Genomic DNA, 55888 nt, shown 5'->3' on the forward strand with positions numbered 1-55888 from the left:
ACAGCTCCAAGCGGCACTCAGCAACCGGTTCTTTGACTCGCTCGACGATCTTACAACAGCGATCGACACCGCTCTCGGTCAGCTTTCCGTTCCAGAAGTGAGCAATTACTTCTAGTGTCTACTATAGGTTTGAAACACTACTAAGCGCCGTCGCCACCATCGCGCAGCGTTTCGGTGGCGTCAGTCGGCGCGATACAGTGTCACCACTCCGCTGACCAGAAATAGCGCGCCGAGGAGACCGGCGACAGTGATCCCCAACCGGAGCATCGATCCGAGGACCCAATCGGTCCGTTCAGACGTGCGGACTGAGTAGTTGTCTCCCTGGTATTGGACGACGTAGCGACCGCTCCCGGGTTCGGAGTTGTCGGTCACATACTGGAACTCCGGTGCCGTGTCCTCTTCGGTGTCGACGGCGTACTCCTCCTCGTCGAGCGCTCGGTCGAACACCTGCTTCCCGCGGTCTGAGAGGTTCTCGTACCGGAGGTGACCGGGTTCGGACGCGTCGAACTGCTCGTGCGTTTCGGTGACGGTGTGGACGTACGTCACGTCGTTGACCTGGACCTGTCCGAGCCCCCACCACGCGCCGAGCACGAGAACGAGTCCGATAGCGACGTACCGCCACCCCCGGTCGGTATCCATCGAGCCTCCGTTTTTCTGATGATTATAAATGTTTTATTATTGATTAGTATGGGGAAGGGAATACGGTAGCACGAGCATCCGCGCGCCAGCGGCGCGCGGTTCCCCGGACGCGAGGCGGGCGAGGCGCGACTGTAGGGAGCGCCTCGAAGCGAACGGGCGAAGCCCGTGAGCAGGCGAGCGTCCGGCCTTTTTTGGTCCAGTTTTTTCGAGGAGGGGTCGCGCCCTGCGCGACCCGACGAAGAAAAAGGTGGTCTAATAGCTATCGAGGTCGGTCCCCACAGAACAGACGTACTCGCCGGTGGCGACCTGCGGGAGTCGGCGGGTGCGCCAGAACACGCCCGAGGAGTCGGCGGTGATCTCGGCTTTGCGCTCGCCGAAGACGTCGGTGACCTCGAACAGGAGATCGTTACGGGAGACGCGTTCGCCCAGTTCGGCATGGAAGGTGACGAGGCCGCCGGTGGGCGACCCGTACTGCTCGAAGCCCTGCGCGCGGGTCTGGGGGTCGGGAACGTGGGTGCCGTCGGTGAAGCCGTAGTAGTCGAGGACGTTCCTGACGCCGCGAACGCCGACGTCGATGGAGTGGTCGTCCCAGCCGACACACCCGCCCAGTTCGGGGTCGATGGTGGGGATGCCCTCGTCGGGGCCGGCGCGGGCGAGTTGGCCGTCGGGGCCTTTCTGGTCGAGAATGTGGCCGCAGCCGAAGGCCTTCGCGAGTTCGAGGCAGTCGTCGTGGAGGCGGTGGCGCGTGCCACAGCGGACGCGACACTCCTCGATCATCCGTGAGGTCGACCCCTGGTGGAGGTCGAGAATCAGGTCGGCGCGGGTTGCGGCGTCGAAGGTGGCCGCGGCGATGCGCTCGCTGGAGGTGCCGTTCTCGTCGCCCGGGTACGCCCGGTTCATCTTGGTGTCGTCGACCGGGTTGCGGTGCTCGGCGACCTGGAAGGCGTGGTAGTTGACGATGCCGACGACGAGGATCGTGCCGGCGATCTCGTCGGGATCGAGCTGTGGGAGGACGCGCCGGATGACGCCGACGCCGTTCAATTCGTCGCCGTCGCTGGCCGCCTGTAGATAGAGCGTCTGCCCGCTGTCGGCACCGTTGACGACCGCGACCGGCAGGCCGATCTCGGTCCCGTCGCGGGCCTCACCGACGAACAACCGCCCCGTGTCTACCTCACCCGGGGCTGCGGTCGCCGTGCCGAGACTTGTCATTGTATCCATCCCGCGCCCCCATGCTCTTAGGCGGTTCGATAGCCGTCTCTCCTGCCGGAACCGGGAGTGTCCCGTCCACCCCGGACCGACGCGGTTTTTACGACACCGTCCGTACGCACGGCCGTGTCCGGGGACACCGACGCCGACGGGGCCAGCGGGACGGCAGCGTTCGTCGAGGCACTGGAAGTACCGCGGAACGCGCGCCGGGGCTTCGGGTTCGGCCTCGCCTTTACCGTCGCCACGTTCGTCTTCTTCGTGGTGATTCCCGGTGTGACGCGCTCGCCGCTGTACTACGTCATGCTGGCGTTCGTCCTCGCGGTCGGCATCGGCGGGATCGCGACCGCAGTACTGACGATGCGGACCGCCTATCGCCTCTCGAAAGAACTCTAGTCCTCGACGTCCGCGTCGTCGCCGGCCAGATCCGCCAGCCGCCCGGCTCCCGACCGGGTGCCCTTGGCGATGAACACGTCGCCGGCTGTCAGTTCAGTCGTGGGACCGGGCGAAACGACCCAGCTGCTCCCGTTCCGGTCGAGGCGGTCGCGTCCCCCGCGTGCCCGGCGGACGGCGATGACGCGCATCCCGGTCTCGGTTTTGACCATCTGCCCGCCGAGGGTGACGCCGTCGAGGGCGCTGTCGGGAGCGACGGTCAGTCTGACGATCACCTCGTCGGATTCTTTGACCGCTTCGGCGACGACCGGATGGGTGCCGAGGCCGCGGAGGACCCCTTCGCTGATTTCGAGGGCGGCGTCGCTGATGACCTCGGTCGCGTTCGCGAGGTGGACCAGCCCGCGCAGGGAGACGGGGTCGTCGATGCGGCTGGCCGCGCGCAGGACCCACGCCTCGAACCGGGACTGGAGGGCGTCGACCTCGGCTTCGAGTTCGAGGACTTCCTCGGCGACCTCGTCGCTGTCGAACAGCACCGCGCCGTAGGCCAGGTCGACGGCGAGTTCGCTCATGTTTTTCATGTGGACGATGGAGTCGACCGCCCGTTCGAGGTCGTCGATCCCGGGTTCGGGCGGGTCCGGCGGCGTGTACGACTCCCCGGCCGCATCGGCGTAGACGGTGGCGATGCCGTCCTCTGGACCGCGGAACAGGACGACGTCGCCCCGCCGGAGCGTCGTCTCGGCGTCCGGGTTGAACAGCCACTCGCCCTGCCGCCGGACCGCGAGGGCACGCACCCCGGTGTCCGTTTCGAGATTGATGTCGCCCAGCGAGCGGTCGGCGAAGGCGGAGTCGGGCGCGATCTCGGCCCGCACCAGCGTCTCGACGGCCTCGGGGAGCGCGGCACGCATCGCGTCGGGCAGGCCGATGTCCTCCAGGACGATCTTGGCGATGTCGCCGGCCGCGTCGCTGACTTTCTCCGCAGCGCCGACGACGCCGAGGACGGGCGCGAGCGCTTCGGCGTCCTCGGGGTTGCGCGCGGCCATCAGCAGGCTCATACGGGCGCGCATCTGGAGGAGGTCCATTCTGGTTTCCAGTTCGAGGACCTCCTCCGCGAGTTCGTCATCACCGAGTAACACCGCCGAGTACGACAGGTCGATCAGCAGCTCGGCGGTGTCTTTCATCTCCGCCAGCACCTCCTTGACGCTGACGGGCTCGTAGGCGACGTCGTCGGCTGCCATCGTCCTAGCTCCACGGTGGCGAGACAAAAACGTTGTCCGCCACCGGCCGCCGCGACGGACACGTCACCGAAGGCGTGAAATGTTCCAAATATCTAGACGCCGTTCCGTAAAAGAATGGACATACGATCAATCCTGGCGCCCTGTAGCGGTAAGCTATCTGCCACGGATAATAATGTTTTTAGCGGCAGGTCCTAAAGCCCGACGTATGTCCGACGAGCTCAAGAAAGGGCTTGAGGGTGTTCTGGTCGCCGAGTCGGAGCTCAGCTACATCGATGGTGACGCGGGCCAGCTCATCTATCGAGGCTACTCCATCGACGATCTGGCGCGCGAGGCCAGCTACGAGGAGGTCCTGTACCTCCTCTGGCACGGTCACCTTCCCGACAGCGAGGAACTGGCGACGTTCACCGAGGAGATGGCGACGGAGCGCCAGCTCGACGAGAACGTACTGACGACGGTCCGACAGCTCGCCGAGGCCGAGGAGAACCCGATGGCCGCGCTGCGGACCGCGGTGTCGTCCCTGTCGGCCTACGACCCGGACGCCGACGCCGAGCCGACCGACCGGGAGGCCAACCTCCGGAAGGGTCGGCGCATCACGGCGAAGATTCCGACCATCATCGCGGCCTTCACCCGACTGCGCGACGGCGAGGACCCCGTCGCGCCCCGCGAGGACTTGGACCACGCCGAGAACTTCCTGTACATGTTGAACGGCGAGGAACCCGACGAGGTGCTCGCCGAAACCTTCGACATGGCGCTCGTCCTGCACGCCGACCACGGACTGAACGCCTCGACCTTTTCCTCGATGGTCGTCTCCTCGACGCTCGCGGACCTCCACTCGGCCATCCCGGCCGGCATCGGCGCGCTCTCGGGCTCGCTCCACGGCGGCGCGAACCAGGACGTCATGGAGGCGCTGCTCGACCTCGACGAGAGCGGGAAAGAACCGGTCCAGTGGGTCAAGGACAAACTCGACGCCGGCGAGCGCGTCCCCGGCTTCGGCCACCGCGTCTACAACGTCAAGGACCCGCGCGCCCGCATCCTGTCGGACAAGTCCAAGGCGCTGGGCGAGGCCGCTGGCTCGCTGAAGTGGTTCGAGTACTCCACCGACATCGAGGAGTGGATCGGCGAGCAGAAGGGCCTGGCCCCGAACGTCGACTTCTACTCGGCCTCGACGTACTACCAGATGGGCATCCCGGTCGACATCTACACCCCAATCTTCGCCATGTCTCGGGTCGGCGGCTGGATCGCCCACATCCTCGAACAGTACGAGGACAACCGCCTGATCCGCCCGCGCGGCCGCTACATCGGTCCGGACGAGCAGGAGTTCGTCCCGGTCGACGAGCGGTAAGTCGCAAGCGATCCCGAACAACCGTTTTTTCTATGACCGAGCGACCCCAGGAGGGCGACGTGTTCACCGTCGAACGCACCTTCACCAAAGCGGACGTGCGGGCGTTCGCCGAAGTCTCGGAAGACACCCAACCGCGCCACACCGAACCCGACGAGGACGGGCGGCTGCTGGTCCACGGACTGCTGACGGCGACGCTCCCGACGAAGATCGGCGGGAACCTCGAAGTGCTGGCGAGTCGGCTGGACTTTCACTTCCAGCGGCCGGTCTACACCGGCGACACCGTCACCTGCGAGTGGGAGTGTACCGAGGTGGCCGAGGCCGACGGCTACCTCGAAATCGTCGGGGACATCACCTGTACGAATCAAGACGGCGACGTGGTCATGACCGCCCGTGGCGAGGGGCGGATCTACGACTGACACCAGTCGACGGCAGTACAGTAATACACGAATACCTTAATACATCGTAGCGCCTACGTTCGTGACGATGACCATAGATATCGAGGAGTTCAACGCCGCCGACGAGGAGGAACTCGGCGGTCGAACGAACCCCGAGCGCGTCCTCGCGTTCCTGGCTCGGAACGCCGATACGGCGTTCCGGCAGGCGGAGGTTGCCGAGGGTGCGGGCGTCAAACGGGGGTCTATCGGCCCCGTGCTCTCGCGTCTCGAAGAGCGCGAACTCGTCCGACACAAGGGGGCATACTGGGCGATCGGCGACCCCGAGCGGATTCGAGAGGCAGAGGGATTGAGCAGCACGCTACAGTTCCTCGACGAGCGGTTCGGAACCGAAGACCCCGCAGACTGGCGGCCGAAAGACGGGGACGAATGACGGAGACGGACGAGTTCGACCCCACCGCTCTCGACCGGGGAACTGTCGTCTGGTGTCTCGACCCGTTCAAATTCGATTCGGAAGAAAGCGGAGAGCGAGACAACGCTGACGAAGAATCACTACCAGGTCGACCGGTTGTTATCGCCAACACTCCGGACCATCCGTTCGCTGGCGAACAGTATATCGGGCTTTCGTTGACGACCCGAACCTGGTATGCGGATCAACTCGTCGAGGTGACTGAGGAAGCGTGGCTCGATGGCGGCACGACACACCGAAGCTATCTGATTCCCTGGAGTATCCTCTCACCACAACCCGACGATATCGAGTTCTGGATCGGGCAACTGGACGGCGATGTCCTCACTGCTGCCCTTGGCGAATTGTTACCGTATCTCCATCCTGTACCCGAACAACTGGTCGAGTAAGATCTAGAGCCAGTCCTCGATGTCGTCGGCCATCGCGCCCCGTCGGATGATCTCGCCGGCCTCGACGTCGACGACCGTGCTCCCGCCGCCGGGCGTCTGCCCGCCGTCGAGCAACACGGCCGCGGCTTCGCGGACCTGCTCGCCCAGTTCGTCGAGGTCGCGGACGCTCCCCTCGCCGCTGACGTTGGCGCTCGTCGACGTAATCGGATGGAACGCGTCGAGCAGTTCGAGGGCGAGGTCGTGGTCGGGGACCCGGACGCCGACGCGGTCGCTGCCGGCAGTGAGCGCGTCCGGAACCATCTCTTTGCGGTCGACGACGAGCGTCACGGGGCCGGGGAGGAACTCGTGCATGAACCGTCGTTCGCGGGCGGTCGGAGCGGTGTACTCCAGTGCGGTCTCGGCGTCGGGGACGGCCAGCGAGACTGGTTTGTCGCGATCGCGGCCCTTCGCCTCGAAGACGCGGGACACGGCGTCGGCGTCGGTGGCGTCCGCGCCGAGGCCGTAGACGGTCTCGGTGGGATACACGACGAGGTCGCCGGCCCGCAGTGCGTCGGCGGCGGCGTCGATGTCGGCGTCGGTCATTGCCTGGTAGTCGGCGGTCCGGAGCGAAAAACCTGCCCCTCAGAGCGCGTCCAGTTCGGCCTCGATCTCGTCGTAGTCGGGGAACGCGGGCCAGGTGTCGGCGACCCAGGCGTACTGGACGACCCGCTCCGAATCCAGCAGGAAGACGGCCGGCCGGGGTTCGCTGACGCCGGCCATCCCGTCCAGCTCGTGGGCGATGCCGTACTGCTCGGCGACGCCGTTTTGCGGGTCCGAGAACAGGCGGTAGTCCATCTCCCGCTCGTCGATGGTCGTCTTGTGTTCGTAGGCCGACGAGATTGAACAGCCGACGACCTGCAGGCCGGCGTCTTCGTCATCGGGACGGTGTCCCCACTTCCGATCCCGAATCTCGTTCCACATATACGTGGTCGGAAAGGCCCCGTCCATGGTGTGAAAGAGCAGGAGGACGGGCCCCTCGGCGGTGAGATCGGAGAGAGCCGCGTCCTCCCAGTACTCCTGATTGACGAGGGGGCGCTCGAAGTCGGGGGCCTGCTCGCCGACGTCGGGGTGGTCGGCCGGGGGGAGATCGACCACCTCGAAGTCCAGTCCCATCACCATCAGTCGGCCCCTCCGGCGGCCGCGGCTTCGGCCTCGTCGCCGTAGGTCCCGTCGAGATAGGCGACGATGTTGGCGCTTTCGGACATGGTGACGCCCGTGTTCTCGTCGACGATGGCGGGGACGGTCCGCTTCCCGGAGATGCGCTTGACCACGTCCCGGTCCGAGTGCATCGGCTCGACGAACCGCGAGCGGTACTCGAGGTCGTACTCGTCTAGTTTGCGGACGACGCGCTCGCAGAACGGGCACGCCTGCAACCGGTAGAGTGTGATCGCTGGATCGCTCATCACTGGTCCCTTGGGGCGAACGCCCGGTAAGCCCTTCGGGCGTGCAAGGCGGACACACGGCCGAGCGGGGGCGGCAGCGGAGCGGCCAGGGAGTGCCCTTTGTGGGTATGACAAGTCTTAATCCCGACGGCGGTGAAGTCTGACTGCTAATGGCCGTCACTTCGGCTGCCACCGTACTGCTCTCGAACCCGACACCGTTAGTCACTGAAGTGCTCGGCGTGGCGCTCACCGACAGCCTCGTCACCGGTATCGGGGTCGTGTTCGTCCTGCTCTTGCTGGTGCTGTCGGCGTTTTTCTCCTCTTCGGAGATCGCCATGTTCTCGCTGGCAGCCCACCGCGTGGAGGCACTCGCCGACGACGGCGTCCCCGGCGCACGGACGCTCCAGCAGCTCAAGGAGGACCCGCACCGACTGCTGGTGACGATCCTCGTCGGGAACAACCTGGTCAACATCGCGATGACCTCCATCACGACGGGGCTGCTCGCCATCTACTTCAGCCAGGGCATGGCGGTTGCCATCTCGACGTTCGGGATCACGGCGCTGGTCCTGCTGTTCGGCGAGAGCGCGCCCAAGTCCTACGCCGTCGAGAACACCGAGTCGTGGGCGCTGCGCATCTCCCGGCCGCTGAAGTTCGCAGAGCGGGTGCTGTTCCCGCTGATCGTCGTTTTCGACTTCCTCACCCAGCAGGTCAACCGCATCACGGGCGGGCAGTCGGCCATCGAAACGTCGTACGTGACCCGCCAGGAGATCCGGGACATCATCGAGACCGGCGAGCGCGAGGGGGTGCTGGACGAGGAGGAACGCGAGATGCTCCAGCGCACCCTCCGCTTCAACAACACCATCGCCAAGGAGGTGATGACGCCGCGTCTGGACATGACTGCCGTGCCCGACGACGCGAGCGTCGGGGAAGCCATCGAGACCTGCGTCCAGAGCGGCCACGCGCGCCTTCCGGTGTACGAAGGCAGCCTCGACAACATCATCGGCGTCGTGCACATCCGCGATCTGGTGCGAGACCTGAACTACGGGTCGACCGACGCCGAGAACATCGAACTCGACGACCTCATCCAGCCGACGCTGCACGTCCCCGAGTCCAAGAACGTCGACGACCTGCTGGCGGAGATGCGGGACAATCGGTTGCACATGGTCGTCGTCATCGACGAGTTCGGGACGACCGAGGGACTGGTCACGATGGAAGACCTCACCGAGGAGATCGTCGGCGAGATCCTCGAAGGCGAGGAAGAAGAGCCCATCGAGTTCCTCACCGACGACACCGCGGTCGTCAAAGGCGAGGTCAACATCGAGGAGGTCAACGAGGCCCTGGAGATCGACCTCCCGGAGGGCGAGGAGTTCGAGACCATCGCCGGCTTCATCTTCAACCGCGCGGGTCGGCTCGTCGAGGAGGGCGAGCAGATCGAGTTCGACGGCGTCGACATCCGCGTCGAGCAGGTCGAGAACACCCGCATCATGAAAGCCCGCGTCACTCGCAAACTCGAACCGACGGAGCGGGACGAGGGAGAGGACGGGGACGGGGACGGGGACGAACCCCAAACCGAGGAAGCCAGAACCGAGTGACGGCCGTTTTCGCGACCGATTCAGGCGGAGTACTTATCAATATAGATACAGCAACTGCCGGTAGGAATGGTCGGGACCGCGGACGTGGCGGGTGTCGGACTGGCCAGCGTCGCGATCCCGGCGCTCGTGCTGGTCGCCGTCGCACTCAGGCACAGGGGGAAACCGGGGGTCCGCGGATTCGTCGTGGCGGTAACCGGGGTCGGCTGCTGGTCGCTGGCGAGCGGACTCCGAGTCCTCGTTCGGGACCCCGGACTCGCCTACGGTTCGGCGGTCGGACAGCTGGTGGCCGCGAACGTGACGATCCTGGGGTGGGCGCTGCTGGCCGTGGAGTTCGTCCGGGGGCGGCGGATTCGGCTGTTCTCGACGCGAGTCGCCGCCGTACTGGTGGTACCCGCCTGCACGGTCGTGCTCGCGGTGACGAACCGGTGGCATCACCTGGTGTACGCCGCCAGCACACACGTAACACAGGGAGGGCTCCAGCTCGGGTTCGGCCCGTGGTATCCGGTACACGCCCTGTATCTGCTGTCGTGTAGCGCCGGTGCCGCCGGCCTCCTCGTCCGGGAGGTTCCCGGTTCGAGCCGGGTCCACCGCCAGCAGGTGGTGCTGTTGCTGGTCGCGTGGGCCATCGCCACGCTCGGGGCGTTCGACTTCGTTTTCAGGCAGTTCGGGCCGTGGCCGTTCCCGGCGTACGTCGACGTGACGCCGGTCGGATTCCTCCTGGCGAGCGGCGTGTGGGGACTGGCACTGTTTCGCTACGGCCTGTTCGATCTGGTCCCCATCGCCCGGCGGACGGCCGTCGAGACGATGCCGGACGCGGTCCTGACGGTCGACGGCGACGATCGCATCGTCGACGCGAACCCGGCCGCCCAGTCGCTGTTGGAATGCGATCCCGTCCAGCAGTCGGTGTCGACGGTGTTCGAGGACTATCCGGGGTTGCTCGCCCAGTACCGCAGCGACGGGGACGGCACCACGGACATCGAGGTGCTCGACGACGGGGCCGTCAAACACCTGGCAGCGACAACCACACCGATCACCGACCGGGGGGCACCGACGGGGACGCTGATCGTGCTGCGCGACGTGACCGCGCTGAAGAGCCGCGAGCAGGAACTCGACCTGCACAGACAGGTCCACAACCGGATCGTCCGCCACAACATCCGGAACGAACTCACCGTCATCAGGGGGAGCGCCGAGGAGATCCACCGGCGAAGCGACGACCGTCGCGCCGAGTTCGCCGAGACGATCCTCGACCGGTGTGACGAACTCGCCGCCACCAGCGAGAAGGCGAGACACATCATGCGGCTCATCGAGGACGACTGCGCGCTGGTGACGATGGACGCGCGGGCGCTCGTCGAGGACATCGAGGCCGAGATGCGCGACCGGTATCCCGACGCGACCATCGAGACGACGGGGGACGACGAGGCGTGGGTCGACGCACACGAGGACCTGAGTGTGGCCGTGCGGAACCTCCTCGAGAACGCCGTCGTTCACAACGACGGGCCAGCGGAGGTGGCTGTGTCCGTCGAACGGACCGACGGGACGGTCGAGGTCGCCGTGGCCGACGACGGACCGGGGATCCCAGACTACGAGGTCACGGTGCTGGATCGGCTGTCGGAGACGGCGCTCGAACACAGTAGCGGCGCGGGCCTGTGGCTGGTCAACTGGGTTGCGATGCGATCGAACGGTGCGCTCGGCTTCACAGTGACTGACCGCGGGACGACGGCCACGCTCACGCTGCAGGCCGCGGCCGTCAAGCGGGAGTCGGCGGAGTCGTAGCCGACTAACGTGGCTCCGACGGAGACCCGCCGAGGACCTGCCGAACGTGGCCGAGCGCGGCCCGGAACTGCTCGTCGCCGCGGACGAGGTGGGCCGAGACGTCGCCGAGGCCGGCGAGCGCGCCGGCCAGCAGCGCGGTCCCAGCCGGCCCGAGGCCGAGCGCGAGCCCGGAGAACCCACCGGCGATGCCGCCACCGGTAGCAACGAGGAGGGACTGGAGCGGGGTGTCACAGAACGGAATGAGACGCATAGCGACAGGTTCGGACGTGGACAGGAAAAGGGTACTGGGTGGTCACAGGACCAGGTCGACGGCGGCGAAGGCACCGTAACTGACGCCCAGGGCGAGCACGAGCGAGGCGACCCACGCGAGGACGGTGTAGCCCATCTTCGAGCCGCTGACGTCGCTGCCGCCGGCCGCGTAGCCGCTGCCGATGATGGCGCTGACGATGATCTCGTTGAACGAGACGGGGATGCCGAAGAAGACGGCGGTCTGGGCGATGGCAAAGGAGGGGATGAGCGCGGCGATGGAGCGCCGCGGACCGAGCGCCGAGTAGTCCTGCGCGAGGGCCTTGATCATGCGCGGCGCACCGGTCCAGGAGCCGAGCAGGAGGCCGAGACCGCCGCCGAGCAACACCGCGACGATCGGGATCTCGAAGGGGTCCAGCAGCGGGAGGAGGGGGCCAAGCGCCAGCCCGACCTGACTCCCGCCGGCCGAGAAGGCCACGAGGCCGCCGAGCGCCAGCAGGAAGTGGCGCTGTCCGGCCTCGGGGTCCCCGCGGATGTCGGCGAACAGTGCCAGGCCGACGAGCACCGCGAACAGGAGCGTGACTCCCAGCGACGCGACGGTCGGGGAGAACCAGGGAACGGCGGTGGCTGCAGTGCTCGCGAGCGAGGCGGCCTCGCCGGGCGGGCCGAGCAGGACGAACTCGACGTTGGCGAGGATGGCACCGACGAGCGCGGCGAGGGCGGGCACGGCGAACCGCTCGGCGACCCGCTCGTTCCGGAGCGCGCGGGCGGTGGCGTACGCGATGGAGCCGCCGATGAAGGGCGTCGCGATCCAGAGCGCGACGATCTCCTGGTATTTCGCCCAGGCCGGTGCACCGCCCATCGCCAGGCCGACGCCGACGACGGCGCCCGTGACGGTGAAGGCGGTTGCGATCGGGTAGCCGGCGAAGACGCCGATGGCAACGAGGATCGCGGCGGTGATGAGCGCGACCGTCGCGGCGGTGGCCGACAGCGTGACGCCGCGGATGAGTTCGCGCCCGACGGCTTCGGTGACGTTGGCTCCCTGAAGGACCGCCCCAGCGAGGCCGAGCAGGCCGACGATAAAGCCCGCTCGCATCACCGAGATGGCGTTGGCTCCGACCGCCGGGGCGAAGGGCGTCGACCCCGAGGATCCGGCACCGATGGCCCAGGCCATGAACAGACTCGCCCCGCCGGCGACCAGAAACGTCGCGATCGTCCCTGCGGCTACCATTCGTTGCGTCGGTATCGTCGGCATCGGTAATAACCTGCCGACACGGTCGTCGCCGTCCGGTCGAACGCAGCCATAGCATGAGAGTTAATTACAGGCACGGTACACCCGAATCATTATGCCAGTGGATGGTCACAGTGAGTAACACGACGGTGGGGGACGAATGGTACTCGATCGAATAAAGCAACTGACGAAAACGACAGAGAATGGCGGCATCGACTACGAATGCCAGGAGTGTGAGGCCGGGTACGAGATGCGACGGCAGGTGTGCCCGGAGTGTGGCGGCTATCGCATCGAACGCGCCGACTGGTAGCCGGGGTCGCCGGATAGCGTGCGGTCGTGGGGGACGGTATCCGGTTTTGCTGTCGGGCAACGGGCAAGCGGGCCGTCTGGCCGTCGCGCGTCGGGTCAGCTCGAGTCGCCGTTTTCGGGTTCGGACGGGTCGTTGGTCTCGTGGTCGAGGTCGCCGTTGGGTTCGGGCGTCTCGACGCCCTCGACGGCCTCGATCGTTTCCGTGTCTTTTGGGGTATCGATGTGCCAGCGGTCGACGTCGGACTCGAAGTCGGCGAGTCGGTTCGAGACGCGGATCTTCAGGTCGTCGTCGTTGACGTTGACCTCGAAGACGTACTCGGGGGCCTCGCCGCGGCCGACCCGCTGGAGGTTCGCGCTGACGAGTTCGTTGTCGAAGTAGTAGGGCGACATCTGGGTCATCACGTTCCGATAGACCGCGCCCTCGACGGCTCGCAGGGCCTTCCGGCCGGCCGAATCGGCCGCGCGGGCGACGTAGTCGAGCGACTCGCCCCACTTGTCGACGGCCTCGTCGGGCTCGTCGAGTTTCTCGTAGGACTCGCTGAGTTTCTCGCCGGCCTTCTGGAGGTCCTCGTCGGGTTCTTTGCCCGCCTTCTCCCCTTCGCCCTCGTCGACGCTGGCCTGTTCGGCGGTCTTCTCGTTTACGTGTTCGTCCAGGCGTTCGTCGGTCTTCGGTCGCCACTCGTCGAACGCCGCCAGTGCGTCGGTGTCGACGGCCTCGTCGACGTCCGGGTCTTCCAGGATGTCCCTGACGGCACGGCTGATGCGTTCGCCGTGTTCGACCACGTCGACCCAGCGTCCGCGCGTTTTGAACCCCGAAACGCTCTCTTCCATCGGTATGAGCATTCAGTTATGGGTGGAGCAATATACGCTTTCCTGCTACCCGCCGACTATCGACCCCCACCTGAATGACCGTTACCCCCCGCCTTTTGGACCTGGCACCCATAGGGAAGTCGCCATGGTTTCAGCACTGTTCGTCGTCAGCGAGGAAGGCTACTGGGGCGAGGAATGTATCGAGCCACTGACTACACTCACCGACGCCGGCGTCGAGATCACGGTGGCGACGCCATCGGGGCAGCCGCCGGTCCTGGACGAGCGGTCGGTCGACCCCGAAGAGGTCGGCGAGGAGACCGCCGAGCACGTTCGGGACGTCCACGAGAGCGACGAGCGGCTCAACGACCCGACGGCGCTGGCCGCCGCCGACCCGAGCGAGTACGACGCGGTCGTGTTCCCGGGCGGCCACGGGGCCGAGTGGGACGTGACGCAGGACAAGCACGCGCGGGCGGCACTCCGGACGGCAGTCGAAGACGGCGAGAAGAAGGCGCTGGTCGTCTGTCACGCCGTCGGCATCCTCGCGTTTACGCGGGACTCCGAGGGCGGAATGCTGGTCGCGGGCCGGGAGGTTACCGGCTTCCCGAACGCCTGGGAGGAGGGGATCGTCGACGACCTGGATATGATGCCCGACGGCCGTAAGCTGCCCTACTGGGTCGAAGACGAGGTCGAAGCGGCCGGCGGGAACTGGGACGCGGAACTCGATTCGGACACCTCGGTGACCGTCGACGGCGACCTGCTCACGGCTCGCGGCCCGCCCTCGTCCCACGCGGCGGCGCTCGCCCTGTTGGACGAACTGGGCGTCGAGTACTGACGCCGCTTCGGTCGGCGCCAGGTTCAAAACTATAATCAGCCAGCGGTCGACACCTCCGCTATGACCATCGAGCAACGGGGCGACGCCCGCGTCGTCACGCACGCGCTAGCGCGACACACGCTCTCGAACCTGCGGAGCGCCGACACCGAGCAGGTGGCGTTCCGGAAGGGCCTGGTGAAACTGGGTCGGATCTGCGGGTACGAACTCATCGACGGTGAGATGGAAACCGAAGAAGTGCCCGTCGAGACGCCGCTGACGGAGACGACCGGCGAGCGCGTCACCGACCTCGACGACGTGGTCATCATCAACGTGTTGCGGGCGGCGACGCCGTTCGTCGAGGGGCTGTTGAAGGCGTTCCCGACGGCCAAACAGGGCGTCATCAGCGCCGGACGCAACGAGGACGCGGGGATGACCGCCGACGGCGAGTTCCCCATCGACATCGACTACGAGAAACTCCCGGAGATCACCGAGTCGGACACAGTCATTATCGCCGACCCGATGCTGGCGACGGGGTCGACGATGTGTGCCGTCCTCGACCGGGTACTGGAGGCGGGCACGCCGGCGTCGCTGTTCGTCCTCTCGGCGGTCAGCGCCCCGCCGGGCGTCGAGCGGGTCGCGGAGTCGTACCCGTCCGCGGAGGTCCTGACGGTCAGCGTCGACGACCGTCTCGACGACGACGGGTTTATCGTCCCGGGCCTCGGCGATGCAGGTGACCGCGCGTTCCGGACGACCTGAACGCCCGACGAGGCCGTCGACTCGACACGGGCCGACCCCTTCGTTTCTCGTAGAGACCAGTACACTGCGGAAAGATCACGTTGCAGTCGAAACGAACAGCAGAGCGGCGAGGCTAGCGCGCTCGCGGATTTGGACTCCGCCACATAGTATAAATACGTACCAATGAAATGGGACGTATATGTCGAGGGAGTCGACGCGACGTCAGTTTCTCGCGGCCGGTGGGGCCGCAGGTGCCGTCGCCCTCGCGGGGTGTGGGGGAAACGGTATCGGTGGTGGGAGCGGGAGTACGAACTGGTACTACGGCGAATCGAACGAGCAACTCTCGAAGGAGTTGGTCTCGATCATCAACACGCGGGACTCGAAGGAGATCGAGTTACGGAAAGGCGGGACGGCCCCCGATGCGGCCAAGCGGCTGCACAACGGGAGCGGCGAGTTCGCCGTTATCGGATCGGACATCGCGTCGTTCGCCATGAAGGGGGCGGGCGTCGACGCGATCAGCACCAAATACGAGACGATGCGGGCGGTGATGTCGCTGTACCCGATGCCGGTGACGCTCGTGGCACGACCGGACATCGAGGGAGAGACGCTCGGTGATCTGTCCGGCGCGACGGTCAACGCCGGGCCGCCCAGCAGCCGCCTCGCGGCCAACGCGAACCAGATCGTGAACAACTCACAGACCGACTTCGACACGGCGAACGTCCCGCTATCCGAGGCGATGGCGAAACTCGGCGACGGGTCACTGGACGCGACGTTTGCCATCGGGGACTGGCCGATCCAGGCGGTCCAGGAAGCGGCACCCGACATCGAGATACTCGGCGTGAGCGACAAGCTACAGCGGAAAGTGATCGGGAGCACGAACTGGTTCGTCCAGACGCAACTCCCGGCCGGGGTCTACGAGGGCAGCGACGAGATGACACCGACCCTCGGAATCATGTCGCTGCTCGTCACCAGGGAAGGAGCGGACGAGGGGACGGTCGCCGTCGTCACGGACAGGATCCTCGAGAGCGCGGAGAACGGCGACATCAAGACGCGAGGGTCCTACATTCCGAAGAAAGAAAGCAAGGACGACGGCAGGGTCGGGATCCCACAGACCGTCGACATGCACGACGGGGCCGAACAGATCATCATCTACGACTGATCGCCCTCGGTCTCGATCGTCGCGCGGCCGCTGGTCGCACTTCGGAGTCGGTCACGGACGGCCGACGCGTCCGCGACGGGTGCCCGGACAGTGAAACGGACGTCGGCCTCGTAGGTCGCCTCGAACTCGCCGGGCGTCGATTCGAGGATGCCGCGCACGGTCCCTGAGTCGTCGTACTCGACGGTGACGGTAAACCGCTCGTGTGGCCGTTCCTCGACGATGCCGGCGTCGTCGATGGCGTCCTTGACGCCGCGGGCGTACGCCCGGGCCAGCCCGCCGACGCCGAGTTTCGTCCCGCCGTAGTAGCGCGTGACGACGACGGCCACGTTCTCCAGTTCCTCCTGCTGGAGGACGTTGAGCGCGGGTTTGCCGGCCGAGCCGGTCGGCTCGTCGGCGTCGCTGGCCCACTCCCGTATCGGTTCGGCCCGGACGCGATAGGCCGGGACGTTGTGCGTGGCGTCGTCGTACTCGGTCGCGACCTCGTCGACGAACGCCTCGGCCGCGTCGACGTCGGTGACGGGGGCGGCGTGGCCGATGAACTCCGAGCCCGAGATCTCGAAGGCCGCCTCGCCGCGACCGGCGAGCGTCCGGTAGCTGTCGGTCACGGTGGCCGGTTCGGGCGGGACCGTCATACCGGTTTCGTGCCGTCCGCGCCGTCGAACTGGGACGGATATATATGTACATTGAGAACACGTAACGATACATGCCGCGTTCGACAGGAGATGCAACGCTCGACGAGATGCTCGGGGGCGGGGTTCCGGACGGCCGGACGCTGCTGGTCCGCGGGGAGGCAGGCGTCGGCAAGAGTCGGCTGGCGCTGGGGTTCCTCGCGGCCGGCCTGGCCGACGATGCGGACTGTCTGTACGTCACGACCGACGAACCGCTCGCCGTCGCCCGCTCGTCGCTTTCCCGCCCCGACGAGTCGAGGCTGACCATCGCTGCCGCACACCGCGAGGGCGACAGCGGCGGCGTTCGCTTCGAGACCGACGACGAGTCCGAGACGCTGCCGTACGGGTCACTCGTCGAACGACTCACGGATCCGGGCTGGGACCGGGTCGTCGTCGACGGGGCACCGGGACTGGTCCACCTCGCGCCCGACCGCGAGCGAGGCCGCCAGGGGCTGTTCCAGTTGCTCGAACGCCTCGACGCCCACGACGCGACGGCGGTGCTGACTGCGACGCCGGACGGCCCTGCCGATCTGGACCGGGCCGCCCACGGGGTCCTCGACTGCTGGCGCGAGGAGGTCGAGGGGGACACCCGGACGTTCTGCAGAGTCCGGAAGCTTCGGGGCGTGGACCACGACACGCGCCGGCACGCACTGGCACACGACGACGACGGCGTCTCGGTCGCCAACCGGGAGTGGGCGACGAGCCAGCGCCCGTTCCGGACGGGTATCGCCTCGTTCGACGACCTGACCGGGGGGTTCGTCCGCGGCGGGACGACCGTCTTCGAACACGAGGGGACCGCCGACCACTGGCCGATCACCGCGTCGCTGTGCGTGCGAGCCATCGAGCAGAACAGACCCGTCGTGTTGATAGCGGCACCCGGCACCCTGCTCAACCGCATCGACGGCCTGCTGGCCGAGCGCGTCGGGACCGTCCGGGAACTCATGGAGCGCAACCTGCTGTTCCTCATCGACCCGATCAGCCACGGGCCGGACGCGCCGGCGCTCGCCGACCTCCCCGCCGAGAACGTCGTCATCCAGGAGGTCGAGGGCACCATCCAGGAGGCCATCCGGACGCTCGTCGAGGCACTCAGTGGCCAGGTCGACGAGGCGGTAGCGGTCCTCGAACACACCGCCTTACAGCACCTGGTCGACGAGAACCAGGCCAGACAGCTGTTCTACTGGACCAGCGGGAGCGTCATGAACGACGTGTACGAACTGACGCTCGTGTTGACCGTCGACCGCGAGGTGACCGGCGACCAGCTGACCAGTTTCTTCTCGGGGGCCGCCGACCAGGTCGTCCGTACCTGGCGCGGCGACGACGAACTGCAGTATCTCTCGATCCCCAAATCGCCGGCCGGCACACCCGGCCACACCCGGGTCGTCGAACCCCGGGAGAACCCGCCGTACGTCGACCTGCGATAGTTACTGACGCCCGTCGTCCTCCGGGTTCCGCCCGCCCCACACCCGTTTGTCCGGGATCCGAACCGTCACGTCCTCGGTCAGCGACATCTGACAGGAGAGTCGGGGGTAGCCGAACCTGGCGGCCAGTCGGTCGTGCCAGTGGTCCGGGTCGTGGTCGCCCTCGCAGACGCGGACGCCACAGGTCGCACAGAGCCCGCGCCCGCCGCAGTTGAGCCGCTCGGTGTAGCGCGTGTACGGCGAGATGCCGGCGTCGAGCAACACGTCGCGGAGCAGTGCTCCATCGGGCGCGTCCAGCCGCGTCTCGCCGCCGTCGTGCAGGACGGTCACGGTGACAGCGTCGGTCACTGCAACTCGATCTTCCGGACGTACTCCAGGCTCCGGATGTCGTTGATGAGGTGTCCCGGGAGTTCCGTCTCGGTGATGATGTAGAGCTTGGGATCGACGGCGAACTCGGGGTCCTCGCTGACGGTCTGGCGCATGGAGATGCCGTCCTCGGCGATGAGCCCAGTGATCTCGGCGACGATCCCGGGTCGTTCGGTGTCGAGCACGTCGACGGTGAGGACGTTCAGGTCGAGCACCGGGGCCAGATCCATCAGGCTGGGGATCTGGGAGATGTTCTGGAAGATGCGTCGGAGTTCCGGGTCGTCGAGGATGGCGTCGGTCGTCGAGTCGACGACGCGGCGGTCGACGCCGATCTCGCGGGCGATGCCGGTGTTGGGGATCTCGATACCGCCGGAGACGACCCGGCCCTCGTCGTTGACCGAAAAGCCCCGTTCCAGGAGGAGTCGAATGACAGCCTGCTGGCTGGGGCTGCCCTCGAACTTCTCCATGATGTCCTCGAACATGCCCGCAGCGACGGGAGCGGCGGGTATAGTGGTTGTGGGCCTGGGCGAGTCGGCCGTCTCAGCTCGCGGCCTGGGACGGGACGCGCCGACCGACGGCGGCGGCGACGACGCCGGCGAAGATGAGGATCGCCGTCCCGAGGTGGGCCGTGACGATCAGCGGCGCGAGCGACTCGGTCACCGTGAGCCCACCGAGGACGACCTGGACCGGGAGCAGCGCCCCGGCACCGAGCGCGGCCCACTCCGGGCGGTCCAGCGACTCGCGTCGCCAGGCGGCGACGGCGGTCGCAGCGATGAGCAGCCCGGTCCCGGCGGCCAGCGTCCGGTGGACCCACTCGGCGGCCACCTGCAGCGTCGAGTACGGCGTCTCGGCCATGACCGCCGGATGCAGGAACGGGACCCAGGTCCCGTAGCAGGTCGGCCAGTCCGGACAGGCAAGCCCCGCCCCGATGGCCTTCGTGTAGGCCCCGACGAGCATCAACAGGAAGGTGCTGGCTGCCGTCACAGCGGCGAGACGACGGAACGGGAGACGACGCATATCCGACAGTCGACCGCTCGGGCGATATAAACACTCTAGTACGTTCCTCGAAGGAGAGAACGACAGAAACCCTTGGGGAGGACGGGCCCTAAGTACAGGCATGGTCGGGACCGTCTTCGGGAGCGAGTCGGTCACGCTCGGGCTGTTCGTCGCCGTCGGCTTCCTCGGGAGCGGGCACTGCGTGGGGATGTGCGGTCCGCTCGTCTCGCTGTACGCGGACCGGATGCCGGGCGGACGACGCCGGGCACTCGGGCAGCACGCGCTGTTCAATCTCGGTCGGGCGAGTAGCTACACGGTTCTGGGCGGGCTGTTCGGGCTCGCCGGCGGCCTCGTCGCGAGCGGTGCCGAGGCGCTCCCCGCACCGTTCGGGGCGCTCCGGGGCGTCGTCGGCGTCGGCGTCGGCCTGGTGGTGGCGGCGTCGGGACTGGCACACCTGGCAGGGACGCCCAATCCGCTCCTCGCGGGCAACGCACGAGAGCTGTGGGCACCGCTCGGCCGGGTGAGTCGTGCGGTCCGCCGCCGCCTCGACGCCTGGCTGGCCGGGCCGCGAACTGCCGTGCTGGGGGTCGCCCACGGACTGTTTCCCTGCCCGCTGTTGTATCCGGCGTACCTCTACGCGTTCGCACTGGGCGATCCGCTGGGCGGGGCGGCAGCGCTGGCCGCACTCGGACTCGGAACGGTCCCAGCGGTTCTGGTTTTCGGGCTCGCAGTCGACTCCGTCCGGGTGGGTCGCGTCGGTGCGCGCGCCGTCGGCGTGGCCTTCCTGCTGCTCGGGGCCGGGACGGTGCTGGCGGGGCTGGCGTCGCTCGGCCTTCCGGTCGGGCGGCTTGGCGCAGTCCCGCTCGACGCGATGGGGGCCGCGACGCTGCCGGCGATCGTGGCAACGCCCATCGCCGTCGTCGGCTCACTGCTGTTGCTCGGCGTCGCCGTGACGCTGCTGGTCCAGCGCCGGTCGTTGTCGTACCTGTTCGTCGCCCTCGCGTTGCTGGCGTTCGCCGGGCAGGTGCTCACGGGCCGCCTGGTCGCGGCCGGTGTCGTCCAGGAGGGGATCGAGCGGCAGGTGAGCCTGCTGGCGGACGCGGCGGTCGTCGTGTTGCTGGCGGCGGCCACCATCGCCGTCGGGCGAGCCCAGCGCCCGGACCGCGAGAACGGGGAGGTGTCCCGTGACTGAGTCGCGCGCGGCCGTAGCCCAGTACGTCCGGGAGCACCCGGGGAGTCACTTCAGCGCCATCGTCGACGCGCTCGACCAGGCGACGGGGCAGGTCCAGCACCATCTCTCCCGACTGGTCCGCGACGCGGAACTCGAACGTGGGTCGCTGTACGGCCAGACCCACTACTACCCGCCGGGGTACGAACAGCGGGAGAAGGAGACGCTGGCGTTGCTCCGTCGGGAGACCACCCGGGCGCTGGTCACCGCACTGCTGGCCGAGGACGAGCGGCGGCCGGGCGCGCTCGCCGAGGACCTCGGCGTCGCGCGGTCGACGCTGGAGTACCACCTCGACCGGCTGGTCGAGACCGGGGTCGTCGAGAAGCGCCGCGACGACGCCGGCCGCGTCACGCTCGCGCTCGAACGGCCACAGGAGACGGCGCTGTTGCTCGCCGAGGTCGCCCCGACGAGGGGCGACCGCTTTCTCGACCGGTTCATGCGGCTGGTCGACAGCCTGCTCGAGGACGCCGGCCGGTGACTCGCTCTCGCGTTCGAGGAACGTACTACGGGGTTCAAGTCCTGCCAGTCGAACCGTCGGATATGACCGACAGACGAGTCTCGCGGCGGTCGCTGCTGGGCGCGGCCGGATCGGCGTCGGTCGCCGGTCTCGCCGGCTGTACGGACCTGCTGGGCAGTGGCTCCGGGGACGGTGGTGGGAACACGTACCTCGACGCGAAAGACTGGGGCGGCAACGCGAGCGCGCTCCCGTTCCCGACGCACGGCGACGAACTCCCGTCGGCGGAGGTACCGCTCGCGCTGGGTGAGGAGACGCGAGCAGTCCCGGCCGACTACGCCGGCCAGGACGTGGTCATGACGTTCGTCTACACCCACTGCAACACGATGTGTCCGCGGCTGACGGCGATCCTCGCGGGCGTCCAGGCCCACGCGATCGACAACGACTACGCCGAGCGGGTCGCGTTCGCCGAGATCACGTTCGACCCCGCCCGCGACGACGCCGAGCGGTTCCGCGAGTACGCCGACGACCACGACGTCGCCCTCGACACCGGGACCTGGGAGTTCCTCCGGCCGGAGAGCGAGCAACGCGCCAAAGCGGTCGTCCAGGACACCTACGGCGTGGCGTTCGAGAAGACCACGCCCGAGGAGATGGACATGTACATGTTCGCCCACTCTGGGGTCGTGGTGCTGGCGAACAAGCAGGGGTACGTCGAGCGCGCGTACAAACTGTCCAGCGGCGCCAGCGGGACGGCCGAAAGCGGGGACGACGACTTCGTCAGCTGGCAGACCGTCGAAGAGGACCTGGCGACGCTGCGCGACCGGGAAGACTGAGATGCCCGGCGGTGCGTACGGGTTCGCCCCGCAACTGGAACTGGTCGTGTTCTTCACGGTCGGCCTGCTGGGCGGTGCCCACTGCCTGGGGATGTGCGGCCCGCTGGTGACGACGTACGCCTCGCGGCTGGGCGAGGACGGCCCGGTGTCGTTCGGCGAGATCCGCCAGCACCTCCTCTTCAACACCGGCCGGACCGCTGCCTACGCCGGCGTCGGCGCGCTCATGGGTGCGATCGGGGCCGTCGTCTACGACGCGGCCGCCATCGTCGAACTCGCCAACGGACTGCGCGCGGTCGTCGGCGTCGTCGTCGGCACCGTGGTCATCTTCGTGGGGGTGAGTTACCTGCGGGGCGGAGCCGGCGGCCCCCTGACGCGCATCGAGGGGACTGGCGGCGTGGCGGCGAAACTGACCGCCCGCGTCGACGCCTGGGTCGAAGGCCCGCGCATCCTCGGCCTGGGCGCGCTCCACGCGGCGTTGCCCTGTCCGCTGTTGTTCCCGGCGTACCTCTACGCGCTGGCGCGGGGTGACCCCGTCGAGGGAGCCGTCGCGCTCGGCGTTCTCGGCGCGGGAACGTTCCCGTCGCTGTTCGTGTACGGGACCGTCGTCAACGCGGCCCCCCGGCGATGGCTGGGTCGAGTCCACCGCGGCCTCGGCGTCGCCTTCCTCGTCCTGGGGTACCTGCCGCTCTCACACGGGTTGGTCCTGCTCGGCGTCCCCGTCCCCTATCCGCCGATCCACGACCTCATCTACCAGCCGATCGATACGCTCGTCGGCGCGGCCGAATACTGCCTGCCCTAGAGTTCGCCTTTCGTGCTGGGCGTGTCGCGCCGGCGCTCGGCGCTACTCCGACCCGGCGTTTCGGAGCCGCGGCACACGCGGAACGTGGCTCCCGTCGATGTCGATGATTCCCAGTTCGTGCGCTGTGAGGTAGACGGCCAGCGCTCCGAAGAAGGTCGCCGGCGTCAGCGCGAGATGCCACGCGACCGTTTCCCCGACGGCGTAGCCCGCCGCCGTCAGCGCGTCGTGCACACCCTGTAACACGTACAGCACTGCGGGGTGGGTGACGTAAATCCCGACCGCGTATTTGCCCCACCGTGGGAGTCGGGTCGAGGACCCGAGATCCGGCCGCGAGAGGAGAAACAGAAACAGCGAGAGCGACAGCAATGCGGTCGTAATGGCGTAACTCGGCGCGTAGACGGACTGGCCGAACGGTTCACCCGGAACCACGTATCCCAGGAGAGATAGTTCGCCGAGTTGGGCCAGGGCGAAACACACCGTCAACACGAGATAGCGCCCGCTAGCTTCGGCCGTCGGCCGCCAGTCCCGCGCGTAGACAGTGTACCCGAGACTCGTGTAGAAGACGCCGAAAAACAGCGCGTCCCTGATCTCGAAGGGGACGTCGACGAACATGGTGTAGCTCGCGCCCAGAAGTCCAACGGCGTGGAGACAGAGCGCGGCCGGCAGCAGCAGGGCCGTCCGGTTCGTTCGCACGAACGCGTACACGAAGGCAAACGAGAAGAGGAGCGCCGGGAGAAACCACAGGATCTCCGAGACGGAGGTGCCGTAATACAGCAACTCCACCGGCGAGAGGAACCCCGCCAGCGTGCCGAGCGCGCTGTCGACGACGTTGCGACCGCTAAGGCGGGCGCGAACGAGCGCCCCGATGAAAAAGACGGGCGCTGCGAGCGCCAACCCGAACACGTAGAGCGAGGTGATCCGTTTGGCTCGGGCGACGAAATACCGGGTCGGGTCACGGCTGGTCGTTTTGAGCGCGAAAAAGTACCCGGCCGTCAGAAAGAAAAACGGAACCGCGAACCGAGCCGTCGTCTTCGTGGCGAAGTTGAACATGTTTCCATACAGGGAGTAGCCCTGAAACGGGTCCGTGTGGATGAGAACGATCGGCACCATCGCGACGATCCGCATGGCGTCGACACTGTAGATTCGCTCCGCCATGCGACGCCTAGGTGGATACTGGGTATGGCTTTTTCCACTCACACGTCCGGGTGGCTGCCAGACCCCGTCGTCTCCGACTCCCGAGATTCCCTGCCGTCAGTCCCCGGTCACAGTTCGCCTTTCGTGCTGGGCGTGTCGCTCCGGCGCTCGTCAATGCGGGTGGCGTCGTCTAACGCCCGCGCCAGGCACTTGAACAGCGCCTCGACCTGGTGGTGGGCGTTTTCACCGGTGACACCGGCGTGGAGGGTCAGCCCGGCGTTGGTCGCCAGCGAGCGCAGGAAGTGCTTGCCCATGTGGCTGGTGAACTCGCCGACCGTCTCCTGGGCGAACGCACCGTCGAACTCGAAGTATGGCCGGCCCGACACGTCGACGACGACCTCGGCGACGGCCTCGTCCAGGGGGACTTTCCGGTCCGCGAACCGCCGGATGCCGCGCTTGTCGCTCAGGGCCTCCTCGATGGCCTGGCCGAGGGTGATGGCCACGTCCTCGACGGTGTGGTGGTCGTCGATCTCCAGATCGCCGTCGCACTGGACGGTCACGTCGAACAGGCCGTGCTTGGCGAACGATTCGAGCATGTGGTCGAAAAAGCCGATGCCGGTGTCCACCGTCGCGTCGCCGTCGCCGTCGATGTCGACGGTGACCTCGATGTCGGTCTCGGCGGTCTCGCGTGTCACCGCCGCCGTCCGCTCGGTCATATCACCCTCCAGACGCCCCTCGTTTAAGCCGATTCCGCTCGGTCCCACGTCACGCCGTCAGCCACCCGTCAGACGCCGATACACCGCCGACAGCGGCCGAAATCGCCATCCCGCACCATCCTGTCGCCGAAGCGATGACGGCCGTCTGACATAGATATATGAGTGAGAGTCCCAAACGCGGGGCCATGGGCAAGCGCGTAGCGATCGCGGTGCTGGTGCTGCTGACGGGCGCACTCCTGTTCAACCAGATGGTGACGGCACCGTTCGGTGCCCTGCTGGTCGCCGCCGGGACGTACCTGTTGCTTTTGCCCCACCTCGGGGCCCGACAGCCGAGCGTCAAGCAGTCACACGGCCGTCGCGATCGGATCTAGGGCGGGAGTCCGGCGACGGCGCCGGGAGCAGCCGCGTGAGAATCGAGGCCGCAAGAAGACGTTAGTCCTCGACCGCAGTCATGGCTTCTTCGAGCGTGAACTGGCCCTCGTAGAGCGCGGTTCCGACGACGACGGCGCTAGCTCCCGCGTCCCCGAGCGCGACGGCGTCGTCGATGGTCGCGACGCCGCCGCTGGCGACGACGGGGATGTCGACGGCTTCGACCACTCGGCGGACCGGGTCGGTTCGGACCCCCTCTAGCTGGCCCTCGACGTCCACGTCGGTAAAGAGGATGCCGCCGGCCCCCAGTTCCTCGTAGCGGGCGGCGGCTTCGGCGGGGTCTAACCCGGTTCCTTCGGTCCAGCCCGAGACGACGACTTCGCCGTCCTTGGCGTCGAGACTGACGAGCACCGACCCGGGGAACGTCTCGCTGATCTCGGCGACGATGTCGGGGTTCTCGACGGCCGCAGTCCCGAGGATGACGCGGTCCAGGCCCCGGGAGAGGAGGTCGGTGGCGTCGTCGACCGTGCGGATACCGCCACCGAGCTGGACGGGCACGTCGACCGCGTCGAGCACGGCGTCGACGGCGGGGGCGTTCGCCCGTTCGCCCTCGAAGGCGCCGTCGAGGTCGACGAGGTGGAGCGTCCGCGCGCCGGCGTCGACCCACCGCCGAGCGGCCTCGACGGGGTCGCCGTAGGTCTTCTCGGTGCCGCGCTCGCCGCCGACGAGCTGGACGACCTGCCCGTCCTGCATGTCGACTGCCGGGACGACCTCGAACTCGGAGAACATGTCCGTTTCTGGGTCGCCACTGGCGGAAAGGATGTCGGTTTCCAGCAAGGCTTTTCCCCCGCGGGAGACACCAGCGAGCAATGGCACCGCAGATTCCGGGGCTCCGAGGGCTGGGACGGGCGCTGGAGCGCATCATGTTCGGCGGGTATGCCGGGTTGTATCGCCAGTTCGTCAGAATAGTGATGGCGGCGACGGTCGTTCTGGTCGTCGCCAACGCCGCCGTCTGGGCGGAACTGGTCACCGTGGCCGCCGGAACCGCCGCGCTGCTGGAGACGGCCGGCGCGGTCGCCGTGGCGGCGTTCGTCGTCGTCGGGGCCCTCCAGTTGCTGGTCATGGCACGGGTGCTCGACCGCGAGTCGACCAACGTCGCGACCCAGGCCGCGACGCTCGAAGAGCGGGCGGGCGAGGTGACCGAGACCGCGGACGAACTCGAATCGACGGCCGAAGGGCTGGAGACGACGGCCGACGAACTCGAAGCGCGGGCCGAGAAGCTAGAGACGGCCGCCGAGACCCTGGCCGAAACCGCCGACGCGGTCGACGCCGAGGACAAAGCCCGGGACGAACTCGTCGAACAGGCCGCCAAGTTGCGCGAGGAAGCGACCGAGTTGCGCGACGAGACCGCCGACGCCAAAGCCGAGACCGCGGAGGCGAAAGCCCAGACCAAGGACGTCAAGGAGACGAGCGAGGACGTGAGCGAGGACCTGGCGGCCGACCGGGAGCGGTTGCCGAGCGATCCGGACCCAGACGCCGTCGAGGAGCCAGCGGGGCGCGACGACGGGGAGTCGACCGACGAGGCCTGACCGGCGGACGGCCGGACCTGCGGACGTGAACGCCACCGTTTAACGGCCGGGCGTCACAGGGGGAGATATGGTATCGGCACTGCTGGCTATCGGTCTTCTCGTCGCGGTCTTCGTTGGGTTCAACATCGGCGGGTCCTCGACGGGCGTCGCGTTCGGGCCGGCCGTCGGCGCGAAGACCATCTCGAAGTTCGGGGCCGCAGCGCTCATGACGATTTTCGCGTTGCTCGGGGGACTGACCTTCGGGACGGAGGTCGTCCAGACGCTGGGCGGCGAGATCGTCCCGAAGAGTTCCTTTACGCTCGTCGCGTCGATCGCCGTGTTGTTTTTCATCGGGTTCGCGCTCTTCCTCTCGAACGTGGTCGGCGTCCCCGCATCGACGTCGATGACAGCCGTCGGAGCCATCGCCGGACTCGGCCTCGCACAGGGGAACCTGAACTGGGCGGAGATGGGTGAGATCGTCTCCTGGTGGCTGGTCTCCCCGCTGGTGGCGTTCTGGATCAGCGCCGTCATCGGCCGCTACTTCTATCCGCGACTGGTCGAGTGGTTCGCCATCACCCAGTCCGAAGGGTCACTGCTCGTGCTCGACCGCTCGGGGCTCGTCCCCCATCCCACGCTCGGCCCCGAGACGACCCGGCGGGAGTTCGTCGGGACGGTGCTGGTCATCATGATCGGCTGTTATCAGGCGTTCGCGGCCGGGGCCTCCAACGCGGCGAACGCGGTCGCACCGCTGGTCGGAAGCGGCCAGGTCGGCGTCATCAACGGCGTGTTGCTCGCCTGCGGTTCCATCGGCCTGGGTGCCTTTACCATCGCCCGGCGGACGATGGACACCGTCGGGAACGACCTGACCGACCTGCCGATCCTCGCCGCACTGGTCGTGGCAGTCGTCAGCGCGTCGGTCGTCAGCTTCCTGTCCTTTCTCGGCGTGCCGGCGAGTTTCGTCATCATCGCGACGATGAGCATCGTGGGGTTGGGCTGGGGGCGCGCGACCCGGACGGTCACCCTCTCGGAGACGGTCAAAAGCAAGGGCAAAGACGTGGACGTGTCCGTCGGGGCGCTGACGGCCGACGCCGAGGACGCGCCGACGGTCGGCGGGGAGGGCGGAACGCCCAGCGAGGGCGATCACAAACCCATCGGCGAGGAGAAATCCGAGGACATCCCGAAGGCGGCGGATCTGTTCGAGCCGTCGACGACGGCCCGGATCGTCTTCCTCCAGAACATCGTGCCGGGAATCGCGACGGTCGCTTCCTATCTCATCTTCCGGTTCGTCCCCATCTTCTGACCGTTCGGCCGGTTTTCTTCCGGGTTTTTTATCGGTATTGCCGCCGGAGAGGGGTCCGGAACAGCAAAGTCTAACAGTCAGGGGGTCGAAGAGTCTCGGTGATGCCCACGGTAGAGTACCTCAATTACGAAGTATTGGACGACCACGGCTGGGACATTTACGACGAGGACACCTTCGAGCAGGCGGCAGACGCCGACCTCGACGACGAGGACTACGGTAGCCTCGACGTCAACGAGGGCGAGTACATCCTCGAAGCGGCCGAGGCACAGGGCTACGACTGGCCCTTCTCGTGTCGCGCCGGCGCGTGTGCGAACTGCGCCGCCATCGTGGTCGAAGGCGAGATCGACATGGACATGCAGCAGATCCTCTCCGACGAGGAGGTCGAGGACAAGAACGTGCGTCTGACCTGCATCGGCAGCCCGGACGCCGACGAGATCAAGATCGTCTACAACGCGAAGCACCTCGACTACCTGCAGAACCGCGTCATCTAACGCGGTTTTCCGTTTTCGGTTTCGGACATCGCCGCAAGTGCTATTGCCTAGCCGCGGGACCGGGCGCACGTGCTACCCGTCGGCTCTCTCTCCGGCCTGCTCTCAGTGGGCTCGGCGCCCGACCTGTTGCGCCTGCTCGCCGTCCCCGTGTTCGGGTGGGCCGCCTGGCTCGACATCCGGACGCGCCGCGTCCCCAACCGGACGTGGAAACCCTTGCTCGTGTTGGGCCTGGTCGCGCTGGTCTGGGAGGGCTGGCTGGTCTACTCGGGCACCACCCCGACGTACGTGAACCAGAACCGCTACCTGTTCCGCGTGGCCTTTAGCCTCGGCTTCATCGTCCCGCTGGCCTACGGGTTCTGGTGGATCGGCGGCTTCGGCGGGGCCGACGCGAAGGCGCTCATCACGCTCGCGCTCCTGTTCCCGACCTTCCCGACCTACCTGCTCCCGACGATGGCGTTCCCGCAGGTCGTCCCCACGCTCGGCGTGTTCTCGATGACCGTCCTCTCGAACACCGTCGTCATCGGCATCGCGTACCCGTTCGTGCTCATGCTCCGGAACGGCCTGCTCGGCCACTTCGGGAAAGCGATGTTCGTCGGTCGTCCCATCACCTGGGACGCCGCAACCGAGGAGTACGGTCGCCTGCTGGAGGACCCCGACGGCTTCACGCGGGGCGGCATGGACTTAGACGCCCTGCGGATGTACCTGCAGTGGCGCGGCCTGACGCTTTCCGAGATCCGGGCCGATCCCGACCGCTACCGCGACCCCAGGAGTCTCCCCGCGGACCCGAACCCCGCCGGCGACGGGTCGATCCCCGTCACTGATGGCGGTCACCCGGGCCAAGCGGCCACCCGCGGGACCCTGGAGACGCCGGACGGGGACGCCGATACCGCCGCCTGGAAAGACCGGGCGGTCGTCCCGGAGTTCGTTGCCCGGGACGACGGGGCAGTCTTCCCGGAGTTCGTCGAGCCAGTCGACGACGACTGGGGGGCCGAAGCGTTCCTGGAAGACATCCCGGGGACCGCCTACGGGACGAGTCCGGAGGAACTGCGCGGTGGTCTGGAGGTACTGACCACCGAGGAGACGGTGTGGCTCACGCCGGGTGTGCCCTTCCTCGTGCCGATGTTCGTCGGGCTGGTCGTCAGCCTGACCTACGGGGACGTGCTCTACGCGGCGCTCGGGGGAGTCGCGTTCTAGCCCGGGCCGCTCCCGGCAGAGGGTGGGACTGACACAAGACATATCGGCTGGAGGGGCGACGTGGCGAGTATGGAACGAACGGACGTCGAACTGGCGTTCGACGAGCAGGAGCTGCTGCCGGCGGTCGCCCAGGACGCTACGTCCGGGGCGGTACTGATGCTCGCCTACGTCACCGAGGAGGCCGTCGAACGGACCCGGGACAGCGGCCTGGCGCACTACTACTCGCGAAGCCGGGACGAACTCTGGCAGAAGGGGGGATCCAGTGGACACACCCAGGAGATCGAGGAGGTGCGAGTCGACTGCGACGGCGACGCACTGTTGTATCTGGTCGAGCAGACCGGCGGGGCCTGCCACACCGGCTACGAGTCGTGTTTCTACCGGACCATCGACGGCGAGGTCGTCGGCGAACAGGTGTTCGACCCCGACGACGTGTACGATGACGAATAGCGTCACGGCCGGGGAGGCCGTGGACGTGTCGGACCTGGTCGCCGACCTGGAGGCGGCGGCCGACGCCTACGAGCGGGCGAGCGAGCGGGTCGACGAGCGCGGCGAGGCGGAACTCCGACGGATCGCCGAGTACTACGACGAATTACAGTCGCTGTTCGACCAGTACGAGGAGGAAGCGACCGGCGACGGCGACTTCATGGTCTTCATCGAGTTCCAGGAGGAGATGGAGGGGTTCATCGAGCGGTTGCCCGAGGACCTGCCCCACCGCGAGCGCTTCGAGGAGGTCGACGACGTGATGCAACAACGCCGGCTCACCGAATCGGACTTCGCGGCGGCCCGGGACGCCCTCTCCCCGGTCGACGACGACGTGGCGCTGCTCACCGAGCGGGACGCCACGCGGAGTCGGTACGAGGACCTCCGGAAGAAAGGCCGGCGGCGGGTTCGGGAACTCGGCGAGCGGATCGGCGACCTGGAGTCGCTCCAGCGGATGGGCGAAGCCGACCTCGACGCCCCGGTCGAGCGCCTGCGCGACCCCATCGAGTCGTACAACGAGGCCGTCTCGAAGGCGTTCACGGCGTTCAAACGCGAATCGAGCGCGCGCGACGTCCTCTCGTTCGTCGCGACGACGACGGCCTTCCCGCTGGTCCCGTATCAGGAACCGCCCGAGACCCTCCGAGAGTACGTCGAGACGGCCGAGGCCGGGACGGAGTCGCTCGTCACGCTTCGGGAGTACGCCGACTACTCGAAGTCCAAACTCGATCACTACGTCGACGACGCCGACGCGCTCAAGCGATCGGTCGGGGCGAACCAGACGTACCTCCGGCGGCTCGACGCCGACCCGCTCCGGATCGAGTGGCCGCCGCGACCGGCCGCCGAACTCCAGTGGCGCGTTCGGGAACTGATCCAGGTGACCGGTCGGTTCGCGCCCGATGATGTCGTCGCGGCGCTTCGAGACGTGCGCGCCCGACTCGACGACGACGAGTACGAGCGCCTGCGCCAGAGCGCCCGCGCCCGCGAGCAACTGACAGAGGCACAGCGCGAGCGCGTGGCCAGCGGCGCGGTCGACGAAGAACTGGCGAGCACGCGCGAAGCGAAACAGCTGCTGGAGGAGACGCTGGCTGAACTGCCCGAGGCCTAGGTACCGGTCCGAGGGCGCGTTTTACCGGGCTTGACCCCGAGAAACGGCGAGAGCAGCGTTTGCAGTCATTACGTTTATGATTTGCGTGGGAGAGGTCTGAGTATGATGAACGGACGGACGCGGCGACAGTATTTGCTGGCGGTTGGTACGGCGGGCGTGATCGGTGTCGCAGGCTGTTCCGGCAACCAGGACGCGTCACCGGACAGTGACGAGGACGAGGAGGAGGAAGACGAGGAGCGCGACGACAGTGTCACCGGTGGTGCGCCGATGTTTCAGTACGACCTCGCAAACACGGGACACGCGCCCGGGGAAACCGGGCCGGCAGGACCGGTGACAGACGAGTGGACGGTCGGGATGGACGGGTCCGTGCAGTCGTCACCGGCGGTCGTGAACGGCACCGTCTACGTCGGGAGCGCTGACGACAGCCTGTACGCGGTCGACGCCGCCACGGGCGAAGCACAGTGGACCTTCGAGACGGGTGGGTCAGTGCGGTCCTCGCCGGCTGTCGTGAACGGCACCGTCTACGTCGGGAGCGACGACAACCACCTGTACGCGGTCGACGCCGCCACGGGCGAGGAGACGTGGGCGTTCCAGACGCGGGAGGCGGTCGCGTCGTCACCAGCGGTGGCGGCCGGCACGGTCTACGTCGGAAGCGACGGCACCGAGGTGTACGCGGTCGATGCCGCCACGGGCGAGGGGGAGTGGACCCGACAGACGGGCGGCGGCGAATCGGCCTCGCCGGCGGTCGTCGACGGCACCGTCTACGTCTGGAATATCGACGGGACGGTCACCGCGCTGGACGCGGCCACCGGCGACCGCCAGTGGGCCGTCGGAACTGACGAGATGACTGCCACGCCCGACGGAAATCTCGACGCTGGGACTGGCGTCTCCGGCGGCGATCGGAGTGTGGCCGTAGCCACCGGTGACGCGCAGCCGGCGCTTCAGGTGAGTGGAGCGCTACGCTCGTCGCCGGCGGTCGCGAACGGCACCGTCTACGTCCAGCGCCAGCGCGGCACGGTCGTCGCGCTGGATGCCGTCACCGGTGACCGACAGTGGTCCGCCGGGATGAGCGGGACGGACGATGCAGCGGCGACCGGCAACGGCGGGATCACGGCCCAGGCGAGCGCAGCCGACGACCAACCGGGTTCCAGTGCTGGAACGCGGTCGGCCGTCCAGGTCCGCGGGAGCGTGGCGTCTTCCCTAGCGGTCGCGAACGGGACCGTCTACGCCGGGAGCCCGGACGGAACGGTCGCTGCGCTGGACGCGACCACTGGTGACCAGCAGTGGTCCGTCCAGACAGGCGGCCTGAGCGCATCGTCGTCCGACGGGATCTACACCGAACTGTCGACCGCCCAGACGGTATCGCCGATGAGCCTGTCGCTGGCGGTCGTGGGCGTCTCCGGCGGTGCCGGAGGCTCGTCGGACACGTCCGACGGCGGAACCGTCTACGTCGGAAGTTTGGGCGGGCGGGTGTACGCGCTGGATGCGGCCACCGGTGATCGACAGTGGCAGTCCGAGACGAGCGGTCAGGGCGGGTCGTCGCTGACAGTGGTCGATGGTTACGTCTTCGTCAACGGGAGCGAGGGGCTGGTCGCAGTGGCCGGACGGTAGGTTCTCGAAGCGGCTACGCCGTCGCTTTCGCCTCGGTCATCGCCTCGTGCATCTCGTCGGCGAGGTCGGCGGCCCGGCCGGGGTCGCTCGATTCGGCGTAGATGCGGACGACGGGTTCGGTCCCGCTGGGTCGGGCCAGCACCCAGCTATCGCCGTAGTCGAGCCGGTAGCCGTCTGTCGTGTCCAGGGTCGCGCCGGCTTCTGTCGCGACGCGTTCGGCGGCGTCCAGCAGCGCCCGGCGCTCGGCGTCGTCCTCGTACTCGATGTCCATCCGGAGCAGATGGTAGTCGTCGTAGGGTGCGATAACTTCGCTGGCCGGAGTTTCGGCCAGCAGTTCCAGGAAGCGCGCGGCGGTGAAGGCCCCGTCGCGGGTCACCCGGTAGTCGGGGAAGATGATGCCGCCGTTGCCCTCGCCGGCGATGGGGACGGTTCGGCCCTCGGCCTGGAGGTCCCGAATACGGGTCATGATGTTCGTGCTGCCGATGGGCGTCAGCGACAGCTCTGCGCCTGCCTCGTCGGCCACGTCGACGAGGCGCTGAGAAACGTTGACGGCCGAGACGGCCACGTCGCCGGCGTCGAGTTCGGCCGCCGCCAGCGCCGCCAGCGCCGCGTCGCCCTCGACGAACTCGCCGCGCTCGTCGAAGAACATGGCGCGGTCGGCGTCCCCGTCGTGGGCGATCCCCACGTCGGCGTCGGTCACCCGGACCAGTCGCCCGAGGTCCGCGAGGTTCTCGGCGATCGGTTCGGGGTCCCGACCCGGGAAGTGGCCGTCCTGCTGGGCGTTGACGGTGACCACGTCACAGCCGAGTTCGCGGAAGAACTCGGGGCTGGTGAGCACGCCTGCGCCGTGGCCCGGATCGAGCGCGACGGTGAGGTCCCCCTCGGCGATGCGGTCGCGGTCGACCGCGGTCAGGATCTGGTCGAGGTAGCGGCGGCGGGCGTTCTCGACGCGCGTCTCCGCACCGGTCTCGTGCCAGGCGACGGTCGCGTAGTCCTCCGAGAGGAGACGCTCCTCGACGCGTTCGAGCGTGCCCAGGGAGAGTTCCACGCCGCTCGATCCGACGAGTTTCACGCCGTTGTACGCTGGCGGGTTGTGCGACGCCGTGACCATGAGGCCAGGGACGCCCTCGGCCTCGCAGTAGGCCTGGAGGCCTGGCGTCGGGACGACGCCGAGGCGGTCGACGTCACAGCCCACGCTCGCGAGGCCGCTGGACGCGGCGTTGGCCAGCATCTGGCCGGTCGCACGGGTGTCGCGGGCGATGGCCGCGCGGTCGGTGTTCCAGACCGACCCCGCAGCCTGGGCGATCTGGCAGACGAACTCCGGGTTGAGATACTCGTTTGCCACCCCGCGGACGCCGCTCGACCCGAAGATTTCCATCACAAGCGTCTGGGCACGGGAACCCACTAAACCTTTGCAACTGCTCCGCCACCGATTTCGCCACTCACCGCAGTTCGCGTGCTCGCTCCCAGGTCCGCAGGAGGTCGGCGAGCGTCCGGTTGACCGGCGCGTTGTCGGCGCGGTCGGCGACGTAGCCGTTGATGGCGTCGACCTCGGTGGCCCGCTCGGCCAGCACGTCCTGGTGCATCGACGACGTGTTGGCCGCGGTCGCGTCGGCCACGCGCTCGACGGCGGCCACGGCGTCCCCGGGCGAGAGATCGACGCCGGCGGCCTGTGCAGCACGAGCAGTCTCACGAGCGGCGGCCGAGGCAACCCCGTGACCCGGCCCGTCGACCAGCGCGCCGTTCTCGACGCGTGCCAGCGCGGTCGTGGCGTTGATCCCGGCGTTGACCGCCAGTTTCTCCCAGAGCCGACGGGGCATGTCGGGGGCGACGGTCGTCTCGATACCGGCCGCCGAGAACGCGGCCCCCACGTCGTCGGCGCGGTCCGACTCGCCGCCCTCGGGCGGGCCGAGCGTGACCTCGCCGACGCCGGTACAGGTCACACGCCCGGGTTCGGCCAGGAGCGCACCGTACGTGCAGGTGCCGGCGAGAACCGGACAGTCCAGGCGGGCAGCGAGGGTCCGTTCGTTGCCCATGCCGTTCTGCAGGGAGAGGGCGCTCCCGAGGTCGCAGTCGGCCAGCGCCGCTGCGGCCGCGTCCGTGTCGGCGGCCTTGACGGTCACGATCGCCAGGTCCGCCGTGGCGTCTCCGGGAAGGGCGGTCGTGGCATCGGGAGCGACGCGGAGGTCGAACTCGCCGTCGACCGACAGGCCGTCGGCGGCGACGGTTTCGACGTGTGGGTCACGGCCCACGAGCGTCACGTCGTGTACGCGCGCGAGCAACCCACCGATCAGCGAGCCGAGACTGCCGGCACCGAAGACGATGACGTCCACACTGGGCCGTCAGTCTTCAGTCCAGTAATAGATGTCCTCTTTCGGTGCGCCACAGGAGGGACAGGCTTCGGGAATGTCCTCGTCGAGTTCGCCCATCTCGCCGCACTCCCAGCAGCGCCACATCAGTTCGGCCTCGCCGAACTCGTGGCCGGAGGTGACGTGTTCCTCCGAGAGGGCCTCGATGCCCTCTTCGAGGGTCACGTAGAAGCCGTGTTTGTCGAACCCACGGACGCGTCCGAGTTCGTTCCCGTCGTCGTCGTACACCGTCTCACCGAACGACAGCTGTCGGTCATCGATTGTGTCGCTCATACACTGTGTGATTCGTTCGCAAAGTGGATAAAGCCATCTGGTAGGCTTCGGCTGACAGGATTCCGAGGCCGCTGTGCGAGCCGTTCCGTGCGGTGCGGTCCCTGTCAGCATCCGCGCGCCGCTGGCGCGCGGTTCACCGCCAGAGCGGGCGAAGCCCGCGACGGCGGCTTTTTTGGTCGAGATTTTTCAAGGAGCGGTCGCCGACGGCGACCCGACGCAGAAAAAGGTCGTCTCACATGAAATCGCCGATGCCGCTCTGCTTGTTGTGGTCGTTCTCGAAGACCCGTTCGATGGACTTTTCGAGAATACGGAGGCGCTGTTTGGTGTACTCGCGGGCACCGTACTCCTCGGCGACCTGGAGCGCGGTGTCGATGTACTTGGTGACCGAGCCGTGGTGCACAGTGAGCGTCATGTCGCCGCCGCACTTCCGGCAGTCCCCGGTGAGGGGAACCCGACGATACTTCTCCCCGCAGTCCAGACAGCGCGTCTCCTGGCGGGAGAACGCCCGGAGGTTGCCGATGATATCGGGCAGGAAGTGGCCCTCGATGACGCGTTCGGCCACGTCGGTCTGGTCGACAGCCCGGAGCTTTCGTGAGAGTTCCAGCTGGGCGTCCATCTTCGCCATCATGTCGTCCAGGGTCTTATACGCCGAGAGATCCGGCCCGAGCGCGATGTTCGAGGTGTCGTGGGTGTGTCGGAAGCCCGTGTACTCGCGGTCGGTGCCGAGGTTCTCCTCGGCGATGGTGACGAGGTCCTCGACGGCCTCGGGGTCGGCCATCTCCCGGGTCGCCTCGTAGAACTCCCGGGGGTACTGGTCGACGATGTCCATGTTGTGGGCCTCGTCGTCGATCTCCGAGGGGTCGATCCGCGAAGACATCACCAAGGGTGCGTCCATGGAATTGTGGGCGTAGAGCCAGTTCGCGGTGAAGATCGGCTCACCGCCGACCTGAAGGTCGTAGAGGTGGCCGTCGTAGTCGACACGTTCGACGTTCTTGACCCGGAGATACGAGAGGTCGCCATCAACAAGCGGTCGCAGTTCTGCAAGTTTCTCTGTCACGTCGTCCGGGAGATTACGCGATTCGAGTTCCCGGACGATCTCTCGGAGTTTCTCCAGCGAGATGTTGTCCCGACGCTTCAGGTACTTCGGGATCAGTTGCTTGATGCCCTCGATGTCCCGCTCGCGAATCTCCATCAGTGCATCCGGTATCGAGACGACCAGACTCTTGGGGTAGTAGGGGTCCTCGCCGTCGAGGACTCGATGAAGTGGGTTGTCCGACGCACCGCCCGATACCGTGACCGTGTAAATCGGCTGGCGGTTCTCGTCGCGCTCCCGGTGTGAGACGTTCGCGACCAGTCCGAGCCGATGAAGCAAGAAAACTACACCGTCTTTGACGTCTTCGCTGGTCGTGTGGAACCCGACCGTGGTTACGTTGCCGTCGGCCGAGTCGCTCCCGTCGCCCTCGATGAAGCCACGCAGGAACGCGAGTGCTGTATCGTGAGGAGCCTGCAGGATGCACTCGGGAACGACCTTCTCGCTCGAATTGTACGAGTCGGCGTCCTCGAAGCCGAGATCGTACAAAACCTCGCGGAAGACAGCCGGGAAGCGGAGTTCGTAGGTGCGGTTCGACCAGCGACGGCCGGGTTCGTGACCGAACGTGTCCTCGATGATGTCGGCAGCGCGGTCGATGAGGTCCTCGTTGGCGTTGTGGATCGTCGGACAGACGCTGGAAGTGGATCCTTCCGCAACGAACAGTCCGAGCAACCACGCGAAGTTCTCATCGATATCGATAGTACGTGAGATCCCATCAGACGAACCTTCCAGACCGATCTTCACGTCCCGTGGGACCTGAAAGTCAACGAGATCAAGGATACGTTCGAACCGGTCGTACGGAATCTTCCCTTTCGAGAGTCGATAGGAGAGTCCAGATTTGAACGCCTGGTGAGTCGGGCTCCCTCGTTCCCTGGTCTCCCAGGCGGTCGTCAGCAGGTCCTCGACGTGATCGTCGATGACGACGTACGGTTCGTCGACGCACCCGGCGACGTCGATAGTAGTCCGTTCGGTCTCGACGTCGAGTTGGCGGGGTGCAACGACGAGATCGCCTGCCGAAAGTTCCGCTCCAGCAACTTCTTCGATACTGTCGTCGTAGCGGAACAGACTGTGATGTTCGGTCAGCTCCAGCGAGCGGCCGAACTGCGTCTCGATGCGGACGAGTTCTTCGTCCTCGTCAGCGCGGTAGCGTATGGCTTTCTCGACAGGTTGCAGCGACGCTTCATGGTTCTCGTCGAACGCGTAGGTCCGCCAGCCCTCCTCGTAGCAGGTTCGCTTCCGGAACTTCCCATCGACCTCCAGCGGTGATTCGAGTTCGTTCCAGAACTCCCCGAATGTGAGAAACCGAACGTTGTCGTTGGGGTCGACCGCAACCAGTCGGGAGTCCTCCGCGACGCTTCCGCCGCGCTTGTCCGGGAGGTACTTTTTGCTGAAGTTCAGCAGGCCATCGAGCAGCAGCATCACACAGTCCTCGTCACCGTCGCACTGGCCGACGCCAATCCCGTTGGCAACGACTCGATTCGTATCCGCGACCGTAAGGCTGTACGTATACTCGACATCAGACGGGATGAGTTCGACCCGTTCGACTATTTCAACGTCCGTCCCACCGTCAGCGAGAGACTGCGGCAACTGAGCACCTGTAGGACGCTCTTCACTTTTCCCGAACAACGGGACGGCATCCCCCTCGTTCAACTCGCGTGCCTCGACGTCCGTCAGCCCATCGTCACATCGAACCATCGAATGGTCCGGCGTGACAGTAATCGTCCGCCCGCCGTCGGTTGTAATCTCTACCAGATGCTCCGGTGCTGGGTGTTTCGAGACAGCTTCGACCGGTTTCCGGACCCAGTTCCCACCGTCGTCGATGGACTGGACGCGGATTTCGCCGTCTAGCTCCGCTACAGACGCACCGAAGTCGTCGATGCGCGGGTCGTCCAGCCGTCGCTCGACGAACTGTGCGATGGACTGGCGTCTCAGCGTCCCGTCATCGTCTTCGTACGTGATTTCGGTGTCCGGATGGAAGCAATTCCGCCGTTTCGCGGCGTGGAAATACGGATGCGCGTACCCGACGGCAGCTGACGTAAATCCGATAACTCGGCCCACGGTCGCCGCACTGGTGTGTGGTGCCATCCCGAACACGAGCTCGCCGACGAGGTCCTGGCGGTCGTCGAACTCGTAGTACGCATCGAGCCCGTAGTAGCTCTCCAGGAGGTCGTCGACGAAGTCGGCGGTCTTGAGCATGTGCTCGGCCGCGCCGTTCGAGAGGACGATGTCCTGGACTTTGAGTTCGGCGAGCTGGTCGTCGTGGACGAGCGGGTCGCCGTGGATGTCCTCCTCGTAGCCCAGCGCGCGGAACTGGTCGGCGGTGACGTCGAGTTCCTCGGGGCGGACCGACGTGACCGGGAGGTCGGTCATGTCGTAGCGGACGGTGCCGTCCTTGAACGCCGACACGCCGTGTTTCGCCCGCATGATCCCCTTCTCGATGGGTTCGGGCGTCTTCATCTTCGAGGACAGGCCCTTGACGCCCTTGACGATCTCAAAGGCGTTCTCGCGCTCGCCGACGTTCTCTAAGGCTTCGTGGAACTGCTCGCGGACGCTGACGGTCTTGGTCTGGACCGGCGAGGCCATGCTCTCACAGCGGTGACACTCCGCCCGGCCAGAGGGGTCGGGTTCGACCTCGATGTCGCAGTCCCGGCAGATGTAGACGGCGTCGGTCGTGCCGTTGCAGTCCGGACAGCGGGCCTCGTAGGTCTCGGTGCCGCAGTCGGTACAGCGGCGGCGGCCGACCTGGACCTCGACCTCGCCGCGCGGGTTGTCGATGCCGTCGCCGGTGGCGGCGGCCTTGCTCACGTCCCGCTGGCTGCCGCCGGCCTCGCCGATGGGAAAGAGCGTGTGGACGGCCGGCGAGAGGTCGCGGGACTCGGATTTCTCGGGGCGGCCCATCCGGTTCCCGATGCGGGTGGGGGCGCGTTCCCTGATCTCGAAGGGCGCGACCTCGTTGACGGCCCTGATGGCGTTGTCGCCGTCGGCGTACTCGCGGGCCGCAGTCGAGAGGTCCCCCGCGTCCCACTCGCGGTCGAGTCGGTCGGAAAAGCCCAGCGACCGGACCAGGGGTTTCCAGTCGGGGATCGTCAGGCGCTCTTCGCCCCGGTGGTGTTCGACCAGCAGGCTTTCGAGGGTTGTCGCGACCTCCTCGCCGTCGTCGGAACGGGGGACGACGAGGTCACCCGCGCCGTCAGGCCCCGACTCGCCGGACATCACGGCTCCGTCTGTTTCGGCGATACGACCGTTCTCGACGGCGTCGGCCAGCGCCTCGAACTCGGCGACGGAGACGTCGTGCCAGCAGTAGGTGTATTTCGGATGGATCGGCGCGTCGTACTCGGTGGCCCACTCGATGGCCTCATCGGCGGATGGGTCCGCCAGATCGACCTGGACCGAGTCGCGCATGGCCTGTACGTCCGCGCCGCTTGCCTCGAAGTCCTGCTCCCACCACTCCACAGTGTAGGAGGCTGGAGCCAGGGGATGATTGTTCTCGACGAACTCCCCGTAGTTCACCAGGTACTCACCGAGGTCGAGGATCTTCTCGACGCCGTTCCGGACCTCCAGGGCCACCTCGGGGTCGTCGATGCGGCGCACGTCGCCGTTGGCGAGTCTGACCGTGGGGCCTTCGATGCTGTCGACGGGCACGACGCCCGCGGCCTTCCCGGGGCGCTCAGTTTTGATCTGGGTGCCCGTCGCGAGGAAGTCGTCGACGAGGTGCATCGTCGCCGGGTGGACGCCGGCGGTCGCGAAGCCGTGATTCCGCGCGCGACCGTAGCGGAGTCGGAACCCCCCGGGCTCACAGGGATGGGTGAAGACCGGGCGGCCGGCGATGAGGTCCCGGAGGAACTTCTTCGAGGGGCCGACGCGTGGCGGGCCGTCCGGTTCGTCCGCCTCGTCGCCGTCGTCGTGCTCGGCGTCGCCCTCCGCCTTGTCGTCGGCGTCGTCGTCGCCCTCGTCCTCGCCGATGGTCCCGTCGATCAGGTCCTGGAGCCAGGGCCACTCGACCTCGTCCAGATTGCGGGTGTAGCGCTGGATCTTCGGGGCCTTGAGCGCGATCCCCTCCGCGAGGACGAGACACATCCCGCCGCGGGCGGAGTTCGAATCGACCCGTTCGAGGTCCCGATAGCCCGACACCTCCTCGTCGCCGGTGGCCTCGCCGTCGAGCATGATCGGCATGTGCTCGGCGATGAACTTCGTCTCCTTCTCCTTGGGCGAGTACTGGAGGCCGGTGTCCTTGTCGTAGAGTTCGATCTCCTCGGCGTAGCGGCCGATCTCCTCGTCGCGGGCCTTGTACTCGTCCATGCCCAGCAGCGCGCGGGCGTAGTCGGCGACCAGCACGGAGAGGGCCTGTGCGGTCCCGCCCGCCGAGCGAATCGGGCCGGCGTAGTAGACGTTGACGAACTCCGTGCCGTCGTCGTTTTCCAACACTTCGACGCGGTCGATGCCCTCGATGGGGGCGGCGACGACGCCCTCGGTGAGCAGGGCGACCGCCGTCCGGACCGCGCCCTCGACCTTGCCGCCCTTGGTGTCGTAGTCGCCGACGGTCCCCTCGACGAAGTCCTCGACGAGTTCCAGTGCTGCTTCCTCGCGGCTCATCTCGCCCTCTAGCTCGCGGACGCGCTCGGCGACGCCGTCGATGCCCAGAATGTTCTCGACGCGGTCGGCCATGTCCCGTGCGGTGGGGATCTCCACGTCTGTCGTGGGGTCGCCGCCGCGCTCGCGGGCCGCCGTCGCCACGTCGAAGGCGTCGTCGAGTTCGGCTTCGAGCCGCTCGAAGTACCGTTCGTCTTCCGGACGCATCTACAGGGGCCAGAGATCCAGGTCAGTGGTCTCGTCGTGCTCGCGGTCGAGTTCCGTGTCGAACTCCCGGACGTACAACTCGCCCGCGAAGGTCGTCGCCTCGTCTAGGTGGCCGGCGACGACGCTGCCGTCCTCACGGGAGAGCGTCATGTGCGTGTGCGCGAACCGGTCCTCGTACAGCCAGGAGATGTTGCCGACTGCGGGGACGACCTCGAACGGTTCGTCGAACTCCACGTCGTAGTACTCCTGGTCGTCCTGGTCGTAGAACAGCAGCGTCGCGTCCTGGACGGCACCGAGGCCGATGAAGAAGGCCGCGTCGATGCCCTCGTCGTCGGCGAAGTCCTCGATCTGTTCGCGCCAGCCCCGTCCGTGTTCGAGTCGGGCGACGTACTCCCGAGCACCCTCGACTTCGCGATAATCCATACAGACTTCCAGGGAGGGCCTGGCAAAAAGTCTTCACTGTTTCCGCGCGCGGTCGAGAACTGGGACGGTCCGACCGGCTACTCGTCGATGGTGAACCCGAAGGTATCGTCGAGGTGGTCGAGGCGAATCTCGAACCGACCGGCGGAACTCGGCGTAAACGAGTTTTCGATGCGTCTGGTCTCTTTCGGCCGCATATTCAGCGTAAGCGTCTGGTCCAGATCCATCCACGTGTCCGGTCCCTGTCGGAGGCTGAGGTCCGTCACGAGCGAACTCGCACGGTCAGCGCGGTTCTCGAACGTGAGCGCGTACGACAGCGACTCACCAGCGGTGGCGTGCGTGGGCAGGTCCGTCGAGATCAGTTGCACCTCACGATCCGCCAGTGGTGTCACGATATCGAACTCCGTCGTCGCCGTCGTCGTCTCCGACGAGAGGGTATCCGTAACCACGATTTCGGCCGTATACGTCCCTGTTTCCCATTCATGCCGGCCGAAGTTAACCCAGTAGTTATCGACGTACTGATCGCTGTCGGACACGGCTTCCGTTATCAGGTCGGTCTCGAAGTCCTCGACCTCGGTACCGTTCCGGCTGACCGATCCGCCGTATTTGAACTCGGCCGCGTTGCCGTGGACCGGAATCGTCGCATCCAGCGCGACGAACGGTTCGGCCCCCCGGCCGAACGCCGACGTGGTATGGGCCGAAATCGTCTCCTCCTCGTCGAACGCGAGCCGCTTGGTGACGGGTTCGAGCGTCCGAATCGACGGTTGTGGCGTCCGTGTCGCAGTGGCCGTCGGTGATGCCGTCGCGGTGGCCGTCTCCGTCGCGGCGGGCGCAGTCGTCGCCGTTCCATCGTCCGCGGCGGTGTCGGTCGGGGAGTCCGTGTCCGAGGTACAGCCAGCGAACAGCGCCGCTCCGGTTGCCGCCAACATCTGTCTCCGTTTCATGATGATTCATCTACAAAAGAGGGTCAAAAGTGTCTTCAAATCCGAAGGAACGACCTGCGCGTGGGAAGTGACGGACGGCGAAAGGAGGCGACGGGACGGCGAGCGTCGGTCGCGAGACGAACCGGCCGAGAAGGCCTAACACCACTCGGAGAGGGTTTTAGCGTCTGCGAGGTCGGCTGAAACCCAGGCGTCGTCCTGGCAGGGGTAGGCGATGACGAACTGCTCGACGTCGCCGCTGTCGATCGAGCCCATAGCTTCACACTCCGCGACTTTCTCCGTAGTGGCTGCGTCAGGGGCCATGTGTGAGACTGTTACACACGCACATATAAACGTGCCGGATTCGTGCCAATAGGTCTCATTCGACGGACGGGCTGGGTCGGGCCGGACGGCAGGGGTCGGAAATCAGTTCCGGCTGGCAGTTCAGGAGGGTCAATGTGAAGGACTTAGTAGGAGCGGCCAGGAGATAGGTCCAATATGAAGGTCGCAGACGCCATGACGCCACGGTCCGAGGTCGTCACGGTGGAGATTCCGGGGACGCGTGACGACGTGCTAGAGTACCTCCAGGAGCGTGCGTTCTCGTCGGTACCAGTGATCAAACAGACGGACGATGGCGAGGAGTTCCGCGGCATCGTCTCCCGCGACGCGCTGATCGAACAACCCGACGAGGACCAGCTGGCGCTGTTGGTCGAGGAAGTCCCGACCACGACCGCCGACACCGACATCACCGAGGTGGCGGCGCTGATGGTCCGGGAAGGCGCGCGCCGCGTCCCGGTCGTCGACGGGAAACTCGAGGGCATCGTCACCGTCACCGACGTTGTCCACGCCATCGCCTCCGGCGAGGCCGACGGCACCAGCCCGCTGGACGAGGTGGCGACCCGCGAGATCAACTGCGTCTACGAGGGAACGCCCCTGCCCGTCGCCGAACGGGAGTTGTCCCACGCGGACGTGCCCTACGCCATCGTCCTCGACGACGACGGGGACATGTCGGGGATGATCACCGAAGTCGACATCCTGGACGTGGCTCGCGTCGTCGAGGGCGAGGCCGACACCGGCGAGTCCATCGCCGACGACGACGACGACTGGAAGTGGGAATCGGTCAAGGCCGTCGGCAACAGCTACATGCCGACGCGGAACGTCGAGATACCGCTCGAACCGGTTCGGGATTTCATGACCGAAGGGCTCATCACCGTCTCGAAGCGCCAGGACGCACAGGACGCCGCCCAGTTGATGATCGACAAGGACATCGAACAGATCCCGCTGGTCGGCGGCGACTCCCTCGACGGGATCGTCCAGGACATCGACCTACTGAACGCCCTGCAGTGAGATGACCGACAACACAGCGCGACTGACGGAACTGGCGAAACGCCGGGGTTTCTTCTTCCAGTCCAGCGAGGCCTACGGCGGCGTCGCGGGCTTTTACGTCTACGGCCCCGAGGGCGCGACGCTCAAAGAGAACGTCCAGGACGCCTGGCGCGACCGCTTCGTCCGCCGGGAGGGCCACATGGAGATCGAATCGCCCACCGTGATGCCCGAACCGGTCTTCGAGGCCTCGGGGCATCTCGACGGGTTCGACGACATGATCCTGGAGTGTCCCGAGTGTGGGACCTCCCACCGCGCGGACCACCTCGTCGAGGACAACACCGACATCGAGGAGGCCGAATCCATCCCGATCCCGGAAGTCGAGGAGATCATCGCCGAAGCCGAACTGGTCTGTCCGACCTGCGGCACCGACCTCGCGGGCGAACCGGTCGACGATTTCAACCTGATGTTCGGGACGAACATCGGGCCGGGCAGTTCCTCGCCGGGGTACCTGCGACCGGAGACCGCCCAGGGGATCTTCGTGGAGTTCCCGCGGCTCAAGGAGTACGCACGCGGGCAACTCCCCTTCGGCGTCGCCCAGGTCGGGCCGGCCTACCGCAACGAGATCAGTCCCCGGAAAGGGCTCATCCGCCTGCGCGAGTTCGCGCAAGCGGAGCTGGAGCACTTCATCGACCCGGAAACGGACGAACCGCCGCTCGCCGAGGTCGAAGACGTGGAAGTGACGCTGTACTCGGCCGCCGAACAGGACGCCGACGGCGGCGCACCCCAGACGATGACCGTCGGCGAGGCGGTCGCCGAGGACGTCATCACCAGCGACTGGGTGGCCTACTACCTCGGCGTCGCCAAGGACTGGTACGCGCGGATCGGCGTCGACATGGACCGGTTCCGGTACCGCCAGCACAACGAGGGGGAACTGGCCCACTACGCGGCCGACTGCTGGGACGCCGAAGCTGACGTGACCGCTCCCGGTGCCGAACCCGACTGGGTGGAGATCACCGGCTTCGCCTATCGGGGCGACTACGACCTCTCGAAACACGGCGAGTACGCCGACGAGGACTTCACGATCTTCAAACAGTACGACGATCCCATTACCGTGGAGCGCGCCACCGTCGACCCGGACATGAGTTATCTCGGGCCGGAGTTCGGCGGGGACGCGGCCGCGGTGGCCGACGCGCTCGAAGCCCTGGCCGAGCGCGACCGCTCGGCGTTCGAGGGCGACGAAGTGAGCGTCGACGTGGACGGTGAGGAGCTGACGGTTCCAGTCGAAAAGACGGGGTTCGCCGTCGAGGAGACGACCGAGTCCGGCGAGCACATCACGCCACACGTCGTCGAGCCGTCCTTCGGCGTCGACCGGATCGTCTACACCGTGCTGGCTCACAGCTACCGGGAGGAAGATCTCGGGGAGGCCTCGGAAGACGCGAGCGGCGAAGCCGCGAGCGAGGCCGACGACGAGGACGAAGAGCGGACGGTCCTCTCGCTCCCGCCGGAGGTCGCACCGAAGACCGTCGCCGTGTTCCCGTTGATGGACAAGGACGGCCTGGGCGAGCGCGCCCGCGAGGTCGCCGACGAGTTGCGCGCTGCCGGCTTCGAGGTGGCCTACGACGCGTCGGGTTCGATCGGGCGGCGCTACCGCAGACAGGACGAGGTGGGGACGCCGTTTTGCGTGACCGTCGACTACGACACGCTCGAGGACGACTCTGTCACTGTTCGGGACCGGGATTCGACCGCGCAGGCACGGGTGGGACTGGACGAACTGGCGACGCGGCTCCGGACGCTCCGCGCGGGTGAGACGTCCGTGTCCGACCTCTGATGGCCAACGAGATCGCGCGCAAGTTGGTTCACGCAAGCGGTGCCGGCATCCCGGCGCTGTACCTGCTAAACGAGCGGTTCCTCGGCTCGCCGTATCTCGAATGGGACCCGTACATCCGGTATATCCTGGCCGGCGGCATCGCCGTCGCCGTCGTCCTGGAAGTGGTCCGCCTGGGCTTCGGGTGGGACTGGGTCGTCTTCGACAAGCTGACCCGCGAGTACGAACAGGACAGCGTCGCTGGCTACGCGATGTACGTCTTCTCCGGGTCGCTGACTGGCATCGTCTTCGAGCCCCGCATCGCAATCCCGGCCATCCTGATGTTGACGCTGGCCGACCCGATCAGCGGCCAGCTCAGTGCCGACGAACTCCGAATGGTCAAGCGGCCGATCGTGCTCGCGACCATGTTCGGCGTCTGTGCCGTCATCGCCTCGTTCTGGGTTCCGCTCTCGGCAGCCATCCTCGGCGGCCTCGCCGCGATGGTCGCCGACGGCGTCAAGCCCATCATCAAGGGGTTCGTCGTTGACGACAACCTCACGATCCCCATCTACGCCGCCGTCGCGATGTACGCCGGCGTCGCCTACCTGCCGACGGTCAGCTTCTGACGATCTCCGGGGACGTTTCAGCCCGTTCGTTCACCGGGAGCCGACATATCGGGGACATCGGGACCCCAGCCCCGGGGTTCGGGATAATCCTGTCGTACGGCCGTGCTGTCTATATACACGAACAATAACTACGAACCTATATAGAGACCTGCGGGGGTATGGGACGGACACTCGTCTTGAGCGGCGGGACGCGGCACGGCCTGGTCGCCATCAGGCAACTCACCCGGGCCGGCGTCACCGTCACGGCGGCCGGGCCGTCGCGGCTGTCGCCGGCCAGGTTCTCGCGGTACACCGACGACTTCCTCAGGTACCCGGACCCGGCGGCTGACCGCGAGGGGTTCCAGCGGACGGTCGAGCGGGAACTCGAACGCCGCGACTACGACCTGTTGCTGCCGGTCGACGGCGGGTCGATCGAGCCGATCGTCGCCGCCAGGGACCGCCTCGAACCCCACACCGAGCTTCCGTTCCCCCCGACCGAGCAGTTCGAACTCGGCTACGACAAGGCCCGGACCATGGAGATGGCCGACGAGGTCGACGTGCCCCATCCGCAGACGGAGTGTCCAGAGGAGGTCGGCATCGACGGCGTGGACGCCCGCCTGGAGTACCCGGTCATCGTAAAGCCCCGGCACGGGCGAGCGAGAATGGGCGTGCACGTCTGTGCGGACAGGACCGAACTGACGCGGGCAGTCACGCGCGCCAGGAGCGAACACGGGCCGGTCATGGTACAGTCGTACGTTCCCAACGGGGGCGAGCGGGGCGTGTACACGCTCTACAACTGGGACAGCGATCTCCGGGGCGTGACGGTCCAGCAGCGCCTCCGGTCGACCCATCCCGACGGCGGGCCGAGCACGCTCCGGGAGACCGTCGCGGACCCCGACCTGATCGAGGCGACCGACCGCCTGCTGTCGGCGATGGAGTGGCAGGGCGTCGCGATGGCCGAGTACCGCGTCGACCCGCGAACGGACACCCCACAGCTGATCGAAGTGAACCCCCGGCTCTGGGGGAGCCTCCGGCTGACCGTCGCCGCCGGAATGAACGCCCCCGTCCTCCTCTATCAGCTCGCGACGACCGGGGAGTGTGACGCCGCACTGGAGTACGACCACGGCGTCCGAGCCCACTGGCTGCTGGGCGACGCCATGCAGGCTCTCTCCGGGACGGACCGCCTGACTGCGGTCCGGGAGGTCCTCCAGTCAGTTTCCGAGACCCGACAGCGCGACGTGCTGTCGGTCGACGACCCCCTGCCCGGATTCTCCTACGGCCTCAGCGGACTGTGGCGGAACCTCGCCTGATACGGTTTGCTGTAGCTGTTTACCGCTACGACCGCCCGCAGTCGGGTGGTCGATGCGAAAATGTTCTACAGCATTCCGTATGAGAGCGGGGTAAGCCGGGCTTACCCATCGTTTCACTTCCGCCACGGTACACGAACCCTTAACCCGAGCCGGCGGATACCGGAACCAATGGCAGCGACCGACGAGGTCGAGTACATCGAACACCCGCTCCTGACCGAGGGGTTGCTGGAAGACCGACAGTACCAGCGCCAGCTGGCCGACGCCGCGACCGGCGACCACACGCTGGTCTGTCTCCCGACCGGCCTCGGCAAGACCTCCGTGTCCCTGCTGGTGACCGCCGACCGCCTCCACGAACGCGGGGGCAAGGCGCTCTTTCTGGCCCCAACCAAGCCGCTGGTCACCCAGCACGCCGAGTTCTACCGGGAAGCCCTGCAGATTCCGGACGACGAGATCGTCGTCTTCACCGGCGAAGTGAAGCCCGACGACCGCGCCGACCTGTGGGAGGACGCGCGCATCATCATCGCCACCCCGCAGGTCGTCGAGAACGACCTGGTCGGGAATCGCATCTCGCTTCGTGAGGTGACCCACTGCACGTTCGACGAGTGCCACCGCGCCAGCGGCGACTACGCCTACAACTACATCGCCGAACGGTACCACGCCGACGCCGACGACCCGCTCGTCACCGCGATGAGCGCCTCCCCCGGCGGCGACGAGGAGGCCATCCTCCAGGTGTGTGAGAACCTCGGCCTCCAGGAAGTCGAGGTGATGACCGAGGACGACGCCGACGTGGCCGAGCACACCCACGACACCGACGTGGAGTGGAAACGCGTCGAGCTGCCGGAGGCGGTCGTGGAGATCCGGGACTCGCTCAACGAGGTCATCACCGACCGGCTGACCAAGTTGAAGGACCTCGGCGTCACGAACAAGACCAGTCCCGACCTCTCCGAGAAGGAGTTAGTCAGGATCCAGGGGAAACTCCGGGAGCTGATGAACAACGACCAGTCGGAGGGGTACAAGGGGATGAGCCTCCACGCCGAGATCCGGAAGTTGAACACCGCGGTCAACTACGTCGAGACCCAGAGCGTCGAATCGCTCCGCAGGTACTTCGAGCGGCTGAAAAACGCCGCGCGCAGTTCCGGCGCGTCCAAAGCCGACCAGCGGTTCGTCTCGGACCCGAAAGTCCGGGAGTCGATGCGCCGGGCCGAGGAGTACGACGACCTGCACCCGAAGTTCCGCCAGACCCGCATCCTGCTGGCCGAGACCCTGGGACTCAACGACGGCGAGCGAGTCATCGTCTTCACCGAATCCCGCGACACGGCCGAGACGCTGACGGAGTTTCTAGGTGAGCACTTCGAGACCCACAAGTTCGTCGGGCAGAGCGACACCGAGGGCAGCGACGGGATGACCCAGACCGAACAGCAGGAGACGCTCGACGATTTCAGGGCCGGGGAGTTCGAGGTGCTGGTGTCCACGTCGGTCGCCGAGGAGGGCCTGGACGTGCCGGAGGTCGACCTCGTCCTGTTCTACGAACCCGTGCCCACGGCCATCCGGTCGATCCAGCGGAAGGGACGGACCGGCCGCCAGACGGAGGGACAGGTCGTCGTCCTCCTCGCCGAAGACACCCGCGACGAGGCGTACTTCTGGAAGTCACGCAACGACGAGAAGCGAATGAAACGCGAGTTGCGCGACCTGAAATCCGTTGCAGGGGAAATCGAGGCCGAACTCGTCGAGCAACCCGGAATCGACGAGTTCGCCGGGGACGGCGACGGGGAGGACCCGGCCGAACCCGGCAGTGGCGAGACAGCGGTCAGCGCGTCGGGCAGCGACGGCGCTGCAAGGGAAACGAAGGGGCAGCGGTCGGTCGACGCGGGACAGTCCGGGCTGGCGGCGTTCGCCGCCGACGGGACCGACGCCGAGGACGCCGGGGACGGAGAGAGTCAGGGAGACAACGAGTCGGCGCGTGGAGACGAAACAGGGGGGTCGGGCGAGGAAGTATCGGCGAGTGGAGACGAAACGGTGGGCGAAACGGGTGACAGGTCCGACGACGGAGAGGAAACGGAGGGGGTCGTCGCCGAGGCCGAACCCCAGGAGGAGGGCGTCGAGATCGTGGCCGACCAGCGGGAACTCGACTCGACGATCGCGCGTGACCTCTCGACCCGCGAGGGCGTCGAGACGCGACTGGAGACGCTCGAAGTCGGCGACTACGTCCTCTCGGATCGGGTCGTGGTCGAGCGCAAGACGGTGGGTGACTTCCTCGACACGCTGACGGGGGGCGACCGCTCGATGTTCGAGCAAGTGGGCGACGCCAGCCGGCACTACGCGCGCCCGGTGGTCGTCATCGAGGGCGGCGACCTCTACGGGGAGCGCAGCGTCCACCCGAACGCCATTCGGGGAGCGCTGTCGGCGCTGGTCGTCGACTTCGGCGTGAGCGTCCTGCGAACGGCCGACGAGGACGAGACCGCGGACATGCTGGAGGTCATCGCGACGCGCGAACAGGAGACCGCGGACCGCGAGGTGAGCGTCCACGGCGAGAAACAGTCCAAGACGCTCGCCGAGCAACAGGAGTACGTCGTCGCCTCCATCGCGGACGTGGGACCGGTCACCGCGCGGTCGCTGCTCTCGGAGTTCGGGGGCGTCGAGGCAGTCATGACCGCCAGCGAGGAGGACTTACAGGACGTGGACGGCGTCGGCCAGGTGACCGCCGAGCGGATCCGTGACGTGGTCGGTAGCGACTACGATGGGTGACAGACGAGGACGCTGAAAAAACGGGTTCGACCGGAAACAGGGGGGTTAACGGTCGGCGCGTTTGACGGCTGCGAGCGCGTCGGCGGCTTCCTCGGTCGCGGCCAGATACGCGCGGGCGCGCTCGAGGTCGTCGCTCGCCTCGGCCTGCTGGGCCAGCCGGGTCACCGTCCGTTCGAGCGATGCCCGGGCGCTCGCCAGCGATTCGCCCGTCGGGTCGGGACTCGACGACTGCCCACCGGAAACGGCCTCGGAACCGCTCGCCGAGGGAGCGGTCGTCGTCGGTGCGCCCTGCGCCGTCTCGCCGCGCACGTGCGCTGTCTCGGACGACGTTCCGGGCTGGTCGGGCGTCGTCGACTGGCCGGGCGCGTCCGGACTCGACTGGTTCCCGAGGTCGGCGTCGGTCGCCCCCGTCGTGTTCTCATCGGAGGCGGCCTCGGCCGGAACGTCGGGATCGGGTTGCCCGTCACCCTCCGTTTCGGGTCCGTCCGCCTCGTCGGCGTCAGCGGCGTCCGCATCCGCCTGCGCTCCCTCGTCCGTGAGGACTTCCTGGCAGGTCGGACAGAACTCCTGGCCCTCGTGGCGGAAGATGGGGTCGCCACAGGTGCCACAGTGGGCGTTGGTCATGGTCGCCCCTTTCAGGAGGAGGTCGCTCATGCGCTCGGTGGATTCGCGGTCCTGCTCCTCGTCCTCGTACTTCGCACGCAACTTCTCGCGTTCGGCTTCCTTGTCGAACTCGCTCATACACGTAGCGTGTCGGTTCGTGTGGAAAAGGCTTTGCGAGCGCGGCCACCCCACGCCCGTCGCGACGGGTTCAGGTCCGGGGGACGGGCGAACGCGTCGCCCTACCGAAAGAAGTTAATCCCTCCGGACCGCCATTTTAAGGCGATATGACGAAAGTTAGCATAGTCGGTGCGGCGGGTACCGTCGGTGCGGCAGCGGGATACAACATCGCGTTGCGCGACATCGCGGACGAACTGGTGTACGTCGACATCCCCGACCAGGAGGACGTCACGGTGGGGCAGGCGGCGGACACGAACCACGGCGTCGCCTACGACTCGAACACCACGATCCGGCAGGGCGAATACGAGGACACGGCAGGCTCGGACGTCGTCGTCATCACGGCCGGTATCCCGCGCCAGCCGGGCCAGACGCGGATCGACCTCGCGGGCGACAACGCGCCCATCATGGACGACATCATCGGCCAGTTGGAGGAGCACTCGGACGATTTCGTCTCGATCACCACCTCGAACCCGGTCGACCTGCTCAACCGCCACCAGTACGAGGTCGGCGATCGCGACCGCCACAAGGTCATCGGCTTCGGCGGCCGACTCGACTCCGCGCGGTTCCGGTACGTCCTCTCCGAGCGGTTCGACGAGCCCGTTCAGAACGTCGAAGCCACGATCCTCGGCGAACACGGCGACGCGCAGGTCCCCGTGTTCTCGAAGGTCCGCGTCAACGGTGCCGACCCCGAGTTCTCCGAGGCCGAACAGGACGAGATCCTCGACAACCTCCAGGAGAGCGCCATGAACGTCATCGAGCGCAAGGGCGCGACCGAGTGGGGTCCGGCGTCGGGCGTCGGCCACATGGTCGAAGCCGTCATCAACGACACGGGCGAGGTCCTGCCCGCCTCGATCACGCTCGACGGCGAGTACGGCTACGAGGACACCGCCTTCGGCGTGCCGGTCAAACTCGGCGCGAACGGCGTCGAGGAGGTCGTCGACTGGGACCTGACCGCCCACGAGGAGGAACTGCTCGACGAAGCCGCCGAGAAGCTCTCCGAGCAGTACGAGAAGATCTCCTAAGCGTCGTCACTGACAGCGACTTTTTTCGATACCGAACGTCGAGCGACTGCGCTGTTACTGTTCGGGAGTGGCGGTCTCCTCGGACTCGCAGGCGAACTCCTCGGGGAGGTCCGCGTCGACGAGGGCCGCCCACTCACAGAGTCGCGTGTGCTCTCGGCGTCGCATGGTCTACAGCCGAGAGCATCCATGCCATCTTATATAACGATTGTGCCGGTTCGAGAATCAGGTCCGTGAGCAAACAGATGGGACCGTGTCGAGGAGTCGAAAGCGTGGCTCACTCGTGCCAGGTTTCGGGCACCTGGATGGTGTAGCGGCCGTCTTCTTGCAGCGCGATGATGTACTCCTCGCGGTCGTACAGCTCCATCAGGTTGAGTTCGTACTGGCCCGGATTGAGCACTTTGATGCTCTCGAACTGGTCGTTGAGTTCCTCGCGGAGTTCCGTGAGGTCCGGTCGGTCCTCGCCGGCGTCCTCCGCGGAGCGCTCCTCGCCGGTGTCGGTCTCAGTGGACGAACCGTTCGGCGAAAGCGTCGCCGCGTCCGGCGATCCGGCGTCCGTGTCGTCGGTCGGGTTCCAGCCGCCCGTCGGGATCTCGTCGGGGCTGACGACCTCGCTGCGGGCGTTCGACTGTGCCGTATCCTCGGTCGACGGCAGGTTGGCCTCCGGGGCGCTCCGTGACTCGGGACCGGTCGGTGCGGCGGGGGTCTCCTCGGGTGTCTGTGGGTCCGGGTCGGGCGCGCCGGTCCCGGAGTTCCCGACCAGGTTGCGAACGGTCGCCGCGGCCGAACCGACGGTACGGGCGACTGAACTCTCGGGGGCCGGCGGGTCCGGTGGCTCGGCCGACGGGTCGGGGTCGTCGGACGCGTCGGTCTCCGAGGGGTGGAACTGGAACTTGTTGCCACCGCAGTCGGGACAGCCCGACAGCATCTCCTTGGAGCCGTCGGCGAACGCCCGACCGCAGTTCGTACACTGGTGGGGCATTATTTCCGGGAAACCAAGGCGCTGATGAGCGTCTCGTCCTTGTGGAGCGTCTCTATCTGGTTGGCCGGCCCGATGACGGTCAGCTTCTTCGTCTCGGGGTCTTTGCCCATCAGTCGGTCGAACAGCCCGGAATCGGCGGTGTCACCTTTCGGGTAGGTCTCGATCTCGATGCCGTTGAACTCGTCGGGGCTGATCTCGGTCATCGTGACCTCGATGAGTTTCGACTCCTCGTCCGGCGAGAGCCCCTCTTCTAGGATGACGATGTTGCCCTCGTGGACCCCGTCGAGTATCATCCGGATCTTCTCCATCGATGCCATCCCCTCCATGCGCTCGCCGCTGATGAGGTCTATCTGGACGCCGTCGTCTGCTTGTTTGACTTCTGCCATCGATATCACCCGAAGTAGTCCGCGATCTTGTCGTAGACCTCGTCCATGTTGTCGCCCTCCAGGGCGGACAGCGGGATGGTCTCGTGTTGCGGGAACGCGTTCTCGATGCGCCGGATGTTCGACTCCGGCAGGTCGGTCTTGTTCGCGAGGATCAGCACCGGGAGATCCTGACTCTCGATGATGCCGACCAGCATCGTGTTGACCTGCGTGAACGGGTCCTTCGTCGAGTCCAGCACGTAGAGGACGCCGTCGACGTCCTCGCGGAGCCAGTGCATCGCCTCGGCGACGCCTTCGGTGGCCTCGCGAGAGCGACGGACCGCGTCGTCTTTCTCCATGTCGTGTTCGAGGAACTCCGTGTAATCGACCTTCGTCGTCACGCCCGGCGTGTCGACGACGTCGATCGTGACGGATTTGCCGTCCCGCTCGATCTCGACGTTCTCTTTCCTGCGTGCGCGGCGTGTTTCGTGTGGAATGTGACTCTCCGGGCCGATGGCGTCACCGGTCCAGTCGCGCGCGATTCGATTCGCCAGGGTCGTCTTCCCCGCGTTCGGCGGCCCGTAAATACCGATCCGTTTCGGGTCCTCCGCGGAGAACAACGACGCTATCGACCGTGAAATGCTGTCTCGGATGTCCGTGATCAGTCCCATCCTGGAGCCTCCCGCTCTCTTTTCCGCGTGAGAGAGCCTTAGAGGCTACATCCCCACCGAATTAACTTAAGTGTACGTCAGACATACATAAATATTCCGATATTAATGCAGGAGATCGCCCGACGTAAGGGGGATCAGTATGGACGGGAAGCGATGGTGGGGGCCGTTCGCGTCGAGCAGGAGTCACGGCTGGGGCGGGACCGATTGGAACCCGACAGCACTCCATCGTGAGTGGATTCGTCGATCCGGTTCGAATGGAAAGGGAGGGGTCACGAGAACGAGAGACATACCGGCAGACAGCGGAGGTCGCCAAACCAGCCGATGGCAGCCCGGGGAACGGCAGTGGGAAGTGGCAACCGATTCACGACGTGCTAGCCCCCCACCCCTTCGTTTCGAGTGGAACTCCGCTGAGAGGGTGGGTGGGGGGAGGGGTGGACGACGTGACCGGACCTTCGAAAAGCCTAGAAAAGACGGTTTCTAGGGGCTGTCCTAGCCGTCTAGCTAGCTTTGGGGTGTGAATACGTTGTTTCTCTCTACTACGGGTTTGATTATATAGTATCGTATTTAGTTCTTCTCTCTTCTAGACGGCTCTTGCCGCAGGGGGGTCCCCCCACCCCCTCCTTCGGAGCCCGTTCCACCCGAAACGAAGGGGTGGGGGGGTTCCGTCAGTAGGTGATTGGTACCACTCCACAACTGTGATCGGTTGCTCGGCCAGGGTCGTTCCGATCACCACTGTCCTGTTCGTCCACCGTGTCGGTCGAGTCTGTCGTCCCGTTCAGCTCGTCGGGGATCGTCTCCCGTGTCGGTTGATCGGGGAGGTAACCTTCCCCTGCGTGCAGGCGTTGGTTCGCGTATTGGGAACTTCGCCGGTTGTTCCATCTCAGCTGGTTCCTTCCGCCGTCTAGACGCCGAACACGCCGCCCAGTTCGGCTGCAAAGGGCCGTTGCTCCGCCGACGGGTTCCTCAACTATCGAAATATTTAATAAGTAGTCAACCACGGGTTCTTGTGGTTCAACTGGACGTCCCGTAATTCCCGAATGGGCCGAAGAGGTTATATCTAGGCGATTTCGCGGTGTTACTGGGGCGCGAGAGATCGCTCTCCACCTGAAATGGAGGGGTTAAAATAATGACAGATGGTGGAAACGAATCCGACGATTCCGGCGTAAACGCGGGCGGTTCCGACCAGCAGGACGGGCCGAACGAGTCGGGTTCGGGTGACGACGACCCCGAACCCGAGGTCGACGCTGAGGCGTCCCCGCCAAACGTCGACCGAGACGAAACGGCGGCCGATGAACTGTCCCTCGGTGACGAGGACGACGGCCCATCGCTCGACGACGTGGTGTTAGACGAGACGCCGAGCGACGACACGGACGAAGCGTCCCGGGGCCTGTTCGACGACCTCCTCAGCGGCGCGCCGATCTTCGAGAACAAGGAGGTGTTACGCCCCTCCTACACGCCGCACAAGCTCCCGCACCGCGAGGAACAGATCAACAACATGGCGACGATCCTCGTCAGCGCGCTGCGCGGGGACACGCCGTC

Annotated in this window: 58 protein-coding genes and 1 pseudogene (1 of these 59 cut by a window edge); 32 read left to right on the plus strand and 27 right to left on the minus strand. The window is 66.7% G+C overall.

The window, feature by feature from the left end; translation table 11 throughout:
• A pseudogene (locus E2481_RS09295) lies at positions 1-115 on the plus strand (IS630 family transposase); the annotation flags it as partial.
• A gap of 65 nt (positions 116-180) precedes the next feature.
• On the opposite strand, the gene E2481_RS09300 reads toward E2481_RS09295, so the two are convergent.
• Together E2481_RS09300 and E2481_RS09305 are read right to left on the minus strand one after the other, a co-directional pair.
• A complete protein-coding gene (locus E2481_RS09300) occupies positions 181-639 on the minus strand; it encodes a hypothetical protein (protein ID WP_136716869.1) in 459 nt (152 codons plus the stop codon).
• Positions 640-891: 252 nt separating this feature from the next.
• Positions 892-1848 (minus strand): succinylglutamate desuccinylase/aspartoacylase family protein, encoded by a 957-nt coding sequence (locus E2481_RS09305; RefSeq protein WP_136716870.1) that lies wholly within the window; start codon positions 1846-1848, stop codon positions 892-894.
• A gap of 123 nt (positions 1849-1971) precedes the next feature.
• Here E2481_RS09305 and E2481_RS09310 point away from each other — a divergent pair, with 123 nt between their 5' ends.
• Positions 1972-2238, plus strand: a complete 267-nt coding sequence (locus tag E2481_RS09310) for a DUF7536 family protein (RefSeq protein WP_136716871.1) — start codon at positions 1972-1974, stop codon at positions 2236-2238.
• Here E2481_RS09310 and E2481_RS09315 read toward each other — a convergent pair.
• Positions 2235-3470, minus strand: coding sequence for a potassium channel family protein (locus E2481_RS09315; protein ID WP_136716872.1), 1236 nt, complete (start codon positions 3468-3470; stop codon positions 2235-2237). The two genes, E2481_RS09310 and E2481_RS09315, sit on opposite strands and share 4 nt — an antisense overlap.
• Before the next feature lie 205 nt (positions 3471-3675).
• Here E2481_RS09315 and citZ point away from each other — a divergent pair, with 205 nt between their 5' ends.
• From citZ to E2481_RS09335, 4 genes are all read left to right on the plus strand, one after another.
• Positions 3676-4812, plus strand: coding sequence for a citrate synthase (gene citZ / locus E2481_RS09320; protein WP_136716873.1), 1137 nt, complete (start codon positions 3676-3678; stop codon positions 4810-4812).
• A 32-nt stretch (positions 4813-4844) separates the two neighbouring features.
• Positions 4845-5228 carry an FAS1-like dehydratase domain-containing protein gene (locus E2481_RS09325; protein WP_136716874.1) on the plus strand — a complete coding sequence of 128 codons (384 nt, stop codon included), beginning with the start codon at positions 4845-4847 and terminating at the stop codon, positions 5226-5228.
• Between the two features lie 67 nt (positions 5229-5295).
• Positions 5296-5637: a MarR family transcriptional regulator gene (locus tag E2481_RS09330; protein WP_136716875.1), complete on the plus strand. Its 342-nt coding sequence runs from the start codon at positions 5296-5298 to the stop codon at positions 5635-5637.
• Positions 5634-6059 (plus strand): hypothetical protein, encoded by a 426-nt coding sequence (locus E2481_RS09335; protein WP_136716876.1) that lies wholly within the window; start codon positions 5634-5636, stop codon positions 6057-6059. The genes E2481_RS09330 and E2481_RS09335 overlap by 4 nt, the downstream gene beginning before the upstream one ends.
• A 3-nt stretch (positions 6060-6062) precedes the next feature.
• Here the strand turns inward: E2481_RS09335 and E2481_RS09340 are convergent, their stop codons facing one another.
• The 3 genes from E2481_RS09340 to E2481_RS09350 are packed head-to-tail and all read right to left on the minus strand — an operon-like array spanning position 6063 to position 7501.
• Complete coding sequence (locus E2481_RS09340) at positions 6063-6641, minus strand: L-threonylcarbamoyladenylate synthase (protein ID WP_136716877.1); 579 nt, start codon at positions 6639-6641, stop codon at positions 6063-6065.
• A 39-nt stretch (positions 6642-6680) separates the two neighbouring features.
• The gene (locus E2481_RS09345) at positions 6681-7211 is read right to left on the minus strand and encodes a redoxin domain-containing protein (RefSeq protein ID WP_136717146.1); all 531 of its coding nucleotides are present in this window, start codon (positions 7209-7211) and stop codon (positions 6681-6683) included.
• Positions 7212-7216: 5 nt separating this feature from the next.
• Complete coding sequence (locus tag E2481_RS09350; RefSeq protein ID WP_136716878.1) at positions 7217-7501, minus strand: glutathione S-transferase N-terminal domain-containing protein; 285 nt, start codon at positions 7499-7501, stop codon at positions 7217-7219.
• Positions 7502-7650: 149 nt separating this feature from the next.
• Here E2481_RS09350 and E2481_RS09355 point away from each other — a divergent pair, with 149 nt between their 5' ends.
• Positions 7651-9072: a hemolysin family protein gene (locus tag E2481_RS09355; RefSeq protein WP_136716879.1), complete on the plus strand. Its 1422-nt coding sequence runs from the start codon at positions 7651-7653 to the stop codon at positions 9070-9072.
• 66 nt (positions 9073-9138) lie between these two features.
• Positions 9139-10845, plus strand: a complete 1707-nt coding sequence (locus E2481_RS09360) for a histidine kinase N-terminal 7TM domain-containing protein (RefSeq protein WP_136716880.1) — start codon at positions 9139-9141, stop codon at positions 10843-10845.
• A 4-nt stretch (positions 10846-10849) separates the two neighbouring features.
• Here E2481_RS09360 and E2481_RS09365 read toward each other — a convergent pair whose 3' ends face one another.
• On the minus strand, positions 10850-11095 hold the full coding sequence (locus E2481_RS09365) for a hypothetical protein (RefSeq protein ID WP_136716881.1): 246 nt from the start codon (positions 11093-11095) through the stop codon (positions 10850-10852).
• Positions 11096-11137: 42 nt separating this feature from the next.
• Positions 11138-12322, minus strand: a complete 1185-nt coding sequence (locus tag E2481_RS09370; protein WP_136716882.1) for an inorganic phosphate transporter — start codon at positions 12320-12322, stop codon at positions 11138-11140.
• Between the two features lie 160 nt (positions 12323-12482).
• Between E2481_RS09370 and E2481_RS18680 the strand changes: the two genes are divergently transcribed.
• Complete coding sequence (locus tag E2481_RS18680; protein ID WP_169302411.1) at positions 12483-12632, plus strand: hypothetical protein; 150 nt, start codon at positions 12483-12485, stop codon at positions 12630-12632.
• 95 nt (positions 12633-12727) lie between these two features.
• Here E2481_RS18680 and E2481_RS09375 read toward each other — a convergent pair whose 3' ends face one another.
• Positions 12728-13462, minus strand: coding sequence for a DUF5828 family protein (locus E2481_RS09375; protein ID WP_136716883.1), 735 nt, complete (start codon positions 13460-13462; stop codon positions 12728-12730).
• Positions 13463-13586: 124 nt separating this feature from the next.
• Here E2481_RS09375 and E2481_RS09380 point away from each other — a divergent pair, with 124 nt between their 5' ends.
• The 3 genes from E2481_RS09380 to E2481_RS09390 all read left to right on the plus strand — a co-directional run bounded on the left by E2481_RS09380 (position 13587) and on the right by E2481_RS09390 (position 16146).
• On the plus strand, positions 13587-14273 hold the full coding sequence (locus E2481_RS09380; protein ID WP_136716884.1) for a type 1 glutamine amidotransferase domain-containing protein: 687 nt from the start codon (positions 13587-13589) through the stop codon (positions 14271-14273).
• Between the two features lie 60 nt (positions 14274-14333).
• Positions 14334-15008: a uracil phosphoribosyltransferase gene (upp, locus tag E2481_RS09385; RefSeq protein ID WP_136716885.1), complete on the plus strand. Its 675-nt coding sequence runs from the start codon at positions 14334-14336 to the stop codon at positions 15006-15008.
• A gap of 178 nt (positions 15009-15186) precedes the next feature.
• Positions 15187-16146: a TAXI family TRAP transporter solute-binding subunit gene (locus E2481_RS09390; RefSeq protein ID WP_136716886.1), complete on the plus strand. Its 960-nt coding sequence runs from the start codon at positions 15187-15189 to the stop codon at positions 16144-16146.
• Here E2481_RS09390 and E2481_RS09395 read toward each other — a convergent pair.
• Positions 16137-16751: an IMPACT family protein gene (locus E2481_RS09395; RefSeq protein WP_136717147.1), complete on the minus strand. Its 615-nt coding sequence runs from the start codon at positions 16749-16751 to the stop codon at positions 16137-16139. The two genes, E2481_RS09390 and E2481_RS09395, sit on opposite strands and share 10 nt — an antisense overlap.
• A 98-nt stretch (positions 16752-16849) precedes the next feature.
• On the opposite strand from E2481_RS09395, the gene E2481_RS09400 reads away from it, so the two are divergent.
• Positions 16850-18235, plus strand: a complete 1386-nt coding sequence (locus tag E2481_RS09400; protein WP_136716887.1) for an RAD55 family ATPase — start codon at positions 16850-16852, stop codon at positions 18233-18235.
• On the opposite strand, the gene E2481_RS09405 is transcribed toward E2481_RS09400, so the two are convergent.
• From E2481_RS09405 to E2481_RS09415, 3 genes are read right to left on the minus strand one after another with little or no spacing between them, the layout of a single operon-like run.
• Positions 18236-18580, minus strand: coding sequence for a 2Fe-2S iron-sulfur cluster binding domain-containing protein (locus E2481_RS09405; protein ID WP_136716888.1), 345 nt, complete (start codon positions 18578-18580; stop codon positions 18236-18238).
• Complete coding sequence (locus E2481_RS09410; protein WP_136716889.1) at positions 18577-19080, minus strand: amino acid-binding protein; 504 nt, start codon at positions 19078-19080, stop codon at positions 18577-18579. The genes E2481_RS09405 and E2481_RS09410 overlap by 4 nt, the downstream gene beginning before the upstream one ends.
• Positions 19081-19138: 58 nt before the next feature.
• Complete coding sequence (locus E2481_RS09415; protein ID WP_136716890.1) at positions 19139-19615, minus strand: COX15/CtaA family protein; 477 nt, start codon at positions 19613-19615, stop codon at positions 19139-19141.
• Positions 19616-19715: 100 nt separating this feature from the next.
• On the opposite strand from E2481_RS09415, the gene E2481_RS09420 reads away from it, so the two are divergent.
• The 4 genes from E2481_RS09420 (at position 19716) to E2481_RS09435 (ending at position 22908) form a co-directional block, all read left to right on the plus strand.
• Positions 19716-20786: a sulfite exporter TauE/SafE family protein gene (locus E2481_RS09420; protein ID WP_250137777.1), complete on the plus strand. Its 1071-nt coding sequence runs from the start codon at positions 19716-19718 to the stop codon at positions 20784-20786.
• The gene (locus E2481_RS09425; protein WP_136716891.1) at positions 20779-21300 is read left to right on the plus strand and encodes a winged helix-turn-helix transcriptional regulator; all 522 of its coding nucleotides are present in this window, start codon (positions 20779-20781) and stop codon (positions 21298-21300) included. The genes E2481_RS09420 and E2481_RS09425 overlap by 8 nt, the downstream gene beginning before the upstream one ends.
• Before the next feature lie 62 nt (positions 21301-21362).
• Positions 21363-22109, plus strand: coding sequence for an SCO family protein (locus E2481_RS09430; protein ID WP_136716892.1), 747 nt, complete (start codon positions 21363-21365; stop codon positions 22107-22109).
• Position 22110: 1 nt separating this feature from the next.
• Positions 22111-22908, plus strand: a complete 798-nt coding sequence (locus tag E2481_RS09435) for a sulfite exporter TauE/SafE family protein (protein ID WP_136716893.1) — start codon at positions 22111-22113, stop codon at positions 22906-22908.
• Between the two features lie 42 nt (positions 22909-22950).
• Here E2481_RS09435 and E2481_RS09440 read toward each other — a convergent pair whose 3' ends face one another.
• Positions 22951-24063 carry an acyltransferase family protein gene (locus E2481_RS09440; protein WP_136716894.1) on the minus strand — a complete coding sequence of 371 codons (1113 nt, stop codon included), beginning with the start codon at positions 24061-24063 and terminating at the stop codon, positions 22951-22953.
• A 107-nt stretch (positions 24064-24170) separates the two neighbouring features.
• Positions 24171-24758 carry an imidazoleglycerol-phosphate dehydratase HisB gene (gene hisB, locus E2481_RS09445; RefSeq protein WP_136716895.1) on the minus strand — a complete coding sequence of 196 codons (588 nt, stop codon included), beginning with the start codon at positions 24756-24758 and terminating at the stop codon, positions 24171-24173.
• 158 nt (positions 24759-24916) lie between these two features.
• On the opposite strand from hisB, the gene E2481_RS09450 reads away from it, so the two are divergent.
• Positions 24917-25129, plus strand: coding sequence for a hypothetical protein (locus E2481_RS09450; protein WP_136716896.1), 213 nt, complete (start codon positions 24917-24919; stop codon positions 25127-25129).
• A 61-nt stretch (positions 25130-25190) separates the two neighbouring features.
• On the opposite strand, the gene hisA is transcribed toward E2481_RS09450, so the two are convergent.
• Entirely contained in the window at positions 25191-25916 is a 726-nt protein-coding gene (gene hisA, locus E2481_RS09455) for a 1-(5-phosphoribosyl)-5-[(5-phosphoribosylamino)methylideneamino]imidazole-4-carboxamide isomerase (RefSeq protein ID WP_136716897.1), read from the minus strand.
• A gap of 80 nt (positions 25917-25996) precedes the next feature.
• Here hisA and E2481_RS09460 point away from each other — a divergent pair, with 80 nt between their 5' ends.
• The 7 genes from E2481_RS09460 to E2481_RS09490 all read left to right on the plus strand — a co-directional run bounded on the left by E2481_RS09460 (position 25997) and on the right by E2481_RS09490 (position 32876).
• Positions 25997-26716 carry a hypothetical protein gene (locus E2481_RS09460; RefSeq protein ID WP_136716898.1) on the plus strand — a complete coding sequence of 240 codons (720 nt, stop codon included), beginning with the start codon at positions 25997-25999 and terminating at the stop codon, positions 26714-26716.
• Between the two features lie 67 nt (positions 26717-26783).
• A complete protein-coding gene (locus E2481_RS09465; protein WP_136716899.1) occupies positions 26784-27995 on the plus strand; it encodes an inorganic phosphate transporter in 1212 nt (403 codons plus the stop codon).
• 101 nt (positions 27996-28096) lie between these two features.
• On the plus strand, positions 28097-28486 hold the full coding sequence (fer, locus tag E2481_RS09470) for a ferredoxin Fer (protein ID WP_136716900.1): 390 nt from the start codon (positions 28097-28099) through the stop codon (positions 28484-28486).
• Between the two features lie 69 nt (positions 28487-28555).
• A complete protein-coding gene (locus tag E2481_RS09475; RefSeq protein ID WP_136716901.1) occupies positions 28556-29680 on the plus strand; it encodes a prepilin peptidase in 1125 nt (374 codons plus the stop codon).
• Between the two features lie 69 nt (positions 29681-29749).
• On the plus strand, positions 29750-30127 hold the full coding sequence (gene hisI, locus E2481_RS09480) for a phosphoribosyl-AMP cyclohydrolase (protein ID WP_136716902.1): 378 nt from the start codon (positions 29750-29752) through the stop codon (positions 30125-30127).
• Positions 30117-31265 (plus strand): DUF7118 family protein, encoded by a 1149-nt coding sequence (locus E2481_RS09485; protein WP_136716903.1) that lies wholly within the window; start codon positions 30117-30119, stop codon positions 31263-31265. Before hisI ends, E2481_RS09485 begins: the two co-directional genes overlap by 11 nt.
• Positions 31266-31367: 102 nt before the next feature.
• Positions 31368-32876, plus strand: coding sequence for an outer membrane protein assembly factor BamB family protein (locus tag E2481_RS09490; protein ID WP_136716904.1), 1509 nt, complete (start codon positions 31368-31370; stop codon positions 32874-32876).
• Positions 32877-32889: 13 nt separating this feature from the next.
• On the opposite strand, the gene glmM is transcribed toward E2481_RS09490, so the two are convergent.
• The 7 genes from glmM to E2481_RS18685 form a co-directional block, all read right to left on the minus strand.
• Positions 32890-34254 (minus strand): phosphoglucosamine mutase, encoded by a 1365-nt coding sequence (glmM, locus tag E2481_RS09495; RefSeq protein ID WP_136716905.1) that lies wholly within the window; start codon positions 34252-34254, stop codon positions 32890-32892.
• A gap of 64 nt (positions 34255-34318) precedes the next feature.
• Positions 34319-35209 carry a ketopantoate reductase family protein gene (locus E2481_RS09500; protein ID WP_136716906.1) on the minus strand — a complete coding sequence of 297 codons (891 nt, stop codon included), beginning with the start codon at positions 35207-35209 and terminating at the stop codon, positions 34319-34321.
• 9 nt (positions 35210-35218) lie between these two features.
• Positions 35219-35518 (minus strand): DUF7130 family rubredoxin-like protein, encoded by a 300-nt coding sequence (locus tag E2481_RS09505; protein ID WP_136716907.1) that lies wholly within the window; start codon positions 35516-35518, stop codon positions 35219-35221.
• 232 nt (positions 35519-35750) lie between these two features.
• Complete coding sequence (locus tag E2481_RS09510; RefSeq protein ID WP_136716908.1) at positions 35751-41405, minus strand: DNA polymerase II large subunit; 5655 nt, start codon at positions 41403-41405, stop codon at positions 35751-35753.
• A complete protein-coding gene (locus E2481_RS09515) occupies positions 41406-41828 on the minus strand; it encodes a PPC domain-containing DNA-binding protein (protein WP_136716909.1) in 423 nt (140 codons plus the stop codon). It lies immediately after the preceding gene.
• A gap of 77 nt (positions 41829-41905) precedes the next feature.
• Complete coding sequence (locus E2481_RS09520) at positions 41906-42769, minus strand: hypothetical protein (RefSeq protein WP_136716910.1); 864 nt, start codon at positions 42767-42769, stop codon at positions 41906-41908.
• Between the two features lie 135 nt (positions 42770-42904).
• Positions 42905-43069, minus strand: coding sequence for a DUF7556 family protein (locus tag E2481_RS18685; RefSeq protein ID WP_169302412.1), 165 nt, complete (start codon positions 43067-43069; stop codon positions 42905-42907).
• A 174-nt stretch (positions 43070-43243) separates the two neighbouring features.
• On the opposite strand from E2481_RS18685, the gene E2481_RS09525 reads away from it, so the two are divergent.
• The 5 genes from E2481_RS09525 to E2481_RS09545 all read left to right on the plus strand — a co-directional run bounded on the left by E2481_RS09525 (position 43244) and on the right by E2481_RS09545 (position 50535).
• On the plus strand, positions 43244-44092 hold the full coding sequence (locus E2481_RS09525; RefSeq protein ID WP_136716911.1) for a CBS domain-containing protein: 849 nt from the start codon (positions 43244-43246) through the stop codon (positions 44090-44092).
• A 1-nt stretch (position 44093) separates the two neighbouring features.
• Positions 44094-45899, plus strand: coding sequence for a glycine--tRNA ligase (glyS, locus tag E2481_RS09530; protein WP_136716912.1), 1806 nt, complete (start codon positions 44094-44096; stop codon positions 45897-45899).
• Positions 45899-46501 (plus strand): dolichol kinase, encoded by a 603-nt coding sequence (locus E2481_RS09535; protein ID WP_136716913.1) that lies wholly within the window; start codon positions 45899-45901, stop codon positions 46499-46501. The genes glyS and E2481_RS09535 overlap by 1 nt, the downstream gene beginning before the upstream one ends.
• A 158-nt stretch (positions 46502-46659) precedes the next feature.
• A complete protein-coding gene (locus E2481_RS09540; RefSeq protein ID WP_136716914.1) occupies positions 46660-47790 on the plus strand; it encodes a carboxylate--amine ligase in 1131 nt (376 codons plus the stop codon).
• Between the two features lie 168 nt (positions 47791-47958).
• Complete coding sequence (locus tag E2481_RS09545) at positions 47959-50535, plus strand: ERCC4 domain-containing protein (RefSeq protein ID WP_136716915.1); 2577 nt, start codon at positions 47959-47961, stop codon at positions 50533-50535.
• A 45-nt stretch (positions 50536-50580) separates the two neighbouring features.
• Here E2481_RS09545 and E2481_RS09550 read toward each other — a convergent pair whose 3' ends face one another.
• Positions 50581-51276: an Sjogren's syndrome/scleroderma autoantigen 1 family protein gene (locus E2481_RS09550; RefSeq protein WP_136716916.1), complete on the minus strand. Its 696-nt coding sequence runs from the start codon at positions 51274-51276 to the stop codon at positions 50581-50583.
• A gap of 146 nt (positions 51277-51422) precedes the next feature.
• On the opposite strand from E2481_RS09550, the gene mdh reads away from it, so the two are divergent.
• Positions 51423-52337 (plus strand): malate dehydrogenase, encoded by a 915-nt coding sequence (gene mdh, locus E2481_RS09555; protein WP_136716917.1) that lies wholly within the window; start codon positions 51423-51425, stop codon positions 52335-52337.
• A 274-nt stretch (positions 52338-52611) separates the two neighbouring features.
• Here the strand turns inward: mdh and E2481_RS09560 are convergent, their stop codons facing one another.
• The 3 genes from E2481_RS09560 to E2481_RS09570 are packed head-to-tail and all read right to left on the minus strand — an operon-like array spanning position 52612 to position 54349.
• The gene (locus tag E2481_RS09560) at positions 52612-53316 is read right to left on the minus strand and encodes a Zn-ribbon domain-containing protein (RefSeq protein WP_136716918.1); all 705 of its coding nucleotides are present in this window, start codon (positions 53314-53316) and stop codon (positions 52612-52614) included.
• Positions 53316-53702 carry a DUF2073 domain-containing protein gene (locus E2481_RS09565; protein ID WP_136716919.1) on the minus strand — a complete coding sequence of 129 codons (387 nt, stop codon included), beginning with the start codon at positions 53700-53702 and terminating at the stop codon, positions 53316-53318. Before E2481_RS09565 ends, E2481_RS09560 begins: the two co-directional genes overlap by 1 nt.
• Before the next feature lie 5 nt (positions 53703-53707).
• Positions 53708-54349, minus strand: coding sequence for an Era-like GTP-binding protein (locus E2481_RS09570; protein WP_136716920.1), 642 nt, complete (start codon positions 54347-54349; stop codon positions 53708-53710).
• Between the two features lie 1126 nt (positions 54350-55475).
• On the opposite strand from E2481_RS09570, the gene E2481_RS09575 reads away from it, so the two are divergent.
• Positions 55476-55888, plus strand: the beginning of a protein-coding gene (locus E2481_RS09575) for a Cdc6/Cdc18 family protein (protein WP_136716921.1). It continues 1225 nt past the right edge of the window; the window shows 413 of its 1638 coding nt (coding positions 1-413); its start codon is at positions 55476-55478; the stop codon falls past the right edge of the window.

It is taken from the genome of Halorientalis salina, assembly GCF_005049285.1.
In the GTDB taxonomy this organism is placed as follows: domain Archaea; phylum Halobacteriota; class Halobacteria; order Halobacteriales; family Haloarculaceae; genus Halorientalis; species Halorientalis salina.

Coding starts and splice junctions, on each gene's coding strand:
- E2481_RS09300 (WP_136716869.1), bottom strand. CDS start 639: ATGGATACCGACCGGGGGTGGCGGTACGTCGCTATCGGACTCGTTCTC.
- E2481_RS09400 (WP_136716887.1), top strand. CDS start 16,850: ATGCCGCGTTCGACAGGAGATGCAACGCTCGACGAGATGCTCGGGGGC.
- upp (WP_136716885.1), top strand. CDS start 14,334: ATGACCATCGAGCAACGGGGCGACGCCCGCGTCGTCACGCACGCGCTA.
- E2481_RS09560 (WP_136716918.1), bottom strand. CDS start 53,316: ATGCCCCACCAGTGTACGAACTGCGGTCGGGCGTTCGCCGACGGCTCC.
- E2481_RS09535 (WP_136716913.1), top strand. CDS start 45,899: ATGGCCAACGAGATCGCGCGCAAGTTGGTTCACGCAAGCGGTGCCGGC.
- E2481_RS09315 (WP_136716872.1), bottom strand. CDS start 3,470: ATGGCAGCCGACGACGTCGCCTACGAGCCCGTCAGCGTCAAGGAGGTG.
- E2481_RS09420 (WP_250137777.1), top strand. CDS start 19,716: ATGGTCGGGACCGTCTTCGGGAGCGAGTCGGTCACGCTCGGGCTGTTC.
- E2481_RS09505 (WP_136716907.1), bottom strand. CDS start 35,518: ATGAGCGACACAATCGATGACCGACAGCTGTCGTTCGGTGAGACGGTG.
- E2481_RS09350 (WP_136716878.1), bottom strand. CDS start 7,501: ATGAGCGATCCAGCGATCACACTCTACCGGTTGCAGGCGTGCCCGTTC.
- E2481_RS18685 (WP_169302412.1), bottom strand. CDS start 43,069: ATGGCCCCTGACGCAGCCACTACGGAGAAAGTCGCGGAGTGTGAAGCT.
- E2481_RS09460 (WP_136716898.1), top strand. CDS start 25,997: ATGGCACCGCAGATTCCGGGGCTCCGAGGGCTGGGACGGGCGCTGGAG.
- E2481_RS09340 (WP_136716877.1), bottom strand. CDS start 6,641: ATGACCGACGCCGACATCGACGCCGCCGCCGACGCACTGCGGGCCGGC.
- E2481_RS09380 (WP_136716884.1), top strand. CDS start 13,587: ATGGTTTCAGCACTGTTCGTCGTCAGCGAGGAAGGCTACTGGGGCGAG.
- E2481_RS09515 (WP_136716909.1), bottom strand. CDS start 41,828: ATGGATTATCGCGAAGTCGAGGGTGCTCGGGAGTACGTCGCCCGACTC.
- E2481_RS09525 (WP_136716911.1), top strand. CDS start 43,244: ATGAAGGTCGCAGACGCCATGACGCCACGGTCCGAGGTCGTCACGGTG.
- E2481_RS09540 (WP_136716914.1), top strand. CDS start 46,660: ATGGGACGGACACTCGTCTTGAGCGGCGGGACGCGGCACGGCCTGGTC.
- E2481_RS09435 (WP_136716893.1), top strand. CDS start 22,111: ATGCCCGGCGGTGCGTACGGGTTCGCCCCGCAACTGGAACTGGTCGTG.
- E2481_RS09450 (WP_136716896.1), top strand. CDS start 24,917: ATGAGTGAGAGTCCCAAACGCGGGGCCATGGGCAAGCGCGTAGCGATC.
- E2481_RS09415 (WP_136716890.1), bottom strand. CDS start 19,615: ATGCGTCGTCTCCCGTTCCGTCGTCTCGCCGCTGTGACGGCAGCCAGC.
- E2481_RS09305 (WP_136716870.1), bottom strand. CDS start 1,848: ATGACAAGTCTCGGCACGGCGACCGCAGCCCCGGGTGAGGTAGACACG.
- fer (WP_136716900.1), top strand. CDS start 28,097: ATGCCCACGGTAGAGTACCTCAATTACGAAGTATTGGACGACCACGGC.
- glyS (WP_136716912.1), top strand. CDS start 44,094: ATGACCGACAACACAGCGCGACTGACGGAACTGGCGAAACGCCGGGGT.
- E2481_RS09330 (WP_136716875.1), top strand. CDS start 5,296: ATGACCATAGATATCGAGGAGTTCAACGCCGCCGACGAGGAGGAACTC.
- E2481_RS09370 (WP_136716882.1), bottom strand. CDS start 12,322: ATGGTAGCCGCAGGGACGATCGCGACGTTTCTGGTCGCCGGCGGGGCG.
- E2481_RS09345 (WP_136717146.1), bottom strand. CDS start 7,211: ATGGGACTGGACTTCGAGGTGGTCGATCTCCCCCCGGCCGACCACCCC.
- citZ (WP_136716873.1), top strand. CDS start 3,676: ATGTCCGACGAGCTCAAGAAAGGGCTTGAGGGTGTTCTGGTCGCCGAG.
- E2481_RS09335 (WP_136716876.1), top strand. CDS start 5,634: ATGACGGAGACGGACGAGTTCGACCCCACCGCTCTCGACCGGGGAACT.
- E2481_RS09390 (WP_136716886.1), top strand. CDS start 15,187: ATGTCGAGGGAGTCGACGCGACGTCAGTTTCTCGCGGCCGGTGGGGCC.
- E2481_RS18680 (WP_169302411.1), top strand. CDS start 12,483: ATGGTACTCGATCGAATAAAGCAACTGACGAAAACGACAGAGAATGGC.
- E2481_RS09485 (WP_136716903.1), top strand. CDS start 30,117: ATGACGAATAGCGTCACGGCCGGGGAGGCCGTGGACGTGTCGGACCTG.
- E2481_RS09550 (WP_136716916.1), bottom strand. CDS start 51,276: ATGAGCGAGTTCGACAAGGAAGCCGAACGCGAGAAGTTGCGTGCGAAG.
- E2481_RS09375 (WP_136716883.1), bottom strand. CDS start 13,462: ATGGAAGAGAGCGTTTCGGGGTTCAAAACGCGCGGACGCTGGGTCGAC.
- hisI (WP_136716902.1), top strand. CDS start 29,750: ATGGAACGAACGGACGTCGAACTGGCGTTCGACGAGCAGGAGCTGCTG.
- hisB (WP_136716895.1), bottom strand. CDS start 24,758: ATGACCGAGCGGACGGCGGCGGTGACACGCGAGACCGCCGAGACCGAC.
- E2481_RS09570 (WP_136716920.1), bottom strand. CDS start 54,349: ATGGGACTGATCACGGACATCCGAGACAGCATTTCACGGTCGATAGCG.
- E2481_RS09430 (WP_136716892.1), top strand. CDS start 21,363: ATGACCGACAGACGAGTCTCGCGGCGGTCGCTGCTGGGCGCGGCCGGA.
- E2481_RS09360 (WP_136716880.1), top strand. CDS start 9,139: ATGGTCGGGACCGCGGACGTGGCGGGTGTCGGACTGGCCAGCGTCGCG.
- E2481_RS09410 (WP_136716889.1), bottom strand. CDS start 19,080: ATGTTCGAGGACATCATGGAGAAGTTCGAGGGCAGCCCCAGCCAGCAG.
- glmM (WP_136716905.1), bottom strand. CDS start 34,254: ATGGAAATCTTCGGGTCGAGCGGCGTCCGCGGGGTGGCAAACGAGTAT.
- E2481_RS09355 (WP_136716879.1), top strand. CDS start 7,651: ATGGCCGTCACTTCGGCTGCCACCGTACTGCTCTCGAACCCGACACCG.
- E2481_RS09365 (WP_136716881.1), bottom strand. CDS start 11,095: ATGCGTCTCATTCCGTTCTGTGACACCCCGCTCCAGTCCCTCCTCGTT.
- E2481_RS09440 (WP_136716894.1), bottom strand. CDS start 24,063: ATGGCGGAGCGAATCTACAGTGTCGACGCCATGCGGATCGTCGCGATG.
- E2481_RS09545 (WP_136716915.1), top strand. CDS start 47,959: ATGGCAGCGACCGACGAGGTCGAGTACATCGAACACCCGCTCCTGACC.
- E2481_RS09325 (WP_136716874.1), top strand. CDS start 4,845: ATGACCGAGCGACCCCAGGAGGGCGACGTGTTCACCGTCGAACGCACC.
- E2481_RS09565 (WP_136716919.1), bottom strand. CDS start 53,702: ATGGCAGAAGTCAAACAAGCAGACGACGGCGTCCAGATAGACCTCATC.
- E2481_RS09520 (WP_136716910.1), bottom strand. CDS start 42,769: ATGAAACGGAGACAGATGTTGGCGGCAACCGGAGCGGCGCTGTTCGCT.
- E2481_RS09510 (WP_136716908.1), bottom strand. CDS start 41,405: ATGCGTCCGGAAGACGAACGGTACTTCGAGCGGCTCGAAGCCGAACTC.
- E2481_RS09465 (WP_136716899.1), top strand. CDS start 26,784: ATGGTATCGGCACTGCTGGCTATCGGTCTTCTCGTCGCGGTCTTCGTT.
- mdh (WP_136716917.1), top strand. CDS start 51,423: ATGACGAAAGTTAGCATAGTCGGTGCGGCGGGTACCGTCGGTGCGGCA.
- hisA (WP_136716897.1), bottom strand. CDS start 25,916: ATGTTCTCCGAGTTCGAGGTCGTCCCGGCAGTCGACATGCAGGACGGG.
- E2481_RS09490 (WP_136716904.1), top strand. CDS start 31,368: ATGATGAACGGACGGACGCGGCGACAGTATTTGCTGGCGGTTGGTACG.